Raw genomic sequence first — 52,391 nt, forward strand, 5'->3', positions numbered from 1 at the left:
GCACGCTGCGGACCGAGCGCAGCCAGGCGGCCCGGGGGAACTGCGACACGTCGGTGCGCCCGTACCCGAAGTCGACCCTGGAGCCGGGGCCGGCCGCGGCCGGCCGCGCGCCGGAAACCGCGGGGTCGCCGGCGGCCGGCGGGATCGACGCTGCGACCTGGGTGTAACCGCCTGACCGGCTGGTCAGGTAGCCCTCGGCCACGAGCTGCTGGTACGCCTCCACGATCACCCCGCGGGAGACCCCGAGCCCGGCGGCGAGGGTGCGGCTGGGCGGCAGCGAAGCGCCGGCGCGCAACCGGCCGGCCCGGACGCTCGCCCGGATGGACGCCTCGATCTGCCGGTGCAGCGGCACTCCTGCGTCGCGGTCGAGTTCGATGAGCAGGTCCTCGGCCGGTCCGGAACTGGTCCTCGATCGCCCCACGGATCGGACCCTATCGGCGGGTACCAATTCCTGCCACCCGAGCGACCTACGGCGTTTCGCCCGGCTCGTCGGCCAGCAACCGGCGCAGAAGCTCCTCGTCGCCCGGATGCAGCTCGTTCACGAACCGCCGCAGCACGGTCGCGCGGTCGTCCTCGGCGTCGAGCAGGGCGCTCATCCGCTGCGCGACCAGCCCGGCGGCGTCGGTGAGCGCGCCGTAGCGGTAGGCGCGCCCCTCCCTGCGGCGGGTGACCGCCTTCCTTCTGTGCAGGCGGACCAGCGTGGTGACGACGGCGCTGTAGGACAGCCCGCCCTCGGGAGCGAGGAGATCGCGGACCTGACCAGGGGTGAGCGAGCGCCCCGCGTCGCGCAGGGTGGCGAGGATCGCCGCCTCCAGCTCGCCGGGCCGGCGGCGCCGGCCGTGATCGGGAGAACCGCCGGCCGGATCTTCCTTCATCGCGCCCACCCTACCGGGCCGCCTGGCTAGTTAGGTGAGCCTATGTTAACTTCTACAAGCGTGTAGCAGGGCGGCGTGTCGGTCCCGCTCGCTCGAGCATTGGAGCAATGGTGTTCGCCAGCTTTCTCATCGGCCTGCGCGAAGGACTGGAGGCGGCCCTGGTCGTCTCGGTGCTGGTCGCCTTCCTGGTCAAGAGCGACCGCTCGGACCGGCTGCCGCACGTCTGGACCGGCGTGCTGGCCGCCGTGGCGCTCTCTGTCGGTTTCGGGGCGTTCCTGACCTTCACCGCCGCCAGTCTCGGCCACACCGGGCAGGAGCTCTTCGACGCGATCACCTCGCTGCTGGCCGTCGTCTTCGTCACCTGGATGATCTTCTGGATGCGGCGGGCCGCCCGCGCGCTCTCCGGCGAACTGCGCGGCAAGCTCGCCGGCGCACTGGAGCTCGGGCCGGCGGCCGTCGTCGTCATGGCCTTCCTGGCCGTGGCGCGCGAAGGGCTGGAGACCGCCCTGCTGTTCTTCGCCTCCGTACGCGGCGCGACCACCTCGGCCCAGCCGCTCATCGGCATCAGCCTCGGCCTGCTCGCCGCGGTCGCGCTCGGCTACGGCATCTACAAGTCCGCCGTCCGCATCAACCTCACCAAATTCTTCACCTGGACCGGCCTGCTGCTCATCCTGGTCGCGGCGGGCATCTTCAAGTACGGCGTGCACGACCTGCAGGAGGCGAACATCCTGCCCGGCCTGAGCACCTACGCCTTCGACGTCAGCGCCGTCCTGCCCGCCGACTCCTGGTACGGCGCCCTGCTGGCCGGAATGCTCAACATCACCCCGCAGCCCAGCGTCGCCGAGACCATCGCGTGGGCCGCCTACCTGCTCCCCACGCTCTTCCTCTTCCTGCGTCCCTCGCGCACCCAGCCTTCCCCCGCGCCCGCGGTCTGAACAGGAGCACCATGTCCGTCACCATCCGTCTCACCACCGGCGCGCTCGCCCTCGCCGCGCTGACCGCGCTGACCGCCTGCGCGGCGGAGACCCCCGCCCCCGGCGCGGCGCCGAAGCCGGGCAAGGTCGCCGTGGCCGCGAGCGACACCGAGTGCAAGGTCGCCGTCTCGGAGGTCCCCGCGGGCACCAGCACGTTCGCGATCACGAACGGCGGCAGCAAGGTGACCGAGTTCTACGTCTACGCCGCGGGCGACCGCGTGCTGGCCGAGGTGGAGAACATCGTCCCCGGGCTGACCCGCGAGCTGATCGCCGAGCTGCCGGCCGGGACGTACGAGACGGCGTGCAAGCCCGGCATGATCGGCAAGGGCATCCGCAACCCGCTGAAGGTGACCGGCGAGCACAAACCGCTCACCGCCGACGCCAAGCTCGCCGAGGCCACCAGGAGCTACCAGCGCTACGTCAAGTCGCAGAGTGACACGCTGCTGGTCAAGACGCAGGAGTTCGTGGACGCGGTCAAGGCGGGCGACATCGGCAAGGCCAAGGAGCTCTTCCCTGTCTCGCGTACGTACTGGGAGCGCATCGAGCCGGTGGCGGAGATCTTCGGCGACCTCGACCCGGCCATCGACGCCCGCGAGGCGGACCTGGCCGACGGCGAGGAGTGGACCGGCTTCCACAAGATCGAGAAGGATCTGTGGATCACCAAGGACGTCAGCGAGGACGGACCCGTCGCCGACAAGCTCATCGCCGACGTCAAGACCATCGTGACCAAGGCCAACGCCGCCGAGCTGACCCCGCTCAACCTGGCCAACGGCGCCAAGGAACTGCTCGACGAGGTGGCCACCGGGAAGATCACCGGCGAGGAGGACACCTGGTCGCACACCGACCTGTGGGACTTCGACGCCAACCTCCAGGGCTCCAAGGCCGCGGTGCAGGCGCTGCGCCCGGTGCTGGAGGAGCGGGCGCCCGACCTGGTCAAGACCCTGGACGAGAAGTTCGCCGCCGCCGAGGCCGAGCTGGGCGAGCACCGCAAGGGCGACGGCTGGCGACTGCACGACGAGCTGTCGAAGTCCGAGCTGAAGAGCCTGTCCGACGTGATCAACGCGCTGGCCGAGCCGATCAGCAAGATCGCACCGATCGTGGCGCGATGAACGGACGGCTGAGTCGCAGGAAGGTCTTCGGCCTCGGCGCGGCCGGAGTCGCGGCAGCGGGCGCAGGCGTGATCGCCTCCCGCTCACTCGTCCAGGAACCGACGGCCGCGCACGCCGGCACCGCCGACCCCTTCCCCTTCTACGGCGAGCATCAGGCGGGCATCGTCACCCCCGCCCAGGACCGGCTGCACTTCGTCGCCTTCGACGTCGTCACCGACAAGCGGGCCGAGCTGGTGGACCTGCTGCAGGAGTGGACGGCCGCGGCCGCCCGGCTCACCCAGGGCAGGGAGGCCGGCGCCCTCGGCGCGGTCGGCGGCTCGCCCGAGGCGGCGCCCGACGACACCGGTGAGGCGCTCGGACTGCCCGCCTCGGGGCTGACGCTGACGATAGGGTTCGGCCCGTCCCTGTTCGACCGCCGCTTCGGGCTGGCGGCCAAGCGCCCCGCGGCCCTGGCCGACCTGCCGAAGTTCCCCGGTGAGCAGCTGGTGCCGGAGATCTCGGGGGGCGACCTGTGCGTGCAGGCGTGCGCGCACGATCCGCAGGTCGCCGTGCACGCCATCCGCAACCTGACCAGGATCGGCTTCGGCAAGGTGTCGGTGCGCTGGTCGCAGCTCGGCTTCGGCCGTACGTCCTCCACCTCGCGCGCCCAGGTGACCCCGCGCAACCTGATGGGCTTCAAGGACGGCACCAACAACATGAAGCTGGAGGACGCGGACCTGCTCCGCGACCAGCTCTGGGCCAGGGCGGAGGACGGCGCCGGCTGGATGGCGGGCGGCAGCTACCTGGTGACCAGGAAGATCCGCATGATCGTCGAGACGTGGGACCGCACCTCGCTGCGCGAGCAGGAGGAGATCTTCGGCCGCAGCAAGGGCGAGGGCGCGCCGGTGGGCAAGAAGAACGAGTTCGACCCGGTCGACCTGGCGGCCATGCAGCCGGACGCCCACGTACGGCTGGCGCACCCCAGCAGCCACGGCGGCGCGCACCTGCTGCGGCGCGGCTACAACTACGTCGACGGCTCCGACGGGCTCGGCCGGCTGGACGCGGGGCTCTTCTTCATCGCCTACCAGCGTGATCCGCGGACGCAGTTCGTACCGGTCCAGATGGGGCTGGCCAGAGCCGATCGCCTCAACGAGTACATCAAGCACGTGTCGAGCGGTGTGTTCGCCTGCCCGCCCGGCGTCAGGGACGCCGGGGATTATTGGGGGCGCGCCCTGTTCGAGTGAGGGCGGTCTGAGCTTGTTCTTTATCCTCCCGATCGTTGCGGCGCATCGACGGTTCGCCGTGCCCACCTGCGGAAAGTCTCCGCGACATCGCTTCACTCCTGCGGCGCTTCACCCGCGGGTTCACGACGAACAGCCCGCAGCGCTCGGGATCAGTGTTGCGGGCCCCGGCAAAGCCCCGTGACCGGGGGCCTCCGTCCGCCTCGGCGAGGCTACCGCTCGCGCGTCTTCACCCGGATGCGCTCTGGTCTCTGGCCTCGTGGTAGCGCGCCCAGCCTTCGTCGAGAAGCCGGAATCCTGCGTCGATGGTCGATTCCGGACTTGCCTCGTGGGCGGCGCTGAGCTGGATCTGCAGGGCGAAACGGACGTAGAAGCGGATCTCGTCGGTCGGCTCCGTGTGCCCGAGCTCCTCGGCGATCGCGGCAACGAGGGCGCCCTCATGGCGGAACCACATCTTCTCCGCGTAATCGATCAGGGCCGGTGTCTCTTCCATGAGAGTGAGGATCCGGCGTTGGGGCCCGGACCTCATCGCGGCGATCTCGGAGAGGTAGTGCGCCTTCAGCGCGTCGGAGATCGTCGTCCCCGGCGCCCGGCCGCTGACCGCGGCCACGAGGCGCTCATGCCGTTCGTCCTCGTCGCTGAAGACGAGCGCCTCCTTCTGCGGGAAATGCGTGAAGACCGTCTTGGGTGAGACGTCCGCCTTGTCGGCGATCTCGCGAACGCTGACCCCGTCGAAGCCGCGCTCGAGAAAGAGCGTCGTCGCCGCGTCCAAGATCGCCGCCCGCGTTGCTGCCTTCTTGCGCTCCCGCCGTCCCACGGCCGTTCCGTCAACCATGACCAGATCCTACTAGTGCCGAACTCCAACTACATTGACGGTAAAAGTAGTCTCGGTATAGTAAGTGTGCAAGTGAAGTTATCGGGTGGCTGGGATCCCCCTGCTGCGGCGACTCGGCACGAACTCGCACCGACCCCGGCGAACCAGCGCCGACACCGGAAAGGACCATGACCATGGCCGGCAACATCAACCCGTTCTCGAGCCTCGAACGAAACGAACCCGCGAACGACGCAAAGCCTGAAGCGCTTGTCCCCGACGCGCGCCGGCCTTGGCAGCACCGAACCGCGGGAGCCTTGCTCATCGCGGGGCCGATGATCGTCCTACTCGCCGAGTTCATCGCCGCCGCGGCATGGACGGACCCGCCCTACAGCTACACGTACCACTTCATCAGCAATCTCGGAGTCCACGGGCCCTCGACACTGTTCGGGCAGCACATGTACTCACCGCTGGCATGGGTGATGAACACCGGTTTCTTCCTGTTCGGGATCACGATTCTGGCCGGTGTGGCCGCGCTGCGCGGTCTACCCGGCCGGCACCGCTGGGCAGCGCTTGCACCCGCGACGCTGCTGGCCGCCGGCGGCGTCCTGCTGGGATTGTTTCCCGGATCCGGCGAGGCGATGAACGCGACGGCGAAATAAGCAGATCGTCCTTCGGACGCCGCCTCAGCGCAGGACGGCGTCGCCTCAGTGCAGGGCGGCGTGGGCTCAATGCAGGGCGCCGTGGGCGAGGACGAGCAGTTCGACCAGATCGTAGAGCGCCTCTCCGGTCCAGACGAGCGAACTCACCGCCAGCACTACCGGAATGGCCGTCAGAACGCCGGCGGTCGGCCACGCCCGGCCGCCGGCGTTCGGGTGGCCGAGCAGCGCGGCGACCCTGCGCGGTATCGCGCCAGGGCGCCTCGGCCTGGCGAACGACGCGAACCGGATGTCCTTCAGCGGCGGCCGGCCGTGGGCGGCGAGCGCCGCCGTCCCGATCGCCCCGGCCACGACCGTACGATCGCCGACCACCGCAGCCGCGTGCTCGTCGGCGGCACGTTCGCTCAGGTAGCCGACCCGGCCGGAGACCCACCACAGCGCGGGGTGGAGCGCGCCGGCCAGGTCGCTCAGCAACACCAGCAGGGGATGGCCCTGAGCGAGATGCGCCCGCTCATGGGCGAGCAGCGCCTCGTACTGCCGATCGGTGAGGATCTTCCTCATCCCGGTCGTGACCACGACCTGGCCGGGCCTGCCCGGCACGGCGAACGCCTCCACCGCCGGGCTCCGTACCATGACCACCCCGTCGTGGGCTTCGGCCGCGGCCAGTCCCGCCGCCCAGGCGCGCCCGCCACGATGCCGCCGCACCACCCGGGCGGCGGCCACCGCCGCCCACGCCAGCAGGACCACGCACAACCACGGAACCCAGCGCACATGCCCTGTGTCGGCGATCACCGTCTGGTAGGACCATCCGAAATATCCGGCGATGACGGGAATCTCCGCCGCGGCTACAACGGTGAACGCCGCCACGTTGAGCACGCTCGCCAGCGCGGTCCCGGCCGCCGACCAGGCCAGCACCTTGGCCGCGCGCGCCGGGGGCAGCCGGTCGGCGAGCAGCGCGATGACCACGACCAACGCCACCGGAACCGCCACGACGGACCAGACGAAATGATCAAACAAGGCCGTACTCCAGAAGAAAGGTAACCCTAACCTAATGTCGAAGCAGACCGGAAGGAAGGGCAGGCGGCGTCAGCCAGGGCCAGGTGCGGCCCGAGCCTTATGCATCAAACTGTTTTGATGTATTGTCGCCTGCATGGCGAGTTCGCCCCCGTCCTTCGTGAAGCTGGCCGCCCATCCGATCCGATGGCGGCTGCTGACCGAGCTGGCCACCGGCGACCACCGGGTCCGCGAGCTGGTCGACCTGATCGCGCAGCCGCAGAACCTGGTCTCCTACCACCTGCGGCAGCTGCGCGGCGCCGGGCTGGTCACCGCCCGCCGCAGCAGCTTCGACGCCCGCGACAGCTACTACCACCTCGACCTGGAACGTTGCGCCCAGGCGCTGGCCGGCACCGGCGCCCTCCTGCACCCCGCGCTCCGCCTCGCCCCGGCCCCGCCCTCCCCCGCGCCGGTATCCGTTCGCCCGCCCGTCGTGCTGTTCACCTGCACCGGCAACAGCGCCCGCTCCCCGATCGCCGAGGCCCTGCTGCGCCATCACACCGCCGGCCGCGTCGAGACGGCCAGCGCGGGCAGCCATCCCCGCGCGCGGTTGCATCCGGAGGCCGTACGCGTCCTGCGCGATCGCCACGGCATCGACGTGAGCGACCGGCGGCCCCGGCACCTGGACACCCTGACCGGCCGCCGCTTCGACTACGTGATCAGCCTGTGCGACAAGGTCCGCGAGGTCTGCCCCGGCTTCGGGCCCCGTTCCAGGAAGGTGCACTGGAGCATCCCCGACCCCGCCGGCGGTGATCACCTCGCGTTCGACCGCGTCGCGGCGGAGATCGACAGCCGCGTCCGCCACCTGCTGCCCGTCCTCATGTCCCAGGAGGTCCTGCCATGACCGCACCCGCCCCCGAACAACTCGCCGGCGTCCGCTACCTCGTGGACGACGTGGCCGCCGCAGTCGGCTTCTACACCGAGCACCTGGGCTTCACCGTGCGCCTCGACGCCGCGCCGGCCTTCGCCGACGTCGTACGCGGGCCCCTGCGGCTGCTGCTGTCAGGACCGGCCAGCTCCGGCGCCCGCGCCACCCCCACCGGCCTCGGCGCCGGCGGCAACCGCATCCACCTCATCGTCGCCGACCTGGACGCTGAGATCACCCGCCTGCGTGCCGCCGGCGTGTCGTCGTTCGTCAGCGAGGTGGTCGCCGGCCCCGGCGGACGCCAGATCCTGCTCACCGACCCCGCGGGCAACCTCGTCGAACTCTTCCAGCCCGCCCAGGCCTGATCCCGGCCGGATCATCGGAGGATCCCGCTGATGGTCAGCGCTGTCTCCACTGCTGCTGGGCGCCGCCGTGGCAGGTCCACTGCAGGACCTGGCCGCCCTCGGCGCGGCCCTTGCCGATCCGCTGGTCGGGCTCGGCACACCTGCCGCTGCGCCTGTTCTTGAGGAAGCCGGCCTTCAGCTCGCCTTGTGCCACTGCTGCTGGGCGCCCCTGTGGCAGTTCCACTGCAGGAGTTTGGCGTTGTCGCCCTTGCCCTTGGTCGAGCCGGCCTGGTTGACCTCCAGGCACTTGCCGCTACGCTCGTTCTGGAGCTGGACGTAGCTGATCACGGTCAGTCCCGGCCCCTCGACCGTGCCTGTCTCCTCCGGATCGTCGGCTGACGCTGTGGCAGCCGAGACGCCGGACAGGGCGAGCGCGGCAGCGGCGACCAGGACCAGGATGCGTCGTACGGCGATGTCGGCCATGAGGACCTCTTTCGTGAATCGATCGAGCAGGGCGTGGATGGCGCCTGCGATCACAGGCTCGCGCTCCCGGCGTCCTCGATTCCAGGGACGTCAAGCCCTTGTGGCAGGGAAGCCGACGCGGGCGGTCTGGGACCTGAGCCCCAGGGTCGTCAGGCCGCGCTCTCCGGCACGCCGGCCCCGGCCGGTTGGCGCTCTTGCGGCAGCCGGCGTTCGAGACGCAGCATGAGGACCGCGCCCAGCGTCGCGAGCAGGCCGACGACGAGCCAGGGAAGCTGGTGGTGCCGGCTGAAGAGCAGGCCGAACAGGCCGGGCGCGACGATGTTCGCGACCGCGAAGGAGTACTGGAAGGCCGCCAGGTACGTGCCCCGCGACCCGGCCGGCGCCGCGTCGGCCGCCAGCGCGTTCGTCGCGGGCCCGGAGATCATCTCCGCGGCGGTGTAGACCAGCACCACCGCCACCAGGTACGGCACCAGCGCCTGCGCCGGCAGCAGGACGGCGGCCGCCGACAAGGCGCACCACAGCGCCCACAACGCGCCGGCCCAGGTCAGGGCGCGGGCGCGGGCGCCGTGGCGGCGGGCGAACCGGGTGAGGGACGCCGTGCAGGTGGCGAGCAGCAGCGTGTTCATGGCCAGGAGGGGGCCGGGCACCCAGTCGGGGCCGGACAGGCCCTGGACGACGTAGACGGGCAGCGACAGGGCGAGGAACGTGCTGCACAGGGCGAAGATCGTGCACGTACCGATCAGCGCGAGGTAGGGCCGGTCCCGCAGCAGCGCCCGGTGCCCGGAGGGGCCGTTCGTCGGCGGCCGGGCGTGCGGGAGCGCCGGCACGGCCAGCACCACCATGAGCGCGGCGGCCAGGAACGCCAGCGCGCTGCCCAGGATCAGCCCGTCGTAGACGCCCGTGGAGTCGAAGGCGAGCATCGCACTGGCCAGCAGTGCCCCGCCGCCGGCGCCCGCTTCCCTGATCATCCCCGTACGCGCGTACCAGTGATCCTTCGTCTCCCCCGACCCGGTGTGGTCGGCGTGGTCGGCGATGAGCGTGAAGATCGAGGACCAGTAGACCCGCGACCCCACCATTGTCACCAGGACGGCGGCCACCAGAGAGCCCGCCCCGGAGACCGTCAGGTAGAGCAGGAAGCCGACCCCTTGCAGCGCCTGGCCGCCCGCGACCACCAGCCGCGGCCCGAACCGATCGGCCAGCCGCCCGACGACGATCGGCACCGGCAGCGTCAGCGCCGTGGTCACGCTGACCAGCAGGCCGATGGTGGCCAGGTCCAGGTCGGTGACCTTGAGGAAGTACAGCAGGGACAGCGGGAGATACAGGCCCGTGCCCACGGAGTCGACCGCCACCGCCGTCAGCAGCGGCCACCGCCTCCGGCGTCTCCGCTCGACATCCTCGTCTTCCGCCGCCCGCGCCACGCGATGCACCGCCCTGGTCCCGTCCGATGATGAGCCCTATTTCCTAGCACGAGCGGTCCGGAATTCTCACCTGGGTTTTCGCGCCTGATCCCCCATGAGAGGGAGCCGCCCTCCCCGCCGCGGGGAGGCGACGCCCGGCCCGCGCTTCCTACGCTCGGGCCCATGAGCGATCCGAATCGTCCGCGGCGCTGGCCGGCGTACCTGATGGCGGCACTGTTCCTCGGCTACGCCGCCGGGAAGGCCGCCTTCGCCGCGCAGGCCCGGCTCGGGTTCCCGGGCGGGCCGCCCGTGTCGGCTGCCGAGACCGCCGGCTACTTCCTCGACCCGGCCACCGCACAGTGGCTCGCGGCCGCGACCGGCGTACTGGGCGCGTGCGTCGCCCTGGCCACGGTCACGCCCGCCGGCCGCAGAGCACCGAGGGCGTTGATGCTGCTCGTCCTGGCCGGCATGGGGCTGGCCGTCGCGGGCGGGGGCGGCATCATGATCGTGGACGGCTTCGTCGGCATCGGCGTGGGCTGGCGGTGGTACCACGGGGTTCTCGGTGCCGTCGCGATCGTCCTGTCCCTGGAGATGATCAGGTCGTACGCAAAGGCGACGAGACGTGTCCCGGCGTGAGGCCGCCGGCTCCCGTCCTACGAGAACATGCCCAGCCGCTTGGACACGAAGGCGAAGTACTCGCGTTCACTCATCGCAGCCGGCTCCGGATGCTCCAGGCGGCTGGAGATCTGCGCGACTGAACACCGGGCAGCCGAGCAGTTCGCTGAGAACCGTACGCTGCCTGCCGGTCAGCGGATTGAAGAACACCACCGCCGTGGCATCCGCCTCCGCGCGCTCCTGAGCGATCTCGCGGACTTTCCCCGTGCTCATGAGCGTCCTGGAGGAGTACGGCCGGCTCATGTTGCCCCCCCGGGAGCCCCGCCCTTCTTCCCACCCGAGATCCCCCGTCGCTGAACGAAGCACCCAACGACCCGGCCGCCCAGCGCAGCCACCTCTCCTGCCAGAGCGTCCGTCAACCAATGGTTGACGATTGGCATGCGTCAACCTATAGTTGACGGCATGCAGAGCAACGTACGTCTCGACGACCTCATCACCACGATCAAGGACCGCCACCCGGACGGCGACCCGCTCGGCGAGCTGTCCGACGCCGTCACCCTGGCCGAGCACATCGGCGAGGTCGCCGACCACCTCATCGGCCACTTCGTCGATCAGGCCAGGCGCTCCGGCGCCTCGTGGACCGACATCGGCCGCAGCATGGGGGTCAGCAAGCAAGCCGTGCAGAAGCGCTTCGTGCCCAAGAGCAGCGGCAACGCCAGTTCCCTTCAGGAGGACCTGCGCACCTTCTCCCGCTTCACCGACAAGGCACGCAGCGTCCTCGTCAAGGCACAGGAAGAGGCCCATACCGGCGGCCACGCCCACATCGAGGTCGGGCACCTGGTGCTGGGCCTGCTGCGCGAGCCCGAAGGGCTGGCCGCCACGACCATGGTGGCGCTGGGCGCCTCTTTGGACGCGGTCAGGGACGCCGTCACGGCCGACCTGGGCCCCGGCGACGGGCGGCCCGACCAGCCGACACCGTTCACCGCGCAGGGCAGAAAAGCCCTCGAACTGGCCGCCCGCGAGGCCCTGCGCCTCGAACACGACTTCGTCGGCACCGAGCACCTCCTGCTCGGCATCCTGTCGCTGGACGACGCGCCGGTGGTGCGCACGCTGGCCGGGCTCGGCGTGGCCAAGCAGCCCGCGGAGGCGGAGATCGTACCCGCGGTCGAACGGATCCTGCGCTCGAAGAACGCGTGACCCCGCCGGGCCGCCGCGGAACGAGATCGCTCTCTCATCTGGCGGCTGCTCGACGATTGAAATGATCCCTCCCCGGGATGGACACTCGTGGCAGGCTTCCCCCGAAGGAGATTCGATGCTCACAGAGGCTCTGTCCGCTCTCGCCGCCACCGCAGCCACCACCCTGGTGGGCGCGATGGCCACAGACGGATGGGAGAGCGCCAAGTCGGGCTTCTCCCGCCTGTTTTCCAGGCGCGGCCAGGCCGAACTGGACAGGATCGACGCCCAGCTCGACACCAACGCGGGCCGGGTGGCGCGGAAGGACGAAGACCGGGTCCGCCAGGCGCTGATCGGCGCGTGGCAGCTGGAGGTCGAGGATCTGCTCGAAGAGCATCCAGAGCTGGCCGGCGAGCTGCGCGACCTGGTGACCGAGCTGCAGGCCGGGCTCCCGGAGAAGTCGATGACGTGGGTGCAGAACAACATCGCCCGCGACCACGGCAGGATCTTCGCCGCGCAAGGGGGCAACGTCATCATCCACGGCGACATCGACGACCCGGCTCGGTGAAGAAGCCGCTCTTCCGACAGACGGTCCAGGCCGAGGCCGGCTTCGCGTACGGCGTCATTGGGGCGGACCTGAACGTCTTCCAGGACGCGGGTCCCGTCTACACGCTGATCGAGCGGGCACGACCACCGGCCGTGGACGCCGCCTGGCTGCTCGAACAGCCCACCAGGCTGCTCGACGCCCGCCACGAGGTCGTCGCCTTCGACGGGCGCGAGGCCGAACTCGCCGACCTGACCTCGTGGCTGGAGGGGCCGCAACTGGCGGCGCGCTGGTTGCACGGCCCGGGCGGCCAGGGCAAGACCCGCCTGGTGTCCGCGTTCGCCGACCTGGTGGCTGAGCGCGGCTGGAAGGTCGTGACCGCCGCCCACCGTGCCGTCCCCTCTCCCGGGAGCCAGAACCTGCTCCCCGGGGCGGCGCCCGGCCTGCTGCTGATCGTCGACTACGCGGATCGGTGGCCCCTCTCCCACCTGAGCTGGCTGTTCGCCAACGCGCTGCTGCACGCTCATCGACGCACGCGGGTGCTGCTGGTGGCCAGGTCGACGCGGTCCTGGCCGGCGCTGCGTGCCGTACTGACCGAACGTGGCGCGCGAACCGGCGACCTACCGCTCGGACCGTTACCCCGGACGGCGATCGACCGTGAACGGGTGTTCACCGCCGCTCACGACTGCTTCTGCGAACGGTACGGCCTGGCCGTACCGGATGCGGTTGCGCCGCCTCGCCTCGACGACCCCGGATTCGAGCTCGTGCTGACCCTGCACATGGCCGCCCTGGTAGCCGTCGACGCACGCGCCAGAGGCGTCAGCCCGCCCGGCGATCCGTCGGAGTTCTCCGCCTACCTGCTCGACCGCGAACGCCGCCACTGGACGGAGCTGCACGACAACCAGGCCCTGTCGACACCTCCGCAGATGATGGCCAGGACGGTGTTCACCGCTGTCCTGACCGGCGCCCAGAACTACGAGGCGGCGGCAGGGGTGCTGGGCGGGCTGGGCCTGCCGAGGCACCCGCACGAGCTGATCGACGATCATGCCGTCTGTTACCCGCCGGCCGAGCCGGATCGGGTCCTGGAACCGCTCTACCCCGACAGGCTGGCGGAGGACCTGCTGGCGCTGGCTCTGCCCGGCCATGCGGCCGGCGGCGCCGACCCGTGGACGCCGGGCGCGATCGCCGGGCTGCTGGCCCATGACGGCGACCCACCCGCCTACGCGGGACGGGCCATCACCTTTCTCGCCTCGTCGGCCACGAGGTGGCCGCACGTGGGCAAGAGCCTGGCCGACGTCCTTTCCGCGGATCCGGCCCTGGCGCTGGCTGGAGGTGGAGCGGCGCTCACCGCGCTCGCCGAGGTACCGCACCTCGATCCGGCGGTGCTCGACGCGGTCGAGAGGCTCTTCCCCGAGCGCAGGAACATCGACCTCGACGCTGGAATCGCTGCCGTCGCCGAGCGCGTCGTCGCCTACCGCCTGGCCACCGGCGTCGACCCGGCCACGCGAGCTGAGCTCCACGCCACTCTCGCGCGCCGCCTGCTGGTCGTCGACCGCACGCAGGACGCGGTCACCCACGAGGAGCGGGCGATCGAGGGCTACCGCGCCCTCGTGGGAGAGGACCCGGCGCGGTTCACGGGCCTCTTCGCCATCAACCTGAACAACCTCGCCAACCTGCTCATGGGCACCGATCGCGACGAGGAGGCCATGTCGGCCGTGGAGGAAGCGGTGGACCTGCTCCGCGGCCTCGACGACCCGTTCAACCTGGCGATGGCACTGGGCAACCGCGCAATGCTCGCCTACCAGCTGGACAGGAACAGCGAGGCGATCGAGTCGGCGCGGGAGGCCGTGCGGAACCACCGGCTGGCAGTGGCCGCCGACCCCGACGACCTCGACTTCCAAGGCGGCCTGGCCATGGCCCTGGGCAATCTCGCGTACCTGCGGATGACGCTGAAGCGGGGCGAGGAGCAGGCGATCGAAGCCTCACAGGAGGCGATGACGCTGAGCAGGCGGCTGGCCGAGGCGGACCCTGACGCGTTCGGGCACCGGGTGCCGACGATGCTCGGCACGCACGCCGCCCAGCTGTTCACCGTGGGACGCCACGATGACGGGGTGCGGGCCGCGATCGAGGCCGTGGCGCTGGCGCGTGAGACCGTCGCCAGACACCCGATCCGCTCCTTCCAGTCAGCGCTGGCCAGGAACGTGGTGAGCTTGATGGGCATGTTCCAGCGGCTGGAACGGTGGGAAGAGGCCCTCGCCATCGGCCAGGAGCACCTGGTCGCCGTCCGAGACTTCGGCGGTCCCCTGCTCACCAACATGCTCGCCGGGATGGCGACCGTATTCACCGCGCTGGACAGGCAGGAGGAGGCCCTGCCCTACGCGCGGGAAACAGCGGAGCGGCTGCGCGAGGCCGTCACGGAGGCGGATCCGGCCGATCCGGACGCACAGGCAGCGGCCAGGCTGGAGCTGGCGCGAATGCTCGACCAGTTCGTCACCCTGCTGGTCGCGCTGGGCAGGAAGAAGGAGGCCGTGGCCGCCGCCGGCGAGAGGGTCGCACTCTACGAACGGCTCGTCCAGGATGTCGGCGTGCTCAGAGCGGTGATCGACCTGCATCTGGCCCGCGAGCAACTGGCCAGAGTCCAGGGCAAGCGCAGGCGTGCGGCGGCCGAGGCACGGGAAGCGGCGCGGCTGCAGGACCAGATCGACAACATGTTCCCCAACCTGTTCGCGAACCTCTTCGGCCTTGGCCAGGACGAACGGCCAAGGCGTGCCATGAACCTGCGTACCAAGGTCGGCCTGGTGACTGCGCCCGCGCTGGGGGCGGTCGCCTTCGTCCTCAGCTTGACGGCTGGGAGGGGGCCACTGGAGGCGACGCTCAGCGGGGTTGCGGTGGCGGTCCTGTTCTGGCTGGTCCGGCCACGTCCTCGAGGATGAGGCCGGCGCGGCTTCACGACCTTCGCAGTGCGGCCCGCATGCTGGAACGGATGTTCCGACAACGTCTTGCGCTGCCGGTCTTGCGCTGCCGGTCTTGCGCCGTCGGCGAAGACGTTCCGCCGTGGGCGATGACGGGTCCCGTACGGCTGATGCGGGGGCGATCGTTGAGGAGGCGAGGTACCGGGCGAAGGAAGGGAGGCATCGGCGCGATGGCGGTGACGGAGGTGTCAGGACCGGCCGGATGGATGGCGGCGGAGGTCCGTGACGGCGGCGACTGGCAGGTCCACCTCGACGAGCGAGCCCAGCGGGAGATCCTCGACGCCGCAAGGACTGGGCCGGGTGCCGGGCGATTCCGGCTGCCGACGCTTGGACCCGTCCTGAGGGAGGTACGTGAGCGGCTCGTGCACGGCCGCGGGTTCGTGCTGCTGCGCGGCGTGCCGGTGGGTGAGCTGAGCGAGCGGCAGTGCGAGGCCGTCGCGCTGGGTCTGACCGGCCACGTCGGGCAGATCATCCCGCAGGGCCCGGACGGGACGCCGCTGAGACACGTACGCGACACCGGGGCCGACCCGGCCGGCGCCGTCACCCGCAGCTACCAGCACAGAGGGCGGCTCGGCTACCACAGCGACCCGTATGACGCCGTCGCCCTGCTGTGTCTGCGTCCGGCGCGGTCCGGCGGGCTCAGCTCCATCGTCAGCTCCGTCGCGGTGCACAACGAGGTCGTACGCACCCGCCCCGACCTGGCCCAGGTGCTCTACCAGCCGTGGTGGCACGACCGCCGCACCGGAGACGGCCCCGACAGCTTCTACACCAAGCCGCTGTGCACGCCGCGCCCGGACGGCGGGGTGTCCTTCGCCTACGGTCCCGACTACCTGCGCTCGGCGCTGCGCGGCGCCGGCGTGCCGCCGCTCACCCCCGCGCAGGCAGAGGTGATGGAGCTGCTCGACCGGCTGACCGCCGACCCCCGCTTCGCGCTGACCATGGACCTGCGGCCCGGTGACCTGCAGTTGCTCAACAATCACGTCGTCCTGCACAGCCGCACCGCCTACACCGATCACCCCCAACTTGAACGCCGCCGTCACTTACTGCGCCTCTGGCTGGCGACGTGACGGTGGCCGGTGGGGGCGCGGCGGGCGTCGGCGCCCGCGAGCGTCAGGCTTGGGCGGTGGGTCTGACGACGATCTCGCTGATGTCGACGCCCGCCGGCTGCTCGATGGCGAAGCCGATCGCCGACGCGATGGCCGACGGCGGGATGGCGATCTCGTCGCGTTGCCGGATCATCGCCGCTGCCGTCTCAGGGGCTGCCCCCTTGCCGACCCCCTCCGTGTTGGTGAAGCCGGGTGAGACGAGGGTGACGCGCAGGTCGGGCCCCGACTCCTGGCGCAGCGCCTCGGTCAGCACCTTGACCGCCGCCTTGGTGGCCGCGTAGACGCCCTGGGGCGATTTCACGACGTAGGCCGCGGTCGAGGCGACGTTGACGAACTGGCCCGAGCGCTGCCGCCGGAAGACGGGCAGGGCCGCGCCGATGCCGTTCAGCAGGCCGGTGACGTGGGTCGCGACCATCGCGTCCCAGTCGTCCTGGCGCAGGTCGTCGAAGGGTGAGACCGCCATCGTGCCGGCGTTGGAGACCAGGACGTCGAGCCGGCCGTACCGGTCGATCGCCGTGTCCGTGAGCAGCCGCAGATCCTCGCGGCGCGTCACGTCGACGACTTCCCCGACGGCCACGCCGCCCTGGGCGACGATCTGGTCCACCACCTCGCGCAGCCGGTCCTTCCTGCGCGCGCCGAGCACCAGCCGGGCGCCTCTCTCCGCGAGGTACGTCGCCGTGGCCGCGCCGATGCCGCTGCTGGCGCCCGTGATCGCCACCACCTTTCCTGCGATGCCTGTCATGATCAGCAGTCCTTTCCCGAGGTACGTGTGCAGGCCAGCCGATGACCTACAGTGGAAGTGGAGGCGCCACCACTTATTGGCAGCGTAAGTGGGCACGCCTCCGTTTAGCAAACGGAGAGGGGACGACGGGCCGCAGATGAGCCAGAACGCACCGCGCCCGTTGCGGGCCGACGCGCGCCGCAACCGGGACAAGATCATCACGGCCGCGGCAGGCGTCTTCGCCGAGCAGGGACTGGACGCCCACCTGGAACGCATCGCCAAGGAGGCGGGCGTGGGCACCGCCACCCTGTATCGCAACTTCCCCACCCGGGAGGCGCTGATCGAGGCGGTCTACCGCAACGAGGTGGCTCAGTTGTGCGACGCCGTACCGGATCTGCTCGCGGCGCATCCGCCCTACGAGGCCCTGCGCGCCTGGACGCGGCTCTTCCTCGACTACGTGACCGCCAAGCTCGGCATGGCCGACGCCCTGCGCGCCATCGCGGCCACGGGCGAGAACCCCTACAGGCACAGCCGGGAGATGATCGAGGACGCCATCACCGCCCTGATGGACGCCTGCCTGGCCGCCGACCTGATCCGCACCGACATCAGCCCGGCGGACCTGGGCGCCGCCCTGGCCGGCATCGCCCTCAGCTCGGCCGCGCCCGAGCAGCGGGAGCAGGCCGAACGCCTGCTCGATCTCACCCTGGACGGCCTCAGGGTTCGCTCGTGACACCATTTCCGTCGCGGGGCACGCGAAGCGCCGCCGTGTCCGGGCGTCCCCGCGCCGCCGGGCGGGTGCCGGTCCCGGACGAGGGGCGTCACTAAGATCGCGGGCATGCGAGTCTTCATCTCGATCGACATGGAAGGAGTCGCGGGCGTCGCGACCCTTGATCAGGCCGTACGCGGCGGCACCGGCTACGTGCACGCCCAACGGCTGATGACCGCCGAGGCCGACGCCGCCATTAGGGGCGCGTTCGACGCCGGCGCCGATGAGGTCGTGGTCAACGACAGCCACGGCAGCATGGACAACCTGCTCCACGCCGAGCTGGACCCGCGCGCCCAAGTCGTGACCGGCTCGCCCAAACCGCTGGCCATGATGCAGGGCATCACGGAAGGCGACGCGGTCGCCCTGCTCGTCGGCTACCACGCGGCGGCGGGCGAGCAGGGCGTGCTGGCGCACAGCTTCTCCGGCACCTTCCGCGAGATCCGGGTGAACGGCGCGCCGGTCGGCGAGCTTGAGGTCAACGCCCTTCACGCGGCGGCGCTGGGCGTGCCCGTAGGGCTGGTCACCGGTGACGACCTGGTCTGCGCCGCAGCGGCCAAGGCGCTGCCCGGGGTGCTGACCGTGCCGGTGAAACGGGCGGCGGGCTTCCACGCGGCGACCTCCACGCACCCGTCGGTGGCCGCCGAGCGCATCAGGTCCGCCGCCCGCGACGCCGTGGCCGGTCACGCCGGGCTGGAGTGCCCGCCGGTGCCGGACGATATGCGTGTCGAGATCGAGTTCACCACCCCGCTGGCCTGCGACTACGCCATGTACGTGCCCGAAGCGCGGCGCCTCGGCGGCCTGGGGCTCGTCCGCGAGGTCGGCAGCACCGAGGACCTGATCCGGCTGATCTCCGCCTGCCTGCACCTGTCGGCGAACGCGACCAGGGACACCGCCGCCGTGGTGGCCCGGCGGTGACCCCCCAGGCGTGGGCCCCGCCACGCGTAAGATCTGCTCAATGGGATGGGAGACACTCAAGCGGTGGGGCGCGGACGCCGCCCGCGTCGAGCCGCTCACCGGTGGGGTCGCCAACGACGTGTGGAGTGTGCGCGTCGGTGGGCGGTTCGCGGTCGGACGGCTCGGCGGCAGGAGCGACGCCGACCTCGCGTGGGAGACCGAGCTGCTCCGCTACCTCGACCGTGAGGGCTTGACCGTGCCGGTGCCGATCCCCACGGCGGACGGCCGGCTGTTCGCGGACGGCCTGGTGGTGATGACGTACGTGGAGGGCGTCCCACCGGAGACCGAGGATGACTGGCGGCGCGCGGCCGAGACGCTGCGCCGGCTGCACGAGCTGACGCGGGGCTGGCCGCAACGCCCGGGCTGGCGGTCGTCGGCCGACCTCCTGCACGCCGAGACCGGGACGAAGGTCGACCTCCGCGCGATGCCCGCAGAAGGCGTCGCCCGGTGCCGGGCGGCGTGGGCGCGGCTTGCCGGGCGTGAGACGTGCGTCGTCCACGGCGACTCCAACAACCTGGGCAACGTCCGGGTGACCGCCGATCGGGTCGCGCTGATCGACTGGGACGAGGCGCACGTCGACGTTCCCGAGCTCGACCTGGTGCTGCCCGGCAACGCCGCCGGCCTGGACGACGGCGCGTACGACGTCGCCGCGCAGGCGTCGGCCGCGTGGGAGGCCGCCGTCTGCTGGGACGACGAGTACGCGGTCAAGCGGCTCGCCGAAGTCCGGGCCATCTGAGAGTCACCCGGCGGCCTTGCGGCTGAGGTCTTCCCAGGCCCGGTACGCCGCCACCCGCTCCTCCAGACCGGCCAGCACCATGTCGTATGACGCGCTGCCCACGACGAGCCGGCGCGGCGGATCCGCCAGCCCCGCCAGCTCCATGATCACCGGCGCAGCCGTGCTCGGCGCGGGCCCGGCCTCGTCGCCCCACATTTCGATCAGCTGGTCGCGCAGCCCCTGGTAGTGCGGCAAGGGGTCGGTCGTCGTCGTGCCGGTCGTGAACAGGGCGGTGTCGTAGCCGCCCATCTGGACGATGGTGAGCTTGACGCCGAACTGCTCCGCCTCCATGGCCACTGCCTCGGAGATCGAGTCGAGCGCCGACTTGCCGGCCGCGTACAGGCCGGTCATGGGGAAGCCGCCTCCCGTGCCCATCGTCGTGACCTGGAGAATGCGGCCACCGCCCTGGGCGCGCAGATGCGGCAGCACAGCTTGGGTGACCCAGAGCGCGCCGAACACGTTGACCGCGAAATGAGCCCTGATCTGCTCCTCCGTCACCTCCTCCACCATGCCGAGCAGCATGGCGCCGGCATTGTTGACCACGACGTCGAGCCGGCCGAAGGCCGCGACCGCCTCGTCCACGCCCTCGAACACGGCCGCCCGGTCGGACACGTCGAGCGGGAGCCGTACCAGACGGTCCGGATGCTCGGCGGCCAGGTCGGCGAGCGGCTCGATGTTCCGCGCCGCCGCGATGACCCGATCCCCCGCCTCCAGAGCGGCTTCCGTGAACGCCCGGCCCAGGCCGCGCGACGCACCGGTGATGAACCACACTCGCCTCATTGCAATCCCCTTTATGCAGATTCGTCGTCGAACGAGACAAGACGTTACGTCTCGTCTCGCCACATTGTCAAGACGGTACGTCTCGTCTCGCTGACGTGATAGGATCCCGGCCATGGTGAAGCAGCCCGACCCCGCCCGCCGCAGTGAGCGCTCCCGGCAGGCCATCCTCGCCGCCGCCCGCGAGCTGATCTCCGAGGTGGGCTACGCCAAGCTGACCATCGAGGCCATCGCGGCCCGCGCCGGCGTGGGCAAGCAGACCATCTACCGCTGGTGGCCCTCCAAGGGCGCGGTCGTCCTCGACGCCTTCCTCGCCCTCAGCGAGGCCGGTCCCGAGGGCAGCATGGCGCTGCCCGACACCGGCGACGTGGCGGCCGACCTCAGGGCGGTGATGCGGGCGACGGTGGCCGAGTTTGCCGACCCGGCGTTCGAGGGGCCGATCCGCGCGCTCAACGCCGAGATCATCAACGATCCCGCGCTGGCCGCCCAGTATCGCGAGAAGCTGGCCGGCCCGGTGGACGAGGCCAAGAAGGACCGGCTGCGCAGCGCGCAGCGGGCCGGGCAACTCGCCGCCGACGCCGATCTCGACCTGGCCCTTGAGCTGCTGTACGCCCCCCTCTACCAGCGCTGGCTGCTGCGCACGGGACCGCTCACCCCTGACTACGCCGACGCCCTGGTCGAAGCCTTCCTCAGGGCCATGCGCCCGGTCGGCTGACTCAGGCCGGGCGGACGCAGAAGGGGTGTCCTGCCGGGCTCGCGTACACCCCGGCCGGGCTCAGCCGCGTGCCGCCGGCGGCACGCACCCGCTCGTCCGCGCCCGCCACGTCGTCCGTGGCGAGATCGACGTGCAACTGCTGGGAAGTGCCGTCCGGCCAGCGCGGCGGAACGTGCCCGGGGGCGTGCTGGATCACGATCACGGGGAAGCCGTCGATCTGCAGGAAGTGGTGCGTCGCCGTCCGCGTGACCGTGCCGCCGAGCAGCCGGTGCCAGAACGAGCTCTCGCCCTCCGGATCCGCGGCGTCCACGACGAGTGACAGAAGGCTGAAGGTCATGATGCTCTCCTCGATGCGATGCGGATAGGGCGGTTCAGACGACGGGGATGATGCCGCCGTCCACCCGGTACTGGGCTCCGGTGAGCCAGCGGCCACGGTCCGAGGCGAGGAACGCGATCAGCTCCGCGACGTCCTCGGGCCGGCCGGGCCGCCCCATCGGGACCTTCAGGTGCTCCACGAGCCGCCGCTGCATCTCCTCGACGCTCACTCCCTGGCTGTCGGCCATGTGCCGCAGATGGTCGGCCGCGCCCTCGGTCACGACGAACCCCGGCAGGACGCACACCACGCGCACGCCGTGCGGGCCCACCGCCGTCACCAGCTCGCGGCTGTAGGCGTTGAGCGCCGCCTTCGACGCCGCGTACGACGCCTCGTCGGGCTGGGGGATGTGGCTGGCGATGGAGGAGACGTGCACCACGACGCCGGAGCCGCGCTCGACCATCCCGGGCACCAGGACCCGGTCCAGCCGGACCGCGCTGAGCAGGTTGATCTCCAGGTCGGCCAGCCACGACGCGTCGGACCGCTCCAGGGTCGGCGCCGGCCCGGCCGTCGCTCCGGCGTTGTCGACCAGGACGTCGACGCCTCCGGCGCGCTCCACCACGCGCCGGCCGAGCTCCGCCACCCCTTCCTCGGAGCGCAGGTCTGCGGGGATGAAGGTGGCGGGCAGGTCGTCAGGAGGCGCGGTACGCGAGGCCGTCAGGACGGTGGCGCCGGCCGCGGCGAAGCGGCGAGCCGTGGCCAGCCCGAGCCCCCGGCTCGCGCCGGTCACCAGCACGCGCAGGCCGGCCGGCTCTTCGTGATCGATCGTCATGGGTATGACCCCCTCAATAAGGTGAATCGGACTCCGGAAACTCTACACATATACTGAACCGGACTCACCTTAGGGAGGACCATTGCCGTCACCACGCCCGCTGCGCGCCGACGCCCGCCGCAACCGCGAAGCGCTCCTGGCCGCGGCACGGGAGGCGTTCCTCGCCGACGACGACGCCCACGTGGAGGAGATCGCCCGCCGCGCCGGCGTGGCCGTCGGCACGCTGTACCGCCACTTCGACACGCGCGAGGCGCTGGTCGCCGAGGTCTACCGCCAGGAGGTCGCCGACCTCTGCGCCACCCCCGCCCGGTTGCTCGCCGAGCACGCCCCCGACGAGGCCCTGCGCGCCTTCCTCCTGCTGCTCGTGGAGCACGCGGCGGTGAGCAGGGGGATGGGCGAGGCGCTGGAGAGCATCATGGCGACCGACTCGCCGGTCTTCGACGACGCGCGCGAGGAGATGGCCCGCGCCCTCGACGACCTCCTCGCCGCCGGAGTCGCGGCCGGCCTGCTCCGCGACGGCGTCACCGGGCGCGTCCTGCTGCGCGGCCTCGGCGGCATCTGCTCGATGCGCGCCAACGGCTGGCAGGAGGACGCGATCCGCATCGCCACGATCCTGCACGACGGCCTGCGCCACGGCGCGGCGTCCGCCGGGTCGCACCCGTGACACAACGATGACACGGCGCTGACGAGGCGGGGACACCGGCGGCCGACAGTGGTGGAGGCCCGGTCCCGGGTGACGGGACCGGCGCTCCCCCGTGCCACTGAGGAAGGCTGATCGATCGTGACTGAACGCGTGCGCGTGGCTGTGCTGGCGGGCGGGCCGTCCGCTGAGCACGAGGTTTCGCTGCAGTCGGCGCAGGCGGTGCTGGACGCTCTGCCGAGAGACCTGTACGAGCCCGTCGCCGTCATCATCGACCGGCAGGGCAGATGGCCCGCGCACTTCGGCCGCGACCAGGCGGACGTGGTCTTCCCCGTGCTGCACGGGCCGTTCGGCGAGGACGGCGTCGTCCAGGGCCACCTGGAGACGCTCGGCCTCCCGTACGTGGGCTGCGGCGTCCTGGCCTCGGCCGTGGCCATGAACAAGGTCGCGATGCGGCGCGCGTTCCTCGCCGAGGGCATCCGGGTGCCCCCTTACGTGTGGTTCACCGAGCACGAATGGCGGGCCACCACCGACCCGTGGGGCCTGGTGAAGCCGCTCGACTGGCCGATGTACGTCAAACCGGCCGGCCTGGGCTCCTCCATCGGCATCTCCCGGGTCACCACCATGGACGAGCTGCGCGCGGGCGTGGAACTGGCGCTCACCCACGACCGGACGGTCGTCGTCGAGCAGGAGGTACGCGCCCGCGAGCTCATCTGCGGCGTGCTCGGCGACCACGACACCCCGGACGCCTCGGTGCCCGGCGAGCTCATCGTGCCCGGCGCCTGGCTGGACTACGAGGCCAAATACCTCAGCCAGGCCGAGATCGCCACCATCCCCGCCGAGCTGCCGGAGCGGGTGGCCGAGGACGTACGCGAGCTGTCCCTGCGCGCCTTCCGGGCCATCGACGGCTACGGCCTGGCCAGGGCCGACTTCCTCTACGAGGAGGACACCGGCCACATCCATCTGCTGGAGATCAACACCATGCCCGGCTTCACGGCCCGTTCCGTCTACGCCAGGGCGTGGGCCGCGAGCGGCGTCCCGTACCCGGAGCTGCTGCGCCGCCTCATCGACCTCGCGTTCGCCAGGAGCGGCTCGTGATCCCCATGACGCTGGAGGAGATCGCGCAGGTCGTCGGCGCGGCCCCGTACGACGTGGACAATCCGGGGGCGCTGGTGACGGCGCCGGCGGCGGTCGACTCGCGCGAGGTGGTCCCCGGCGGCCTCTTCGCCGCGACGGCCGGCGCTCGGGTGGACGGGCACGACTACGCGGGCGTCGCCGTCGCGGCCGGCGCGGTCGCCGTGCTCGCCTCCAGGCCCGTCGGCGTGCCCGCGCTGGTGGTCGAGGACGTCCAGGTCGCGCTCGGCCTGCTGGCCAGGCACGTGCTCGGCCGCATCGGCCCGGTCGTGATCGGCCTGACCGGCTCGGTGGGCAAGACCACCACCAAGGACCTGCTGGCCCAGGTGCTCGAACGGCACGCGGCGACGGTCGCCACCGACCGCTCGTTCAACAACGAGCTCGGGCTGCCGCTCACCGTGCTGCGGGCCGACGCCGGCACCCGCTACCTGGTGCTGGAGATGGGCGCGGGCCGCAAGGGCGACCTGACGTACCTGACCGGCATCGCGCCGCCCCTGGTCGGGCTGGTGCTCAACGTCGGCAGCGCGCACGTCGAGCGCATGGGAGCGGGGCCCGCCGACATCGCCGAGGCCAAGGGCGAGCTGGTCGCGGCCCTGCCGGCGGACGGGTTCGCGCTGCTCAACGCCGACGACCCGTACGTCATGGGCATGGCGGGCCGCACGAAGGCCCAGATCGTGCGCTTCGGCCGGTCGCCGCAGGCGCCGGTGCGGGCCGAGGACGTGCGGCCGGCCGGGCGCGGGCGGACCGCGTTCGAGCTGGTGACGCCCTCCGGCCGGGCCCCCGTCGAGCTCGACCTCATCGGCGAGCACCAGGTGGGCAACGCCGTGGCGGCCGCCGCCGTCGCGACCGTGCTCGGGCTGGACGCGCGCGAGATCGCCGCCGGGCTGAACGCGGCCCGGCGGCGCTCGTCCGGCCGGCTGGAGATCGTCGAACGGGCCGACGGCGTCACCGTCGTCGACGACGCCTACAACGCCAGCCCCGAATCCATGCGGGCCGGGCTGCACGCGGCCAGGGCCCTGGCCGGGAACCGGCGCAGCGTCGCCGTGCTCGGCGCGATGGGGCAGCAGGCGGACGTCTCCCGCGCCCGGCACGCCGATATCGGCCGGCTCGTCGCCGAACTCGGCTACGACCTGCTGATCGCGGTCGGATCGGGAGATCCGGTCGCGCTGGCCGGCGAGGCGGCCGCCGCGAGCCGGAACGTGTCCGTCCACGCCGTCGAGGACGTGGCCGGGGCGATCACGCTGGCCACGGCCCTGATCCAGCCGGGAGACGTGGTGTTCGTCAAGGCGTCCAGCGAGGTCGGCCTCGGGGCCTGCGCCCGCGCGCTGGCCGGCGCCTGACCGCCCGCACCGAGCCCCATCATGCACACGAGAGCGAAACGGAGTTCCATGCGCGCCATCGGCCTCATCGGCGGGTTGAGCTGGGAATCGACGGTGATCTACTACCAGATCATCAACCAGCGGGTACGCGAGCGGCTCGGCGGCAGTCACTCCGCCGACAGCCTCATCTGGTCGGTCGACTACACCACCGTCGAGAACCTCATCTTCGCCGACCGCTGGGACGAGGTGAGCGCGCTGCTGACCGAGGCGGGCGGGAAACTGGAGCGGCTCGGCGCCGAGGTCCTGCTCATCTGCAGCAACACCTTCAGCCGGGTGAGCGACGACGTGGCGCGGGCCGCGACCGTGCCCGTGCTGCACATCGCCGACGCCGTGGGCGCCGAGGTGCGTGCCAGGGGGATGCGCAAGGTCGGCCTGCTGGGCACGCGCTTCACCATGGAGCAGCCCTTCTACCGCGATCGGCTGGCCGCGCACGGCTTCGAGGTGGTCGTACCGGGACGGGAGCAGCGCGAGCTCGTCCATCGCGTGATCTTCGAGGAGCTGGTGCGCGGGGTGCTGCGGGAGCCGTCCAGGGAGGCGTACGCCCGGATCGTCGCCGACCTGGCGGACGACGGTGCCGAGGCCGTCATTCTCGGCTGCACGGAGATCGAGCTGCTGATCGGCGAGAAGGACACCCCCGTCCCTGTGCTGCCGAGCGCCCGCCTGCACGCGGAGGCCGCGGCCGCCTTCGCCCTCGCCGGATCCGCGCTTGATGAGCCCGGCTCCGGCCCACTAGCCTGATCGCCGTTCTGCCGGAACGGCGGGCGGACGATCGCGCCACTCCGCCATGAGAGCTCGGGGGCCGACCGACGATGAGCGCGGAAGAGGACTTCAAGCAGGTCGGCGCGGAGCTGGCCGACCTGGGGGTACGGATCTCCCGGATGATGGGCCGGCCCGCGCTCAAGGATCAGGCGGGGAAGGTGTTCGCGAGCCTGCAGCGCGACGGGGCGATGGTGTTCCGGCTGGTCAGGGAGACGCCCGAACACGCGGCCGCGCTGCGGCTGGCCGGGGCGTGCCTGTTCGACCCCTCGGGGCAGGGCAGGGAGATGAAGGACTGGGTGGTCGTGCCGCACACCTCGGCCGGGCGGTGGACGGACCTGGCCGAGGCCGCCCTCAGCCGCCCCCGCTGATCAGCAGGCGGGCCGGCACCCGAGCGCTGGAGTACCCCGCCGGACCCGGAACAAATGTCAGCCGGCTCAGCTACGGTGATCCGCCATGGATGATCATTTCCCGCCGGCCGAGGACGTCCTGATCCTCCCCGAGCACCTGCGCCGAGACCTGCACCTGCGACGGGGCGGTGCGCTGCCCGCCGCCGGGCTGCTCCGCACGCACCTCAAGGCCCATCCCGAGCTGTCCGGTCCGGCCCCGGCGCCGCGGGTTCCTGACGCGCCCGCCTCGGACGTCCCGGCGGTGCTGACCGCGCCGGGCCGGGCGCCCCGGCTGCCCGCTTACGCCGAGCCCGACGTCCTGCCGCAGGTGCTGCTCAAGGGCGGCGGCCTGGCCCTGCCCGCCGCCGCGACCAGGCGGCTCGTCGCGCTGGCCAAGAAGCAGGACGAGTCGCTGGACGCGGTGCGCGACGCCTGCGACCGGCGTTCGCTGGCCGATCTGGGCTGGGCGCTGTTCTTGCACGGCGACGCCTGGGCGCTGTCCGCGCTGGGCCTGTTCGGCGACGACCGGTCGGCAGGTCCCAGTACCGCGTTCCTGGCCCGGCGACGATCGGCCGGGACGGTGGCGGGCCGGACAGCAGGCCCGCGAGAGGTACGGCGGCGGCCGTCAGCACCAGCCCGGCGACCGCGATCGGCAGCAGGCGCCGTACCCGTGAGCCCGCCACCCGCCGCAGCGCCGACCGGCACAACCACCAGGTGAGGCCCGCCAGCACCAACGCGGCCACGGCGAGCGCCACGTACCGGTTGCCACTCGCCGCGGCCGCCGCCCACAGCGCGCCAAGCCCCGCCCCGAGCCCGACCGGAACCGTCAGGACGATGAGCAGCCCGGACGCTACCTTCGCTCCCGCTCCCGCGCGCCCGCTGCCCGCTGAACGGCCCGGCTCACCGCTCGAATCGCTCATGTCAGATCAACGTCTGATCGTGTCGTTTTTCTCCGCTGCGCTGCGGAGCGGTCGGACATCGGTCGGGCACCGTCAGCGGCCGGCGGCGGCCTCCGCGCGTTCGGCCAGCGTCCGTTCGGACAGGGCGCGGGCCAGGTCCACCACGATGGCGCGGCGGCGCGCGATGGCCCGCTCCTGGTCCGCCTCATCCAGGATGAGGCGGCGCAGTTGCGGCACGGAGAAGTTCCACGCCACCAGGCCCAGGATGGTGAACAGCCAGTCCTGGGCCGTCTCCCGGTCCTCCAGGCCCGCCTCCAGCAGGTGGTCCACGTTCCCGCGGTAGAACTGCAGGCGTTCCTCTCCGCCCTCGATCCGGTCGCCGTCGGTCTCCAGGGACTCCCACAGCAGCAGGCGGATCAGCTCCGGATGCTCGGCGTACCAGTCGAACAGCAGCCCCACCGACTCGGGCAGCGTGCGGGGGTCGAGGTTCACCGCGTGGCAGATCTCGTCCATCTTGGCCCGTACGACCAGGCCGAACAGCTTCTCCTTGCCGCCGAAGTAGAGGTAGATCGCCTGCTTGTTGGCCTGCGCGGCGGCGGCGATGCGGTCGATCCGCGCGCCGGCCAGCCCGTGCTCGGCGAACTCGGCGGTGGCGGCCTGAAAGATCCGCTGCCGGGTCGCCTCCGCGTCGTATCTCATACCGGCAATTAAACCATCCAGTTGACTTTTTCGCCTCCTCGCGGGACAGTCTAAACCAACCAGATGGTTTATTTCTGAAAGGGACCACCATGACCACGACCACGCTCGCCCCCATGCCGACCGGCTCTCCCCTGCCCACGGCGCTGGAAGGCCGTACTGTGATGATCATCGGAGGCAGCTCCGGCATCGGCCTGGCCGCCGGCGCGCTGCTGACCTCGGTCGGAGCCCGGGTCGCGCTGGTCGCGCGCGACCCGGGCCGCCTGGAGGCCGCACTCGACCACCTACGCGCGACGCCCGGCGCCTCCGCGCTCGGGATCTCCGCCGACGGCAACGACGAGAGCGAGGTGGAACGGGCGCTCGACCAGGTGGGCGAGGTGGACCACGTCCTGGTGACGGCAGGTTCCATCGCCGGCGGAGCACTGCTGGACACGCCGCGCGAGCAGGTCGGCGAGGCCGTGGACGGACGCATCTGGGGCTCGTACGGCGTCGCCCGCGCCGCCGCCCCCCGCCTGCCCGCCGGCGGTTCGATCACCTTCACCTCGGGCCTCTACCTGGTACGCCCCGTCCCCGGAGCGTCCGCGAGCATCGCCGGCATCGGCGCGGTGGAGGCGCTGACCAAGGCGCTGGCGGTGGAGCTGGCGCCGCGGCGGCTGCGGGTCAACGCCGTCCGCTACGGGGCGATTGACACGCCGCTGTCGCGTGCGGTGATGGGGCTGGCCGACGACGCGGCGGTGGCGGCCGCCGGGCAGGGACTGCTGATCGGCCGGCTCGGCACGGCGCAGGAGGCGGCCTCGGCGGCGCTGTTCATCATGGCGAACAACCTCATCACGGGCACGGTGCTCTCCGTCGACGGCGGTCAGGCCCTGGTGTGAGCCCTGCGACCGCCGACGGATCCCCCGACGAACCCGCCGACGGATCCCCCGACGAACCCGCCGGCGTATCCGCTGACGGGTCCGCCGTCGGCGAATCAGCCGCGCACCCGCGCGCCCTCACGGCAGATTGAGCTGCCAGGAGACGCCGAAGCGGTCGTTGACCCAGCCGAAGCGGGTGCTGAAACCATAGGAGCCGAGCGGCATCAGCGCCTGCCCGCCCTCGACGAGCGCGCCGTACAGCCGTTCCAGCTCCTCCTCGCTGCCGCACGTGACGTAGAGCGACATCGACGGCGTGAACTCGAAGTCGTGCTTGACGTTGCTGTCGATACACATGTGCTCCTGGCCCGCCAGGGTGAAGCGGGCGAGCTTGATCGAGCCCTCCTTGCCCTGCTCGCCAGGGCCGTAGTGCTCGGCATGGACGACCTTGGCGTCGTCGAAGAGCGAGACGTAGAAGTTCATCGCCTCCTCCGCGTCGCCCTTCTGGAACATGAGGAAGGGGGTCACCTTCTGCTGTGGCGGCGCGGGCGGCTCCTCCTCGGGGGCGTAGAAGGCGGTCGTCATGGCGACGGCGGCGGCGACCTCGCCGGCCGGCGCGCCCGCCGCCCGGTGGGCCTCACCCCAGGCCTGGCAGCTGCCGGTGATGTAGGCGCGGCCCTCCTCGGTCTTGTGGAAGGTGGCCTCGTCGACCCGCTCGCCGCCGCGCAGGTGGAGGGCCAGGCCGAGCAGCGCCAGGTCCCAGCCGACGCCGACCGCGCCGGGGCCGAACTGTCCCCAGAACTCCGGCGGAACCTCGGCCGTGTGCCGCAGTTCGAGCTCGGTGCCGCCGTCCTTGCCGGTCAGGCGCACCTCGACCTCGGAGAAGCCGGGGTCGGGGCCGAAGAGCCAGCTGACCCTCAGCAGGCTGGGCGGCTCACATTGCAGGATCTCGCCGCCGGCGTTGCCCTCCAGCTGGTACGTGCCGCCCAGCCGCAGATCGCCGCTGACGGGCAGGAACCAGCGGGAGAGCCGCTCGCCGTCGGTGCACGCCTGCCAGACGTCCTCGATCTCGGCGTCGTAGTGGCGCCGCAGCACCACGACCTTGCGTTCGCCGTCGAGCAGCTCCCTGTGCGCCTGGGTGAGCTCGTCGATGATCTTTTTCACTTGTCCTCCGTATCGTCTTTCCTGTGGCGTTCTCGCCTGCCGCGGGCCAGCTCCGTCGCCAGGGCGTCCAGGCGCTGGTCCCAGAACCCGCGGAAGCGTTCCAGCCAGAGATCGACCTCCTGCAGCGGGCCCGGCTCGACGGCGTAGAGCCGCCGGGTGCCCTCGGCCCGCACACTGGCGAACCCGTTGTCGCGCAGCACCCGCAGGTGCTGGGAGACGGCCGGCTGGGAGATCCCGAACTCGCGCTGGATGACAGCGGTCACCTCGCCGGAGCTCTGCTCGCCGCCGGCGAGCAGCTCCAGGATCCGGCGACGCACCGGATCCCCGAGAACGTCGAAAGCGTGCACGACCAGAGTATTTCAGTACGGCCTTATATAAGTCAATCCTTAGTCATCGAGGCCGCGGGCGCTCAGCGCCTCCCCCAGCGCGTCGGCGTGCCGCAGCGAACCCACCACCAGCGGCACCGCGAACGCCCGCACGCTGCGCTCGACGCCCCTGGCCCGCTGCGCCTCCCTGACGCGAGTGGCCAGCTCCGCCACCACCGGCACGCTGCGTATGGTCAGCGACAGCAGCAACGACAGCCGGAACGGGTCCAGCCCGACGAACCTGGCCGGCGACAGGCAGCGCTCCAGCGCCGCCATCATGGCCGAGGCGCGGGTGGTGAGCGTCACCAGCCCGGCCAGCGCCACCGCCAGCACCACCCGCAGCACCGTGGACAGTGCCCCCTGCAGATCGACGAACACCCACTGCATCCCGAACAGCGCCACCGCGAACCAGCGCACCGGCTTGACCTGCGCCCACGCCGCCGCCGGGCCCACCCGCGACAGCACATACAGGCCCGCCACCACGACCGCCGCCACCCCCAGCGCCGGCGGCGAGCCCAGCAGCACCAGCACCGTGCACGCCACGGCCAGCCCGGCCAGCTTGACGCCGGCCGGGAGGCGATGCAGCGGCGAGGAGCCGGGGACGTACGCGCCGAGCAGGCCGTTCACGCCATCAGCTTCCGGTAGAAGGAGATGGCCTCGTCGGGGGCGCCGTCGGCGACGACGCGGCCCTCATCGATCACCAGCACCCGGTCGAAGCCCGCCAGCAGCGGCAGGTCATGCGTCACCACCAGCACCTGCTGCGGCATCTCGCGCAGCAGGGCGGCGACCTGGCGGGAGTGGCGCAGGTCCAGCAGCGTGGTCGGCTCGTCCATGACCAGGATCCGCGGCTCCAGCACCATGACCGAGCACAGCGCCAGCAACTGCTTCTGGCCTCCCGACAGGTGGTGCGCGGGATGGTCGGCGTGGCCGGCCAGGCCGTAACGGCCGAGGACCTCGTGCACACGCTGCTCGACCTCCGCGCGCGGCAGCTTGCTGCGGCGCAGGGAGAAGGCCACGTCCTCGGCCACGGTGGGCATCACGATCTGCGCGTCGGGGTCGGTGAAGACGAACCCGACGCCGCGCCGGATCCGCGGGCCGTGGCGGCGGGTGTCCAGGCCGAGCACGGTGACGCTGCCGGACGTCGGCACGGCCAGGCCGTTGATCAGGCGGGCCAGCGTGCTCTTGCCCGAGCCGTTGGCCCCGACCACGCCGACACGGCTCTCGGGCAGGGAGGCGGTCACGCCGCGCAGCACGTCGCGCTCACCCAGGCGAACGTGCACGTCGGCGAAGTCGATACTCATCTCAGACCACCTCTGACGGGGCGGCCATCAACGCGATGCCCGCCGTCGGAACCGGCAGGCGCCCGTGCGACGCTCACCTCACCACCTCGGACGGACCCCGCAGGCGCCGGTGCGGTGCCCACCTCACACCACCTCGAACAGCGCGGCCACGCCCAGCCCGCCGCCGACCGCGGCCGCCGCCAGGCCGAGCGTTCCCGAGGGGGCGCCGGCGCGTACGAGCCTGGAGAACAGCCTGGTCACCACGACCGCGCCGGTCGCGCCCCACGGATGGCCCAGCGCCAGCGCCCCGCCGTCAGGGCACACCCGCTCGTCGTCGGCGCCCAGCGGATCCAGCCCGAGCGCGTCGGTGACCGCGAGCACCTGCGCCGCGAACGCCTCCACGATCTCCACCGCCGCGACCCGTTCCACATCCACCCCCGTACGCCCCAGCACCCGCCTGATCGCGGGCACCGCCCCCCAGCCGGGCAGCGCGGGATCGCACCCGACGACGGCTCCGGCCAGCAGCCGCATCCCCGGCAGGCCTCCGCGCGACCGTTCCGGCACTAGGGCCACGGCGGCGGCGCCGTCGCTGACCGGGGAGGAATTGCCGGCCGTCACTGTACCGTCAGAAACGAAAGCCGCAGGCAGCCGGGCCAGCGACGCCGCCCGCAGCGGGCGCGGGCGCTGGTCATCCGACCGGCCACCGATCGGGACGATCTCCCCGTCGAACCGCCCGGCCGCGCGGGCGGCCAGGGCGCGGGCGTGGCTGCGGCAGGCGTAGGCGTCCTGCCGTTCGCGGCTGATGCCGCGAGCCGCCGCCAGCGCCTCCGCCGCCGGGCCCATGTCCGGGTCCGGACGGCCGTCGGGGACGAAGGGCGCCCGCTCGTACGGCTCCGCCGCGCCCCTGAACGTGCGCAGCGGCGCGGTCGAGGCGCTTTCGGCCCCGCCGGCGATCACCAGGTCCATCTCCCCCGCGCGTACGGCCTGCCCGGCCAGCAGGATCGCGGCCAGGCCGCTGCCGCACTGCCGGTCCACGGTGAGCCCCGGCACCTCGTGCCCCAGGCCGGCGGCCAGCGCCGAGATCCTGGCCACGTTGCCGCCGGGCCCCATGCAGTTGCCGAGCACGACGTCATCCACCCGCCGCCCGGCCAGGTTTTCAGCTAGGTCCCCGGTCACGTCCGGGGCCGGGTCTCCAGTCACGTCCGCGACCACTGCCGCGATCACCGGTGCGGCCAGCCGGTCGACGCTCAGCTCCCGGTACGCGTGCCCGGCCGTGCCGATCGGCGTGCGCCGGGCCGCCACCACCACAGGTGTGTCGTCGCCCATGTCAGACCAGCCGCCGCAACCCGTCGCCCGGCTGACCCGCCAGCTCGGCGGCGAGCAGCGCCTCCACCTGGGCCCGGGCCGGCTTGCCCGTGCCGGTGCGGGGCAGATTCGGCACCGCGTACCAGCGTCGGGGCCGCTGGGCGACGTCCAGCCGTCCCCGGGCGGTGGCCTCAAGGAGCGCACGTGGAGGCGGCGGCGCGGCCTCGATGATCGCCGTCACCACGGCGCCCAGGGACGGGTGCGGCGAGCCGACCACCACGATGTCGCCCACGCCCGGCACCTTGCGCAGCACCTCTTCGACGTCCTCGGGCACAACGGTCGCGCCGCCGGTCTGGATCGCGCCGCCGCCACGCCCGCGCACCCGCAGCACCTCTCCTTCCCGGTACGGCTCCGCGACGTCGCCCACGCTCACCCAGCCGGCCCCGTCCCGCCGCAACGGCCCGGCCACGCCGCCCAAGTACCCTTCGGCCAGCCACGGCGACCGCACCCAAACCTCACCCAGCCGGCCCTCCGCGAGACCTTCAATCCGCCGGACGTCGATCTCCACGCCGGGAAAAGGACGCAACCCGCCACCATCGGCGTCCACCGCCACGAACGACAACTCGGTAGCCCCGTAGTACGCCACCACCCGCACCCCGGCCCGCATTGCCGCCGCCCGGACGTCAGGGTCGAGTGCCGCGCCGCCGACCACGGTCGTACGCAGGGAGCCGGGCCGGTCAAGCACGTCCGGCAGCCGGTGCGGCACCAGGTGCACGACGGTGGCCTCGTCCAGGAGGGCGTCCAGCGACCCGCCGGGCCAGCGGCCGGGCACCACCGCCGTCGCGCCGGCGGCCAGGGCGTGCAGGGCGGCGAAGGAGTAAAGAGAAGAGAGCAGCGGCCCCGGCACCAGCACCACGTCGTCAGGCCCGATGCCGGTCAGGTCGTTCAGGTGCGGGTAGGAGGCGGTCCACGACGCCCGGCTGCGTACAACCGCCCGGGGCCGGCCGGTGCTGCCGGAGCTGAAACACGCCCACGCCCGATCCCCAGGCCGGGGCTCATGCACCACAGGAGCGCCGGCCACGTACGGCAGAGGCTCGTTCACCAGGAACGGAGCCTCCGAGCCTGCGGCGCCCGCCCAGCGCCCGGCGTGCCACGTGGGGTCGCCCACCAGGGGCGTGGCCCCCGCCAGGTCGGCCGCCAGCGCGGCGACGAGCAGCTCGACCGGATCGGCCAGGCCGATCCCGATGAGCGCGCCGGGACCCGCGCCCCGGTCCAGCAGGTGGCGGGCGGCGCCGTTGATCTTGTCGGCGAGCTCCTGGTACGTCAGCTCGCTCAGGGGGCCGCGCACCGCGAGCCGGGAAGGGCGCTCGGCGGCGTGCGACATCACATATTGCGCTACGGGCATGGAAGGGTCAACGCCCCCCGGCGCGGAGTCGTTCCTGGTGCACGGCCGGCACCGCGTCCGGATAGGCCCGCTGCACCCCTCTGGCCACGACGGCGGCCAGCACCACCTTGATCAGGTCACCCGGCAGGAAGACCAGCGTGAGCTGCGCCGCACTCACCAGCGAGACCCCGGTGACCAGCGCCTGAACGGGAATGCCGAACAGGTAGACCACGCCCATGCCGCCCACCAGGCACGCCGTGAGCAGCGGGACGAGGCCGGGGCGTCGGCCCGCCCGCTCGACCAGCCAGCCGGTCACCGCCGCGCCCGGAATCCACCCGATCAGGAACCCCGCCGACGGCGCGGTGAAGACGGCCAGCCCGCCCCGCCCACCGGCCAGCAGCGGCAGCCCCGCCGCGACCAGCACCAGCAGCACCACCACGGCCAGCGCCGCCCGCCACGAGCCGAGGATCGTGCCCGCCAGCATCACGCCGAGCGTCTGCAGCGTGATCGGGACCACGTTGCCGAAGACGTTCAGCGTGCCGGGCAGGCCGAGGACCGCGATCAGCGCCGCGAACACCGCCACCCTCGCCAGGTCCCCCGTGGGGAACCGGCGCTGCTTTCCTGCATTCGTCATGGGGTCGATCCCACACCACAACGGTCACGCGGGGGCATGGAGGTATCCCACAACAATCCAGCCGATCATCTGCGAGGATCGATACCGCCTCCGCCCCCGGGTGTGTCAGCCGCCTGGAGCAGCGCCCACGGAGGGCTCGGTGAGCAGCGCGGCCGCCCAGAGGAACACCTTCGGATCGCCGAGCCCCGAGCGGGTCAGCCATTGAGCGGCCCGGCGCGCGTCCCTGCTCGTCCTGGATCAGCCCGTTGGGGCCCGGCCGCACCCCGATGGCCTGGCGAACCACGGTGACGAGCCCTCCCATGCAGGTCCAGGTGTGCCAGTTTCCGATGTCGAAGCCGACCAGTTCGAAACCCAGTCGCCTCTCGCCGGGGCCGGGGAAGTTCTCACGCCGGTCAACCCGTTCGTGGAGGCTGCCGTCCCAGCCTCTGCCGGCGATGTCGGCCACCAGCCCCGGGGCATCGGCGGCAGCGAAGCCGACCCCGAGCACGTGAAACTCCGACCGGCCCGCCCGATCTCGGGCGATCCCCGCCTCCTGGGGGCTGGAGAACCAGTGATCCCAGCCATCGGGATCCACCGGCACCAGGTCCGCGATGCAGTCGCTCATCGACAGCAGCCGAGGACCGGGAAGACCGTTCTCCTGCCAAGAGGGGAAATCACACACTGTGGCGACTCGATAGCCGGCCAGGACGTAACCCGACTCCATCGCGCCATCCTCGCTCAGCGGCCGGCACGCCCGTCAACGCATTTTGCTCCCGAGCTGAGTGCCACGATGAGATCGTCCTGGTTGTCGGCGGCCCACTGCGGGGAGGAGGCCGGGTCAGGCGGCCAGGCGTAGGGCGCGGGCCACGTCGGTGGTGGCCGCCGAGGTCTCTTTGGCGGTGTAGCCGTCGCGCATGGAGGTGTCGAGGTCCTTCAGCCCGTTGCCGCTGAGCGTGATCACGATGCGCAGGCCCGGCTCCAGCTCACCTTTCGCGTGCCGGTCGAGCAGCCCCGCCACCCCCGCCGCCGAGGCCGGCTCGGCGAAGACGCCGTCGCGGCGGGCGAGCAGCCGGTACGCGGCCAGGATCTGCTCGTCGTTCACCGCACCGATCAGCCCGCCGGACTGGTCGCGGGCGGCGATCGCGCCGTCCCAGGTGGCGGGGTGGCCGATGCTGATGGCGCCGGCCACCGTACGCGGTTCGGCGACGGGCGCGCCGTGGACGAGCGGGGCGGCTCCGGCCGCCTGGAAACCCCACATGCGCGGCAGCCCGTCCGACAGACCGGCCTCCCGGTACGTACGGTAGCCACCCCAGGTGGCGGTGATGTTGCCGCCGTTGCCCACCGGCAGGCAGTGCACGTCGGGCGCGCCGCCCAGAGCGTCCACGATCTCGTACGCCACCGTGCGCTGACCCGCCAGGCGCGGCTCGTTGCCGACCGAGTTGACCAGCGCGATCGGGTGGTGGGCTGCCAGGTCGCGGGCCACCCGCAGGCAGTCGTCGAAGGTGCCGTCGATCTCGACGATCTCGGCGCCGTACCGTACGGCCTGGCTCAGTTTGCCCAGCGCCACGCCGCCCTTGGGCACCAGCACGGCGGCCGTCACCCCGGCGCGGGCGGCGTAGGCGGCGGCCGAGGCGCTGGTGTTGCCGGTGGAGGCGCAGATGACGGCCTCGGCGCCGGCTTCGGCCGCCCGGCTGATCGCCACCGTCATGCCGCGGTCCTTGAACGAGCCGGTCGGGTTAGCGCCCTCGACCTTCAGCCAGACCTCGCAGCCGGTGCGGTCGGACAGGTGCTCCGAGCGCAGCAGCGGGGTGTTGCCCTCGTTGAGCGAGATCGACGGGGTGTCGGCGGTGACCGGCAGCCAGCGCCGGTAGCCGCTGGCCAGCAAACCATGCCAGGTAGTCATGCCCCACACCGTAACAACTGTTTCGTACATGTCGTCAAGGCAGAACTGATGTAACATTCGTCATCATGGAGAACGATCCGATCGCGAGCCGCCTCGGGACCGTCTATCCGGAGCTGCCGCCCGGGGAGCGGGCGGTCGTGCGGGTGCTGCTCGACGACTATCCGTTCGCCGCACTGGGCTCACTGCGCGCCCTGGCCGAGCACGCTGGGGTGAGCCCGCCGACGGCGTCGCGGCTGTTCGATCGGCTCGGTTACGGCGGGTTCGCCGACTTCCAGGCGGCGGTACGGGACGGGGCGCGGGATCGGTCCCGGCTGCTGGAGTTCATCACCCACCGGCCGCAGGCGAACGAATCCGGCGGTCCGCATACAGGCCGCTCGGGCGGCGATGCCCCGGTCGGAGCCGCAGGTCCAGGTGTATGGAGCGGAGCCGCAGACCCGGACGCGCCGGCCGGCGAGGAAGGCGCGGTCACCCTGTCCGGCGAGGCGGGACCGGTTGCCCCGGACGGCGGGGCGAGCGCGCGTGCGTCGGGCGCCACGGCGGGCGCACGTGTGTCGGCCGGCGAGGTGGGCGCGAGTGCGTCGGACGGCGGAGCGGGCCTCTCCTCGTTGTGGCAGGCCGCCGAGGACCTGCGTGCCGGGCTCGACGGCACCCTGACCGCCGTACCCGAGCCGCTCTACCACCGCGCCGCCGCACTGCTCGCCGAGGCGGGCTCCGTCTGGGCGCTGGGCGGCCCGCTGAGCGAACTGGCCGCCGACTACCTGATCCGCCAGTTGGCCGGCCTGCGCCCCCGGGCCGAGCGGGTGCCCGGCTCCGCCCCCGGCCGCGCCCGTACCGTGCTCGACCTCACCGCCTCCGACGTGGTCGTGGCGTACGACTTCCGGCGCTACTCCCCCAGAACGGCCCGTTTCGTGCACGCCGCACGAGCCAGGGGCGCCCGGCTGGTGCTCGTCACCGACGCCTGGGGATCGCCGCTGGCGGCCGAGGCGGAGGTGCTCATCAGGTTGCCGCGCGAGGCCGCCGGGCCGATCGCGCCGCTGGCCCACGAGATCGCCGTCACCGAACTCCTGCTCGTCGCCACGGCCGCCCGCCTGGCCCCGTCCGCCGCCGGCCGCCTGGCCGCCCTCGACGAGCTCACCCAGACGTTGTGACCGGGATCGGCGAGGCCCCGTCCCCGCCGATCCGGGACAAGCCGTCTCAGCCGGGAAGGGCCGGCCTGGTGTCGCTCCAGCCCATGTCCAGGACCGCCCGGTAGTTCAGCACCCGGCCGGCGACCTGCCATTTCTCGCTGTCAGCCCCGGGCACGAGCTGGACGTCGCGGCTGCCCAGAACCTTGCCGGCCCGCCGGTCGAAGAGCACCTCCCGCTGGATCTCCCCCCGCCCGTCGGCGCTCCCGAACGTGGCCGCGAGGCTGATCGCCGGCCGGCCGAGCGGATCCGTGACGGCCCCGAGCTGCCGTACGCCCGGATAGTCGGTGATCAGACGCATGAGTCCGGCTCGCACCTGGGGCGGCACGGGCGTGTCCACGAGGACGAAGATGGCCCTGCTGAGCACCTGTGCGGGGTCGTCGCAGCGCCTCGGCGCCCCGGACCCGCCCGTCGGGAACTTGACCGAGCCCTCGCACAGCAGCTTGCGCAGTTCCTCCGGATCGGCGGTCAGCTCCTGCAGTTGCCGGTAGGTGAAGTGGCCGACGCCGCTGATGAGGAAAGTGCCGCCGCTCCGGTAGCCGGGAGAGTCCTCGCGCCAGGCGCCGGACTTCGCCCTGACCGTCCTGCTCGCCCCTGACGAGCCCACCGTCCAGCTCGAAGGGGAACCCGCCGCGGGCGCGCCCCGTCCACGCGAAGTACTCGCTGCGCTCCTCCACGACGTAGCCACCGGTTCTGCCGCGCGAGCCGCGAAGGAATGGCCCTGGGCCGGGTACGCCTCCGGGTGCAGCCGGTCCACCGCACGAAGCAGGCGCACCTCGTCGCGGCGGTGCCGGTTGATGAGGTTGGTGGCGATGCCGTACAGCCAGGGACGGGCGCTGCGGCGGCTCACGTCGTAGCGGCGGCGCTGCCGGAAGGCGAGGGCGAAGGTCTCGGCCGAGACGTCGTCACCGGCCTGCGGGCCGAGCCGGCGGGAGACGTACCGGTGGATCTCCGCATAATGCGCGTCGAAGACGGCGCCGAAACGCTCGGGCTCGGCCCAGGACCGTTCGATCACCACGGCGTCGTCCTGCGGCGGTGCGGCGACGTCCCGGTGATCGGTCATGGACGGCTCATTCATGCGTACGACTCATTCATTCAAGGGCCTTGAGGTCGGCGGGACAACGTCACCCCGTTGTTGTCCGCAGCCCGCCTTCGCCTTCCCCTGAACCTCCCCGCCCCGGCCCGAGAGCCTCAGACCGCTGCCTCGGGGCCGAACCAGTGGGAGAGGGCTTCGCGCAGCGTGGGCGTGGCGGTGGCAAGGAAGCAAGGACCCGCCGGCCGCCGGGATGTCGATCCCGGCGAAGCGCACCGGCTCGGCGGCTGAGGCGTTGTGCCGGCGCGTCCAGCGCAGCGGCTCCTCGACTCCCACGGGGATCGACGTGGCGAGCAGGCCCGCCAGCTCGTCGTCCGGGCCTTCTCCTTGGGCCCAGGCGCCCAGGGGGAAGCCCTCGCTGAAGCCGTACTCGAAGGCCAGGACGGTGAAGCCGCAGCGTTCGGCCAGGAACCGCAGGATGCGCAGGCGCAGGAGCGCGAACTCGGTGAGGAAACGGGCATGCTGATAGCTCGATTCTGATCGTGGAAAGTGAAGGGGGCGGGGCTCGGCGGTGTGCCCTGCCGGCTGAGGGCCGCCGCTTCCTCCAGCTCCGCGACACTGCCGGACATGATCGTGCGTACGTGCTCGGTGATCTGCTCAAGCGGCCAGTCCCACCACGCCACGGCCAGCAGGCGGTCGATGTCGGCGTCGCTGTGACGGCGGCGGATGAGCCTGGCCGGGTTGCCGCCGACGATCCCGTAGTCGGGCACGTCGTCCACGACCACGGCGCCGGAGGCGATGATCGCTCCGTGGCCGATGCGCACACCGGGCATCACCATGGACCGGTAGCCGAACCAGACGTCGTTGCCCACCACGGTGTCACCCCGTCCCGGCAGCCCGGTGACGAGGTCGAAGTGCTCGGCCCAGGAGCCGCCCGTGATCGGGAAGGGGAAGGTCGAGGGGCCGAGTTTCTCCGGGCCGTAGTGGTAGAGCACGTTGTGGGTCTCGAAGGCGGTCGGATCGTCCGGGTCGTCGTAGTAGGAGAACTCGCCGACCTCGATCAGCGGGGAGGTGACCAGCGGCTTGAGCAGCACGACACGGGGGTGCTCGGGCATGGGGCGCAGCACGGTCGGGTCGGCGGAAACGGCCATCACTCAGTCGTCTTCTTTCCCATGAGGGTGTGGGGCGGTACGGGACATTCTTAACGGTACGGAACGTCCCGTACCGATAAGGTGTCGTCATGACCGACACGCCGCACCGTCGCGGTGCCGACAGGACCGAGGCCATCATGCGGGCCACGCTGGAGCTCGGCCAGGAGATCGGCTACGCCAAACTGAGCATGGAGGCGGTCGCCGCCCGGGCGGGCGCCAGCAAGCAGACCATCTACCGCCGATGGCCGTCCAAGGCGGCGCTGCTGTTCGACTCGCTGCTGTCAGTGAACGAACCCGCCCTGGACTATCCCGACACCGGCGACATCGTGGCCGACCTGCGCACCCAGATCCACTCGGCCGTCGACCTGCTGACCGGGCTGCCCGTCGGCCCCCTGTTCAGGGCCCTGATCAGCGAGGCCCAGCACGACCCCCAGATCGCCGCCGCGCTCAACGAGCGCTTCATCGGCCCGCAGGCGGACAAAACCGTCGCCCGCCTGCGCAAGGCCCGCGACGAGGGTCAGCTGTCGCCCGCATTCGACCTCACCCTGGCGATGGCGATCCTGTCCGGCCCGCTGTACTTCCAGCTCCTGATCACCCAGGAGCCTTTGACGCATGCGTACGTCGACCGCATCCTCGACGCCCTCTTCACCGGCCTCGGCCCCTCCCCCGCATAGAGAGGCCGGCATCCGCCCGGGAGCGCGATCACCGAGGCCGTCTCACACCGCCCGCAGCGACATGAAATGAGCATCATGACGACCTCCTCCGCGCCACGTTCTTCGGCAGAGATCCGCGCCTACCTCAAAGACCAGCTCAACCAGGCGCTTCGCCGTCCCGGCATGTACGGCGACGAGATCGCCCTGCGTCTGCTGTTCGACCACCTGGCCTACGCGGAACACCAGGACGAGGAGTTCGCGCAGGCGTTGCGGACCTTGACCTCGCGGGGCGCTTTCAACGGCGGCGGCGTGACCGGAGCGATCAGCACCGTCGTGCCCGATTCCAGCGGCCATGGCGTCGCCTCGATCTACGCCGAACTCGCCCACGATCGCGAGTGGTTACAGGCCGACAGAACCCTGACCCCCGACGAGTACGCCGATATGCGCCGGACGCTCGTCGGCTGGGCCGCCCACGACCGCACCTTCACCGACGTGCGAGAGCTGTTCGGCCCGCCCTCGCTTCTCATCGGTGGCACCAACCCGTATTTCGGCAAGACGCTCGCCTACCTGACCTCGCACGCGGCGGCGCCGATCGTCTTCTTCCATTTCTGGAACGGAAGCGACTCGCAGGCCGAAAAGACCCGGCCCCCCATCTACGACGAACCTGTCCTGCTGGCCGTCCGCGCCGGAAGAGGCGCGTTCAAGGACACCTTCACGTTCACGCCGGAAGGCGACAGACGCCGTCCCGCCCGGCATCCAGCGACCGGCGCCTAGACCCGCTTCCGGTTGCGGATCTTGATGTCGCGCAGGTCCGTGACCCCGATCCGGAGGATCTCGTGCGGGTGGCCGTGCGCCTCCAGGGCCATCATCGCCCCGAGGGTCGCCTCGTCCTCCCCGTCGTCGGGCCCGGCCGGCACCTGGCAGCGGAACGTGAACACCGACACACCCTCGTCGTGGGTGAACGTCCCCGCCTCGGTGAAGGCGGCGCCCCCCGCGGCCAGCACGGCGGCCCGGCCCGCGTCGTCGAGGTCCTGGAACTTGCCCCTGATCGTCACTCTGAACACGACCTCAGTCCTTCCGTACCGCGTAGTCGAGCAGTTTGTCGCCGAGCATGCTCTCGGCGGCGTCCAGCAGATCCAGCACGGCGGCGGCGATCGCGTCGGGATCCTGGCCCGCCGCCGCGCGCCGGCCGATCTCGGTCAGGACCATCGCGTGCAGGGCGGCGAGCTGGCAGGCCGCCACGCGCGGCACCGGATCGCCCGGCGCCGCGCCGGTCTCCTCGGCCAGTACGGCGGCCAGCGCGTCGGTCATCTGGTGAGCGAGGTCTTCGAGCCGGGCGCTCAGTGTCGGGGCCGCCCGCATCATCTCCAGGAAACGCCCGAAGCCCGCGCTCAGACCGACCTGCCGCTCGCGCCCGCGCACCTCCCGGCGCAGCCGGGCCAGCACCGCCCCGACCGCCGACTCGCCGGCGGCGCGCTCGCGCACGATGCCGGCCAGTCGCTGCGGCGAGGCCTCCTCCGGCGGCAGCACCAGGTCCTCTTTGGCCTGGAAGTAGTTGTAGACGGTGTTGACCGACACCTCGGCGGCCTCGGCCACCTCGGCGATCGTCACGTTGTCGAAGCCGCGCTCGACGAACAGCCCGATGGCCACCTCCGAGATGTGCCGCCGGGTCTGCCGCTTCTTGCGCTCCCGCAGTCCTTCCGCCATGACGCCAAGCCTACTGCAAACTTTAAGTACATTGCATTTTTGGAGTGCAGTGCAGATTTAGCCCAGGGCAGGCGAGGCCGTACGAAGGTGGTCGCTTTCCCAAAGAGCCGAATGCCCGCTTCAACGAATGCCCGCTTCAAGGGGACGAGGCGCGCGCAGGCGGCAGCCGTCGTCGAGCGGATCATGAGTGATGTGGCGCCGGGCCCGGACGCCCCATCAGCATACGTCTCGCCTGTCCCCGTTGTCACAGAGGCACCCCGAAAAGGTCAGGTCAGCAGTGGTACGAGCTGCTTCTCCTCATAGTCGAGGTGGGCCTCCAGCTCCCCGGTCAGCCGGCCCACCTCGGCCAGCAGCTCGCCGGGGGCGACGTCCGTACGGTCGAGCAGTGTCTTGAGCTCGCCGAGCAGCCGGGCGATCACCTCGTGCTCGGCGCGCAGCCGCTCCATCGCCGGCGCCAGCTCCGGATACTGGTGCTCCAGCGCGGGGAACATGAACGAGTCCTCGCGGGAGTGGTGCACGTCCAGGCCCTGGCACAGCGTCAGGCAGTTGACCCGCAGCTGCGCGCCCACGCGCGGGCCCGACCTGGCGGTCTCGGCGCGGATGAGGGCCAGTTCGCGGCGGAACGCGTCGTGCACGGTGATCAGGGCGTCGGCCAGGGAGCCGCTGGGCGGGCCCGCGTCGATCGGCAGCAGCGCCACGACCGGCAGCACGCGGCCGGAGCGTTCCTGGTAGGCGCCCCAGCCGGGGTCGGCCTCGACCGCGCGGGCGAAGAGGCGCTCGCGTTCCTCGCCCTCCAGCACGACGGCCTCCGCCTGGTAGGTGAAGGCGCCGTCCTCCACGGTGACCTGCGGGTTCGCCAGCAGGTTGTGGTACCAGGCCGGGTGCCGGGGCGCGCCGCCCGCCGAGGCGATGACGAGGCTGCGGTCGCCGTCGGGCAGGCAGCCGAGCGGGGTGGTGTGCGGGGCGCCCGTCCTGGCGCCGACCGTGGTCAGCAGGAGCAGCCTGGCTCCCTCGAAGGGGCCGCTGACCAGGCCCTTGTTGGCACGGAATTCGTCGATGATCTGCTGGTTGAAGCTCATGGGCATACTGAGTACCGGCTCCTCGCGGGCGGGTGTCGATGACATGGGAGACCCGCGCGGGCATGCCCGCCGTACGGGTGCTACGACACCGCAGAAGGCATGGGGAGACGCGCGGGCGCGGTGTGCTCAGGCACGACCGGTGGTGTGAGTGGCCATCACGTCAATCCCCTTTGGTACGGCGCCTCCATGCCTCCGTCCGTCCTCCCGGCGGTGACACGCGACGCGACCGCCATTACGCCCATATTCGCGGGCGACTGTCAACCGGGCGCCGTCACGTGAGGGCTGAGTACAGTAACGATAGCCATCGGTGGAGAGGAGGCATGATGACCGTCACGGCCGACGAGCCGACCTGCTCGATCGAGCGGAGCCTGCAGATCCTCGGAGAGCGGTGGACGCTGCTGATCCTGCGCGAGCTCTTCCTGGGCAGGCACCGCTTCGCCGACATCAGGGACTCCCTGGGCATCGCGCCCAACCTGCTGAGCACGCGGCTGAAGACCCTGGTCGGCGCCGGGGTGGTGCGCACGCTCACCTACCAGGAGCCGGGCAGCAGGCAGCGCCGCAGCTACCACCTCACCAAGGCGGGCGCCGACCTGAGCGTGGTGCTCGGCGCGTTGCAGCAGTGGGGTGACACGCATCGCGCCCGTCCGGCCGGGCCCTCGGCCCTGCGCAGGAGCCGCTCCACCGGCGAGCCGGTGCGCGTCGCGTTCGTCGACGAAGCCGGCCGCGAGGTGGCCCGCGATGACGTCCTGCTGGACGTCCGCCCGTGACGTCCGCCCGTGATCTCCACCCGTGATCGAGGACAGGGCTTTGCCGCAGGTTGAGATAGGGCGCGGGCCCACCGGGCAGAGCCACCCCGCACGCCCACAGCTTCGGCGGACCGGCAGCGAAAGGAAACCGTGATGACCACCGTACGAGCCGACGCATCCGGCCAATTCATGATCGAGGATGTCCTTCCCGTCACCAGGCTCGGCTACGGCACCATGCAGCTGACCGGGCCCGGCGTGTGGGGGCCTCCCGCCGACGAGGACGAAGCCGTACGGGTACTGCGCCGCGCGGCGGAGCTCGGCGTGACGCTCTTCGACACCGCCGACTCCTACGGCCCGCTGGTCGCCGAGCCGCTGCTCAAGCGTGCCCTCGCCCCGTACGACGAGAGCATCGCCATCGCCACCAAGGCCGGCCTCACCCGGCAGGGCCCCGACCAGTGGACGCCCGTCGGCAGGCCCGCCTACCTGCGCCAGCAGTGCGAGATGAGCCTGCGCGTCCTCGGCCTCGATCGGATCCCGCTGTTCCAGCTCCACCGCGTCGACCCGGAGGTGCCCATCGAGGACCAGGTCGGCGAGCTGAAGGCGCTCAAGGACGAGGGTAAGATCGCGCACATCGGCCTGTCGGAGGTCACCGTCGAGCAGATCGAGCAGGCCCGCGCCGTCGCCCCGATCGCCTCCGTACAGAACCTCTACAACCTGGCCAACCGGGCCGCGGAGAAGGTACTCGACCACTGCGAGCGCCACGGGATCGCGTTCATCCCGTGGTTCCCGCTGGCCACCGGCGGGCTGGTCAAGCCCGGCGGGCCGCTCGACGCGATCGCCTCACGGTTGTCGGCCACGCCGTCGCAGCTCGCGCTCGCGTGGCTGCTGCACCGCTCACCGGTGATGCTGCCGATCCCCGGCACCTCGTCGATCGAGCATCTGGAGCAGAACGTGGCCGCGGCCGGCCTCGACCTGACCGACGAGGACGTCGCCGAGCTGACCGCGGCGGTCAGCTCGTCGAAGTGACGCTGTCCCGCCCGAGCTCCTGCTCCCGGGCCTGACCGGCGACCCGGGAGATCTCCCGTGACACGAGCGCGGGATCCGCGAGATGCAGGTAGTGATCCGTGGTGGGCGCGACGACGTGCCGCCCCAGGGTCGAGAGCTTCGCGATCTGAGCGAGGTGCTCGGCGCTCTCGCGGTTGCCGCCGGCGCTGACGACCGTCAGGGGCAGGGAGCCCCATGATCCCGGTTCGCGCGGAAGGTCCTGGACGGTACGGGTGCTGATGTCGAATCCGCGCATCTCGGCCGCGGCGGCGGCCCAGGTGCCCGGGCCGAAGACGACAGGCACGTTGTCGCGGGTGAGACGCGGTTCCCGGGGGTCGATCATCCACGCTCCCGTACGCAGCAGCCCCGCGCCGGCGAGGAAGGACCACACGTTCGCCTGGACCGTCGCGGGGGTCGCGGGATTCGTGCCGCTCCGCTCGTCGGCGACGTCGAGCAGCACCAGCCCGGCCACGCCCCCGGGCCACCGGGCGCGGAGCAGCCGCAGGATGTGCCCGCCCCAGGAATGCCCCACGAACACGTACGGCCCGCGCTCCCCCGCGTTCCGCAGCACCGCCACGAGGTCGGCCGCCTCGGCGGAGACGTCCCGCACGCCCGGTCCGGGCCGGCTCCAGGCATAGCCCGCCCGGTCGTAGGCGCAGGAACGCTGCCCGGAGTCGGCCGTTCGCCGCTGGAGATCGTCCCAGGTCGTGGACGAGTCACCCCATCCCGCTTCGAAGACGACCGTCGGCCGCCCGCTGCCCAGGCAGCGCAGGTGCAGCTGGTGCGTGCCGACGCCGACGAGGCGGCCCGGCGCGGGGAAGCGCCGGGCGTCCGTCGGCGCGAGTGAGTTCTCGACGGACGCTCCGGCCAGCGCGGCCACGGCGGCGAGCGCGAGGACCGCGGTGAGGATCCGCCGCCGAGGCTTCCGCGAACCGCTGTCGTCCAGCAGCCGGAACGCGCCCGTCATGACGAGGGCGGCGATGGTGGCGAGCATGACCAGCCAGCCGGGCCAGCCGCTGAGCCCGATGGTCCAGGGGTTGCTCAACGCCCGCTGGTCGTCGGCGGCGAACACGACGTTCACGAAGCCCGTGATCAGCGTGTTGTTGGTCGCGTGCGCGATCACGCCAGGCCAGATCAGCCCGGAGGCCAGGCGCAGCCAGCCGAGCAGGACGCCGTAGAACATCACGGTCACCAGGAACGGGATCAGCCCGGCGTTCGCGTTCGTGCCGACGTATCCCGGCAGGTGCCACAACCCCCAGATCAGGCCGCTGAGCAGTAGCGCCGGCCACAGGCCGAGCGGGCGGAGCCGGGGCAGCAGAAAGCCGCGCCAGGCCCATTCCTCGCAGAACGCCAGCGGCAGCAGCAGGAGGAACAGCCCGAAACCGGTCCCGAGCGCGGACAGGATCACCCCGACGGGCGCACCGGTCTCGCCGGCGGTGTCCGGCGCGTACATGCCGCGCAGCCCGGAGAAGTTCTCCAGGTCGAGCGGGTACACGCCGGCCAGAGCGCCGATCGCGGCCGCGAGGAACGCGAGGACGAGCGGGACCACCAGGCCGATCACGCAGTAGCGGACGAGCCGCCGCGCCGGACGCAGCGGAGTCAGCGCGGTGTCGCGCGGGATGTCGCCCGGCCGCCCAGCCCATCGCCCAGCCCACCGCCCGGCCCACCGCCCGGCCCAGCGAACGGCCACGAACGTGGCCAGGCCGGCCGCGAGCATGCCGCCCGCCGCGACCACGTCGATGCCGGTGAGCAGGCGCAGCAGCCAGAGCAGCCACGGGACGCCGAAGGCGAGGAGCAGGAAGACCGTCAGCTCGCGCCGGCGAAGGCTGGCGCGGCCGTCTCTCGCGCTGACGACGGGAGGATCGGAGACTTTCGAACGCATGGAGCTGGTCCTTTCCTGGCGGGGATGCCGAACGTGGCGCGTGCCCGCGCACGCCGGGACCTCGACGCACGTCCGCGGGATCAGGGACGCGGAAAGCGCCATCTTCTCTATCTGTTATAGTCCATCTATATCAGATAGACTGCAAGTGTGCTTCTGACGATCGACCTCGACAGCGAGGTGCCGATTTACCAGCAGATCCGCGATCGGGTGGTCGAGGCCATCGCCGACGGTGATCTGGTGGAGGGATCGGCGCTGCCCTCCACCCGGCAGCTGGCCGCCGACCTGGCGATCAACTTCCACACCGTGAACAAGGCGTATGACCTGCTGCGCCAGCAGGGGGTCATACGGATCAACCGCAAGAGCGGAGCGGTGGTGCGCCGCGACCCCGCCTCGGGCCCCGCGGAGGCCGGCTTCGCCGAGGAGTGGCAGGCGCGGCTGCGCACGCTGCTCGCCGAGGCCACGGTGCACGGCCTCGGCGAGCAGGAGACGTTGCGTCAGTGCGGCGAGGTGCTCGACTCGTTCGGAACCAGGAAAGGAAGAACCCCGACATGATCATGATCGCTCTGGCGTGCCTGTCCCTGGTCGCGCTGCTCACGGCCGCCGCGCTGCTGCGTGCCAGGCCCGAGCTGGACGCCGCCAGCCCGGCCGGCTCGGCCCGCCGTTACCGCGTCTACCTGAGCGGCCTGACCAGGCTGCTCCTGATCGGAGTGGTCTGCGCTGACCTGACCCTGCTGCTGCTCGCCCTGCAGCTGCGGGAGATCGTGCCGTCCAGCGTGCGGGTGACCACCCTCACCTGGCTGCCCCTGACCGTCGCGGGGGGCGCGTTCCTGTACTTCGGGATCCGGGTCGGCGAGGCCGGCCACCGGCTGCCGCCGGAGCCGGGCGAGGAGCAGGAGTCCGGCTTCGTGTAACGCGACGACGACCGCTACTGGCGCCTCGCCGGGACGATCTACGCCAATCGGATGGATCCGGCGATCCTCGTCCATGCGCGCCTGGGCGGCCGCTGGACCCTCAACCTCGGCAACCCCGCCACGTGGGCGGTCCTGGCCGGGGTGGCCGTGCCGGTGCTGCTGGCCCTGCTCCACGTGATCGATGTTCCCGCCACCTGAGGAATGTCGCTTTCCGTGACTGATGTACCCTTCGACGGCCGGTAACAGCAACGTGACCTGGTCACTTACGCGTGACAACGGAGACGGGGGACCCATGTCGCACCAGAGCGAAGCGGACAGGGTGCTGCGCTCGCGGGGCCGGATGTGCCTCGACCACGACCCCGACGTCCTCCGGTCGGTCCTCGACCGGGTCGCCGACCGGTGGAGCCTGATCCTCATCGGGCTGCTCGACGACAAGCCGATGCGCTTCACCGAACTGCTGCGCACCGCGCCCGGCATCTCCCGCCGCATGTTGTCGCTGACGCTGCGCAGCCTCGAACGCGACGGGCTGGTCAGGCGCGTGGCCTATCCGGAGATCCCGCCCCGGGTCGAGTACGAGGTCACCCCGTTCGGACGCAGCCTGTCCGACCCCGTGCTGGCGCTCGCCCAATGGACGGCCGAGAACCAGAGCACCATCCGCGCCAACCGCCACGCCTTCGACCGGGCCACCGGCGCCGAGGACGACGAGGGCACGGACTGAACCCCTCCCGCTGAGGCGGTTCACTCCATGTGACCGCGGTTCAGTTGAAGTTACCGATCAGCGGCCTGTAGTCAGTACTGCGAGGCCATCGGCACCCGGCGCCCGTTCGAAACGGCGCCCCGTGCCCGCGTGCCTCGTCCCGTGACGCTTTTCCGCTTGCCCCCTGTCCCGGGGCTTCTTCGGCGTGCCCGCACACGGGCCGCCGCATATCGGAATCTTCGAAAGGACCCGCGATGACCCGCATCGGCATCATCCTCGGCAGCACCCGTCCAGGACGCAACGGGGAGCAGGTGGCGCACTGGGTGCTGGAGCACGCCTCCCGGCGCTCGGACGCCGTCTTCGAGCTCGTCGACCTGCTGGACTACCCGCTGCCGCACCTGGACGAGCCCATGCCCCCGGCCTACGGCCAGTACCGCAACGAACACACCAAGGCGTGGTCGGCCAAGATCGGCTCCTTCGACGGCTTCGTCATGGTGACGCCCGAGTACAACCACTCCACCTCCGGCGTGCTGAAGAACGCGATCGACTACCTGAACGCCGAATGGAACAACAAGGCGTTCGGCATCGTCTCGTACGGCAGCGTCGGCGGCGCCCGGGCGGCGGAGCACCTGCGGCTGATCGGCGGCGAGCTCAAGCTCGCGGACGTGCGCACCAACGTGACGCTGTCGCTGTTCACCGACTTCGAGGGCTTCAGCAAGCTCGCGGCCGGCGAGCACCAGATCGCGGCCCTGACGACGATGCTGGACGAGGTGCTGGCCTGGAGCCGCGCCCTGGCCCCGCTGCGCCAGGCCGCCTGATCCCCGTGCCCGGCCGGGGCCGTCGCGCGCCCCGGCCGGCGCCGATCGTCTCGCCACACCACAGGAGGAACCGTGCGCGAATCCGTACCTTTCGAGCTGGGGCTCAACTCGTTCGGCGAGATCGCCACCGACGGCGGGCGCGAGCTCGGCGACGCCGAGACCCTGCGCCTGCTCGTCGAGGAGGCCCGGCTGGCCGACCAGGCGGGGCTGGACGTCTTCAGCGTCGGTGAGCACTACCGGGAGGGTCACAACGACTCCGCCGCGCCGGTGCTGCTGGCCGCGATGGCCACCGCCACGCGCCGCATCAGGCTCGGCACGTCGGTGACCGTGCTCAGCACGAACGATCCCGTCCGGCTCTACCACGAGTTCTCCACCCTCGACGCGGTGTCCGGCGGCCGTGCCCAGATCGTGCTCGGCCGCGCCTCGGCGACGGAGTCGTTCGCGCTGTTCGGCCACGACCTGGCCGACTACGAGCGGTTGTTCGAGGAGAAGCTCGACCTGTTCCTGCGGCTCGAACGCGAGGAGCGGGTCACCTGGTCGGGCACCGTCAGGCCGCCGCTCACCGGGCACCGGCCGCACCCGCGCATGCGGCCCGGCGGCATCCCGACCTGGATCGGCGTGGGCGGCACGCCGGACTCCGTGGTGCGCGCCGCCCGGCACGGCCTGCCGCTCATGATGGCCATCATCGGCGGGCAGCCCCGGCGTTTCGCCCGCAACGTCGACCTCTACCTCCAGGCGCTCGACCGCTTCGGCCATCCCGAGCTGCCGATCGGCCAGCACTCGCTGGGCCTGGTGGCCGACACCGACGAGGAGGCGATCGAGACCTGGTGGACGTACTGGCAGCCGGTCGCCGCGGCGCTGGCGGCCGAGCGCGGCTTCTACGCGCCCGATCGGCGGCGCTACGAGGCCGAGCTGGAGCACGGCGCGCTCTTCGTCGGCTCGCCGGAGACGGTCGCCCGCAAGATCGTCCGGGTGGCTCGCGAGCTGCGGCTGAGCCGTTTCGATCTCAAGTACGACATCATGCGGCTGCCGCGTGACGCCCGCGCGCGCACGATCGAGCTGCTCGGCCGCGAGGTCGCGCCGCGGGTACGGGAACTTCTCGCCGCCCCGGAGCAGGTGGCCCGATGAGAGACGAGCTTCGAAGCGGCGACCCGGGCGGCTCGCTGAGCGACCCCGTCTCCGCGCCGCACATGGAACCCGGCGGCACGCGCACCATACGCACCACCATGAGCACCACCGTCGGCACTGTCGGCATCCTCGGTGCCGGCAAGGTCGGGACCGTGCTGGCCCGCCTCGCGGTCGCGGCCGGCTACCGCGTCCTGATCGCCGGCTCCGGCGAGGCGGCGCGGATCTCGCTCATCGTCGAGGTCGTCACCCCCGGCGCGGAGGCGGTGACGGCGGCGCGGGCCGCCGCCGAGGCGGACGTCGTGCTGCTCGCTCTGCCTCTCGGCCGGCATCGCGAGGTGCCCGCCGAGGCACTGCGGGGCAAGCTGGTGATCGACGCGATGAACTACTGGTGGGAGATCGACGGGGTGCGCGAGGACCTCACCGACCCGCGTACGTCCTCCAGCGAGATCGTCCAGGCGTTCCTGTCGGGAGCCCGGGTGGTGAAGGCGTTCAACCACATGGGTTACCACGACCTCGAAGCGGGCGCCCGGCCCGCCGGCGCCCCCGGGCGTGCCGCGATCGCCGTCGCCGGCGACGATCCGGCGGACGTCGCGGTCGTCGCCGCCCTCGTGGACGCGCTCGGTTTCGACCCGGTGCCCGCCGGGCCGCTCGCCGAGGGCATCCGCCTGGAGCCGGGCACGGAGCCGTTCGGCGCGAACGTCACCGCCCCTGAGCTGCGCGCCATGCTCGACCGCTTCCCGGCGTCGCCGCGCGGACGTGAGGTACTTCACGCCAGGCGAGGGGAAGGTCCCCGAGGTGGGGAGACGTTCACCTCGGGGACGGCTGAGTTGTGATTCTCAACTCAGCCGAATGACGAGGGAGCACGGAGAACAACCATGGACATCAACGGATCGGTCGCCCTCGTGACGGGCGCGAATCGCGGGATCGGCCGCGCGCTGGCCCGTGCGCTCGTCGAGCACGGCGCGGCGAAGGTCTACGCCGGCGTCCGCGACCCGGCGAACGTGGCGGACGCCGACCTCGTTCCGCTGCGCCTGGACGTCACCGACGAGGAGAGCGTCGCGGCGGCCGCGGCCGCCGCGGGCGACGTCACCATCGTGATCAACAACGCGGGCGTCGGCGGCGTGGGCACCGGGCTGCTGGAGGGCTCCTTCGACGGCGCCCGTCAGGCGATGGAGGTCAACTACTTCGGCACCTGGGCCGTCTCGCGGGCGTTCGCGCCCATCCTGGCCCGCAACGGCGGCGGAGCCCTGGTCAACGTGCTGTCGGTGGCCTCCTGGGGCGGTCGGCCGGACTTCCCCGGGTACGCGGCGTCGAAGGCCGCGCAGTGGTCGCTGACCGACTCGCTGCGCCAGGCGCTGCACGCGCAGGGAACGCTCGTGCTCGGGGTGCACGTGGGGTTCGTCGACACCGACCTCAGCGCCTGGGTCGACGCCCCGAAGATCGGCGCCGACGCCCTGGCCGAGCAGGTCATGGACGCCCTCCTCGCCGATCAGTACGAACTGCTGGCCGATGAGAAGACCCGCAAGGCCAAGGCCGCGCTGTCGCAG

Annotated in this window: 62 protein-coding genes and 1 pseudogene (2 of these 63 only partly in view); 35 read left to right on the plus strand and 28 right to left on the minus strand. The window is 71.8% G+C overall.

Translation table 11 applies throughout. The features are described from left to right. Positions 1-421 carry the start of a PLP-dependent aminotransferase family protein gene (locus AB0C27_RS49325; RefSeq protein WP_357860884.1) on the minus strand. Its footprint begins 1,013 nt before the window's first position, so the window shows 421 of its 1,434 coding nt (coding positions 1-421); it begins with the start codon at positions 419-421; its stop codon lies off the left edge, out of view. A 46-nt stretch (positions 422-467) separates the two neighbouring features. Continuing rightward, positions 468-875 carry a BlaI/MecI/CopY family transcriptional regulator gene (locus AB0C27_RS49330; protein ID WP_357860887.1) on the minus strand — a complete coding sequence of 136 codons (408 nt, stop codon included), beginning with the start codon at positions 873-875 and terminating at the stop codon, positions 468-470. Between the two features lie 107 nt (positions 876-982). Here AB0C27_RS49330 and efeU point away from each other — a divergent pair, with 107 nt between their 5' ends. Genes efeU through efeB form a run of 3 tightly spaced genes read left to right on the plus strand, consistent with a single transcriptional unit; the run spans position 983 to position 4,181 of the window. Next, entirely contained in the window at positions 983-1,810 is an 828-nt protein-coding gene (efeU, locus tag AB0C27_RS49335; RefSeq protein ID WP_357860890.1) for an iron uptake transporter permease EfeU, read from the plus strand. Positions 1,811-1,821: 11 nt separating this feature from the next. Beyond that, entirely contained in the window at positions 1,822-2,958 is a 1,137-nt protein-coding gene (gene efeO / locus AB0C27_RS49340; RefSeq protein WP_357860893.1) for an iron uptake system protein EfeO, read from the plus strand. Next, complete coding sequence (efeB, locus tag AB0C27_RS49345; protein ID WP_357860896.1) at positions 2,955-4,181, plus strand: iron uptake transporter deferrochelatase/peroxidase subunit; 1,227 nt, start codon at positions 2,955-2,957, stop codon at positions 4,179-4,181. Before efeO ends, efeB begins: the two co-directional genes overlap by 4 nt. A 226-nt stretch (positions 4,182-4,407) precedes the next feature. Here efeB and AB0C27_RS49350 read toward each other — a convergent pair whose 3' ends face one another. Next, the gene (locus tag AB0C27_RS49350) at positions 4,408-5,013 is read right to left on the minus strand and encodes a helix-turn-helix domain-containing protein (protein ID WP_357860899.1); all 606 of its coding nucleotides are present in this window, start codon (positions 5,011-5,013) and stop codon (positions 4,408-4,410) included. 173 nt (positions 5,014-5,186) lie between these two features. Here AB0C27_RS49350 and AB0C27_RS49355 point away from each other — a divergent pair, with 173 nt between their 5' ends. Next, on the plus strand, positions 5,187-5,651 hold the full coding sequence (locus AB0C27_RS49355; RefSeq protein ID WP_357860902.1) for a DUF998 domain-containing protein: 465 nt from the start codon (positions 5,187-5,189) through the stop codon (positions 5,649-5,651). Positions 5,652-5,717: 66 nt separating this feature from the next. Here the strand turns inward: AB0C27_RS49355 and AB0C27_RS49360 are convergent, their stop codons facing one another. Then, complete coding sequence (locus AB0C27_RS49360; RefSeq protein WP_357860905.1) at positions 5,718-6,665, minus strand: M56 family metallopeptidase; 948 nt, start codon at positions 6,663-6,665, stop codon at positions 5,718-5,720. Between the two features lie 133 nt (positions 6,666-6,798). On the opposite strand from AB0C27_RS49360, the gene AB0C27_RS49365 reads away from it, so the two are divergent. Both AB0C27_RS49365 and AB0C27_RS49370 read left to right on the plus strand, forming a co-directional pair. After that, positions 6,799-7,545, plus strand: coding sequence for an ArsR family transcriptional regulator (locus AB0C27_RS49365; RefSeq protein WP_357860908.1), 747 nt, complete (start codon positions 6,799-6,801; stop codon positions 7,543-7,545). Beyond that, positions 7,542-7,931, plus strand: a complete 390-nt coding sequence (locus AB0C27_RS49370; protein WP_357860911.1) for a VOC family protein — start codon at positions 7,542-7,544, stop codon at positions 7,929-7,931. Before AB0C27_RS49365 ends, AB0C27_RS49370 begins: the two co-directional genes overlap by 4 nt. A gap of 34 nt (positions 7,932-7,965) precedes the next feature. Here the strand turns inward: AB0C27_RS49370 and AB0C27_RS49375 are convergent, their stop codons facing one another. The 3 genes from AB0C27_RS49375 to AB0C27_RS49385 all read right to left on the minus strand — a co-directional run bounded on the left by AB0C27_RS49375 (position 7,966) and on the right by AB0C27_RS49385 (position 9,820). Then, the gene (locus AB0C27_RS49375; protein WP_357860914.1) at positions 7,966-8,124 is read right to left on the minus strand and encodes an RICIN domain-containing protein; all 159 of its coding nucleotides are present in this window, start codon (positions 8,122-8,124) and stop codon (positions 7,966-7,968) included. Next, positions 8,106-8,447, minus strand: coding sequence for an RICIN domain-containing protein (locus AB0C27_RS49380; RefSeq protein ID WP_357860917.1), 342 nt, complete (start codon positions 8,445-8,447; stop codon positions 8,106-8,108). The genes AB0C27_RS49375 and AB0C27_RS49380 overlap by 19 nt, the downstream gene beginning before the upstream one ends. Positions 8,448-8,542: 95 nt before the next feature. Beyond that, a complete protein-coding gene (locus tag AB0C27_RS49385; protein WP_357860920.1) occupies positions 8,543-9,820 on the minus strand; it encodes an MFS transporter in 1,278 nt (425 codons plus the stop codon). A 153-nt stretch (positions 9,821-9,973) separates the two neighbouring features. Between AB0C27_RS49385 and AB0C27_RS49390 the strand changes: the two genes are divergently transcribed. Further along, positions 9,974-10,426, plus strand: coding sequence for a hypothetical protein (locus AB0C27_RS49390; protein WP_357860923.1), 453 nt, complete (start codon positions 9,974-9,976; stop codon positions 10,424-10,426). 66 nt (positions 10,427-10,492) lie between these two features. On the opposite strand, the gene AB0C27_RS49395 is transcribed toward AB0C27_RS49390, so the two are convergent. Next, positions 10,493-10,708 (minus strand): hypothetical protein, encoded by a 216-nt coding sequence (locus tag AB0C27_RS49395; RefSeq protein ID WP_357860925.1) that lies wholly within the window; start codon positions 10,706-10,708, stop codon positions 10,493-10,495. A gap of 159 nt (positions 10,709-10,867) precedes the next feature. On the opposite strand from AB0C27_RS49395, the gene AB0C27_RS49400 reads away from it, so the two are divergent. From AB0C27_RS49400 to AB0C27_RS49415, 4 genes are all read left to right on the plus strand, one after another. Further along, on the plus strand, positions 10,868-11,602 hold the full coding sequence (locus AB0C27_RS49400) for a Clp protease N-terminal domain-containing protein (protein ID WP_357860928.1): 735 nt from the start codon (positions 10,868-10,870) through the stop codon (positions 11,600-11,602). Between the two features lie 115 nt (positions 11,603-11,717). Further along, on the plus strand, positions 11,718-12,146 hold the full coding sequence (locus tag AB0C27_RS49405; protein WP_357860931.1) for a hypothetical protein: 429 nt from the start codon (positions 11,718-11,720) through the stop codon (positions 12,144-12,146). Then, on the plus strand, positions 12,143-15,055 hold the full coding sequence (locus AB0C27_RS49410; protein WP_357860934.1) for a tetratricopeptide repeat protein: 2,913 nt from the start codon (positions 12,143-12,145) through the stop codon (positions 15,053-15,055). Before AB0C27_RS49405 ends, AB0C27_RS49410 begins: the two co-directional genes overlap by 4 nt. 209 nt (positions 15,056-15,264) lie before the next feature. Further along, positions 15,265-16,161: a TauD/TfdA family dioxygenase gene (locus tag AB0C27_RS49415; protein WP_357860937.1), complete on the plus strand. Its 897-nt coding sequence runs from the start codon at positions 15,265-15,267 to the stop codon at positions 16,159-16,161. A 43-nt stretch (positions 16,162-16,204) separates the two neighbouring features. Here AB0C27_RS49415 and AB0C27_RS49420 read toward each other — a convergent pair whose 3' ends face one another. Further along, positions 16,205-16,942: an SDR family oxidoreductase gene (locus tag AB0C27_RS49420; protein WP_357860940.1), complete on the minus strand. Its 738-nt coding sequence runs from the start codon at positions 16,940-16,942 to the stop codon at positions 16,205-16,207. Positions 16,943-17,078: 136 nt separating this feature from the next. Here AB0C27_RS49420 and AB0C27_RS49425 point away from each other — a divergent pair, with 136 nt between their 5' ends. The 3 genes from AB0C27_RS49425 (at position 17,079) to AB0C27_RS49435 (ending at position 19,377) form a co-directional block, all read left to right on the plus strand. Then, entirely contained in the window at positions 17,079-17,651 is a 573-nt protein-coding gene (locus AB0C27_RS49425; RefSeq protein WP_357860943.1) for a helix-turn-helix domain-containing protein, read from the plus strand. 105 nt (positions 17,652-17,756) lie between these two features. Next, positions 17,757-18,602 (plus strand): M55 family metallopeptidase, encoded by an 846-nt coding sequence (locus tag AB0C27_RS49430; protein WP_357860946.1) that lies wholly within the window; start codon positions 17,757-17,759, stop codon positions 18,600-18,602. 40 nt (positions 18,603-18,642) lie between these two features. Beyond that, positions 18,643-19,377: a phosphotransferase gene (locus AB0C27_RS49435; protein WP_357860949.1), complete on the plus strand. Its 735-nt coding sequence runs from the start codon at positions 18,643-18,645 to the stop codon at positions 19,375-19,377. A gap of 3 nt (positions 19,378-19,380) precedes the next feature. Here the strand turns inward: AB0C27_RS49435 and AB0C27_RS49440 are convergent, their stop codons facing one another. Beyond that, positions 19,381-20,196 carry an SDR family NAD(P)-dependent oxidoreductase gene (locus tag AB0C27_RS49440; protein WP_357860952.1) on the minus strand — a complete coding sequence of 272 codons (816 nt, stop codon included), beginning with the start codon at positions 20,194-20,196 and terminating at the stop codon, positions 19,381-19,383. 112 nt (positions 20,197-20,308) lie between these two features. On the opposite strand from AB0C27_RS49440, the gene AB0C27_RS49445 reads away from it, so the two are divergent. After that, positions 20,309-20,908 (plus strand): TetR/AcrR family transcriptional regulator, encoded by a 600-nt coding sequence (locus tag AB0C27_RS49445; RefSeq protein WP_357860955.1) that lies wholly within the window; start codon positions 20,309-20,311, stop codon positions 20,906-20,908. A 1-nt stretch (position 20,909) separates the two neighbouring features. On the opposite strand, the gene AB0C27_RS49450 is transcribed toward AB0C27_RS49445, so the two are convergent. Together AB0C27_RS49450 and AB0C27_RS49455 are read right to left on the minus strand one after the other, a co-directional pair. Beyond that, a complete protein-coding gene (locus AB0C27_RS49450) occupies positions 20,910-21,245 on the minus strand; it encodes a VOC family protein (RefSeq protein WP_357860958.1) in 336 nt (111 codons plus the stop codon). Between the two features lie 34 nt (positions 21,246-21,279). Continuing rightward, positions 21,280-22,053: an oxidoreductase gene (locus AB0C27_RS49455; RefSeq protein WP_357860961.1), complete on the minus strand. Its 774-nt coding sequence runs from the start codon at positions 22,051-22,053 to the stop codon at positions 21,280-21,282. An 82-nt stretch (positions 22,054-22,135) separates the two neighbouring features. Between AB0C27_RS49455 and AB0C27_RS49460 the strand changes: the two genes are divergently transcribed. The 6 genes from AB0C27_RS49460 (at position 22,136) to AB0C27_RS49485 (ending at position 27,069) form a co-directional block, all read left to right on the plus strand. After that, the gene (locus AB0C27_RS49460; protein WP_357860964.1) at positions 22,136-22,717 is read left to right on the plus strand and encodes a TetR/AcrR family transcriptional regulator; all 582 of its coding nucleotides are present in this window, start codon (positions 22,136-22,138) and stop codon (positions 22,715-22,717) included. Positions 22,718-22,834: 117 nt separating this feature from the next. Further along, on the plus strand, positions 22,835-23,791 hold the full coding sequence (locus tag AB0C27_RS49465) for a D-alanine--D-alanine ligase family protein (protein ID WP_357860967.1): 957 nt from the start codon (positions 22,835-22,837) through the stop codon (positions 23,789-23,791). A gap of 5 nt (positions 23,792-23,796) precedes the next feature. Then, the gene (gene murF, locus AB0C27_RS49470) at positions 23,797-25,167 is read left to right on the plus strand and encodes a UDP-N-acetylmuramoyl-tripeptide--D-alanyl-D-alanine ligase (RefSeq protein ID WP_357861136.1); all 1,371 of its coding nucleotides are present in this window, start codon (positions 23,797-23,799) and stop codon (positions 25,165-25,167) included. A 48-nt stretch (positions 25,168-25,215) separates the two neighbouring features. Continuing rightward, the gene (locus AB0C27_RS49475; protein ID WP_357860970.1) at positions 25,216-25,944 is read left to right on the plus strand and encodes an aspartate/glutamate racemase family protein; all 729 of its coding nucleotides are present in this window, start codon (positions 25,216-25,218) and stop codon (positions 25,942-25,944) included. A gap of 71 nt (positions 25,945-26,015) precedes the next feature. After that, entirely contained in the window at positions 26,016-26,333 is a 318-nt protein-coding gene (locus AB0C27_RS49480; protein WP_357860973.1) for a hypothetical protein, read from the plus strand. A gap of 85 nt (positions 26,334-26,418) precedes the next feature. Beyond that, the gene (locus AB0C27_RS49485) at positions 26,419-27,069 is read left to right on the plus strand and encodes a hypothetical protein (RefSeq protein WP_357860976.1); all 651 of its coding nucleotides are present in this window, start codon (positions 26,419-26,421) and stop codon (positions 27,067-27,069) included. Between the two features lie 274 nt (positions 27,070-27,343). Here AB0C27_RS49485 and AB0C27_RS49490 read toward each other — a convergent pair whose 3' ends face one another. Next, complete coding sequence (locus AB0C27_RS49490; RefSeq protein ID WP_357860979.1) at positions 27,344-27,949, minus strand: TetR family transcriptional regulator; 606 nt, start codon at positions 27,947-27,949, stop codon at positions 27,344-27,346. 89 nt (positions 27,950-28,038) lie between these two features. On the opposite strand from AB0C27_RS49490, the gene AB0C27_RS49495 reads away from it, so the two are divergent. Continuing rightward, positions 28,039-28,821, plus strand: coding sequence for an SDR family oxidoreductase (locus AB0C27_RS49495; protein ID WP_357860982.1), 783 nt, complete (start codon positions 28,039-28,041; stop codon positions 28,819-28,821). A gap of 117 nt (positions 28,822-28,938) precedes the next feature. On the opposite strand, the gene AB0C27_RS49500 is transcribed toward AB0C27_RS49495, so the two are convergent. The 8 genes from AB0C27_RS49500 to thrC all read right to left on the minus strand — a co-directional run bounded on the left by AB0C27_RS49500 (position 28,939) and on the right by thrC (position 36,811). Then, positions 28,939-29,961 (minus strand): VOC family protein, encoded by a 1,023-nt coding sequence (locus tag AB0C27_RS49500; RefSeq protein WP_357860985.1) that lies wholly within the window; start codon positions 29,959-29,961, stop codon positions 28,939-28,941. Next, positions 29,958-30,308 (minus strand): metalloregulator ArsR/SmtB family transcription factor, encoded by a 351-nt coding sequence (locus AB0C27_RS49505; RefSeq protein WP_357860988.1) that lies wholly within the window; start codon positions 30,306-30,308, stop codon positions 29,958-29,960. The genes AB0C27_RS49500 and AB0C27_RS49505 overlap by 4 nt, the downstream gene beginning before the upstream one ends. Before the next feature lie 39 nt (positions 30,309-30,347). Further along, positions 30,348-30,953 carry an energy-coupling factor transporter transmembrane protein EcfT gene (locus AB0C27_RS49510; protein WP_357860992.1) on the minus strand — a complete coding sequence of 202 codons (606 nt, stop codon included), beginning with the start codon at positions 30,951-30,953 and terminating at the stop codon, positions 30,348-30,350. Further along, positions 30,950-31,627, minus strand: a complete 678-nt coding sequence (locus AB0C27_RS49515) for an ABC transporter ATP-binding protein (protein WP_346109691.1) — start codon at positions 31,625-31,627, stop codon at positions 30,950-30,952. Before AB0C27_RS49515 ends, AB0C27_RS49510 begins: the two co-directional genes overlap by 4 nt. A 123-nt stretch (positions 31,628-31,750) precedes the next feature. Next, positions 31,751-32,932, minus strand: a complete 1,182-nt coding sequence (locus AB0C27_RS49520; RefSeq protein ID WP_357860995.1) for a thiolase family protein — start codon at positions 32,930-32,932, stop codon at positions 31,751-31,753. A gap of 1 nt (position 32,933) precedes the next feature. Next, entirely contained in the window at positions 32,934-34,316 is a 1,383-nt protein-coding gene (locus AB0C27_RS49525; RefSeq protein WP_357860998.1) for a class I adenylate-forming enzyme family protein, read from the minus strand. Positions 34,317-34,323: 7 nt separating this feature from the next. Beyond that, positions 34,324-34,929 carry a biotin transporter BioY gene (locus AB0C27_RS49530; protein ID WP_357861001.1) on the minus strand — a complete coding sequence of 202 codons (606 nt, stop codon included), beginning with the start codon at positions 34,927-34,929 and terminating at the stop codon, positions 34,324-34,326. 817 nt (positions 34,930-35,746) lie between these two features. Beyond that, complete coding sequence (gene thrC / locus AB0C27_RS49535; protein WP_357861004.1) at positions 35,747-36,811, minus strand: threonine synthase; 1,065 nt, start codon at positions 36,809-36,811, stop codon at positions 35,747-35,749. Between the two features lie 65 nt (positions 36,812-36,876). Between thrC and AB0C27_RS49540 the strand changes: the two genes are divergently transcribed. Next, a complete protein-coding gene (locus tag AB0C27_RS49540) occupies positions 36,877-37,959 on the plus strand; it encodes an SIS domain-containing protein (protein WP_357861007.1) in 1,083 nt (360 codons plus the stop codon). A 46-nt stretch (positions 37,960-38,005) separates the two neighbouring features. Here the strand turns inward: AB0C27_RS49540 and AB0C27_RS49545 are convergent, their stop codons facing one another. From AB0C27_RS49545 to AB0C27_RS49555, 3 genes and pseudogenes are all read right to left on the minus strand, one after another. Then, positions 38,006-39,058 (minus strand): sigma factor, encoded by a 1,053-nt coding sequence (locus tag AB0C27_RS49545; RefSeq protein ID WP_357861012.1) that lies wholly within the window; start codon positions 39,056-39,058, stop codon positions 38,006-38,008. A gap of 24 nt (positions 39,059-39,082) precedes the next feature. Then, positions 39,083-39,520, minus strand: coding sequence for an erythromycin esterase family protein (locus AB0C27_RS49550; protein WP_357861139.1), 438 nt, complete (start codon positions 39,518-39,520; stop codon positions 39,083-39,085). Positions 39,521-39,819: 299 nt separating this feature from the next. Next, positions 39,820-40,179, minus strand: a pseudogene (locus tag AB0C27_RS49555) (antibiotic acetyltransferase); the annotation flags it as partial. An 89-nt stretch (positions 40,180-40,268) separates the two neighbouring features. Here AB0C27_RS49555 and AB0C27_RS49560 point away from each other — a divergent pair. Continuing rightward, positions 40,269-40,853, plus strand: coding sequence for a TetR/AcrR family transcriptional regulator (locus AB0C27_RS49560; protein WP_357861015.1), 585 nt, complete (start codon positions 40,269-40,271; stop codon positions 40,851-40,853). Positions 40,854-40,928: 75 nt separating this feature from the next. Beyond that, the gene (locus AB0C27_RS49565; RefSeq protein WP_357861018.1) at positions 40,929-41,606 is read left to right on the plus strand and encodes a hypothetical protein; all 678 of its coding nucleotides are present in this window, start codon (positions 40,929-40,931) and stop codon (positions 41,604-41,606) included. On the opposite strand, the gene AB0C27_RS49570 is transcribed toward AB0C27_RS49565, so the two are convergent. The 3 genes from AB0C27_RS49570 to AB0C27_RS49580 form a co-directional block, all read right to left on the minus strand. After that, complete coding sequence (locus AB0C27_RS49570) at positions 41,603-41,896, minus strand: DUF6204 family protein (RefSeq protein WP_357861021.1); 294 nt, start codon at positions 41,894-41,896, stop codon at positions 41,603-41,605. The genes AB0C27_RS49565 and AB0C27_RS49570 overlap by 4 nt on opposite strands. Before the next feature lie 4 nt (positions 41,897-41,900). Further along, positions 41,901-42,539: a helix-turn-helix domain-containing protein gene (locus AB0C27_RS49575; RefSeq protein ID WP_357861024.1), complete on the minus strand. Its 639-nt coding sequence runs from the start codon at positions 42,537-42,539 to the stop codon at positions 41,901-41,903. A 266-nt stretch (positions 42,540-42,805) separates the two neighbouring features. Next, positions 42,806-43,618 (minus strand): nitroreductase/quinone reductase family protein, encoded by an 813-nt coding sequence (locus tag AB0C27_RS49580; protein WP_357861027.1) that lies wholly within the window; start codon positions 43,616-43,618, stop codon positions 42,806-42,808. A gap of 320 nt (positions 43,619-43,938) precedes the next feature. Between AB0C27_RS49580 and AB0C27_RS49585 the strand changes: the two genes are divergently transcribed. Then, positions 43,939-44,385, plus strand: a complete 447-nt coding sequence (locus AB0C27_RS49585; protein WP_357861029.1) for a helix-turn-helix domain-containing protein — start codon at positions 43,939-43,941, stop codon at positions 44,383-44,385. A gap of 132 nt (positions 44,386-44,517) precedes the next feature. After that, positions 44,518-45,390 carry an aldo/keto reductase gene (locus AB0C27_RS49590; protein WP_357861032.1) on the plus strand — a complete coding sequence of 291 codons (873 nt, stop codon included), beginning with the start codon at positions 44,518-44,520 and terminating at the stop codon, positions 45,388-45,390. On the opposite strand, the gene AB0C27_RS49595 is transcribed toward AB0C27_RS49590, so the two are convergent. After that, complete coding sequence (locus AB0C27_RS49595; protein ID WP_357861036.1) at positions 45,374-47,290, minus strand: alpha/beta fold hydrolase; 1,917 nt, start codon at positions 47,288-47,290, stop codon at positions 45,374-45,376. The genes AB0C27_RS49590 and AB0C27_RS49595 overlap by 17 nt on opposite strands. Before the next feature lie 147 nt (positions 47,291-47,437). Here AB0C27_RS49595 and AB0C27_RS49600 point away from each other — a divergent pair, with 147 nt between their 5' ends. The 8 genes from AB0C27_RS49600 to AB0C27_RS49635 form a co-directional block, all read left to right on the plus strand. Continuing rightward, entirely contained in the window at positions 47,438-47,842 is a 405-nt protein-coding gene (locus tag AB0C27_RS49600) for a GntR family transcriptional regulator (RefSeq protein WP_357861039.1), read from the plus strand. Next, on the plus strand, positions 47,839-48,201 hold the full coding sequence (locus tag AB0C27_RS49605) for a hypothetical protein (RefSeq protein ID WP_357861041.1): 363 nt from the start codon (positions 47,839-47,841) through the stop codon (positions 48,199-48,201). The genes AB0C27_RS49600 and AB0C27_RS49605 overlap by 4 nt, the downstream gene beginning before the upstream one ends. Before the next feature lie 51 nt (positions 48,202-48,252). After that, positions 48,253-48,399, plus strand: coding sequence for a hypothetical protein (locus AB0C27_RS49610; protein ID WP_357861044.1), 147 nt, complete (start codon positions 48,253-48,255; stop codon positions 48,397-48,399). Between the two features lie 94 nt (positions 48,400-48,493). Beyond that, a complete protein-coding gene (locus AB0C27_RS49615; RefSeq protein WP_357861047.1) occupies positions 48,494-48,919 on the plus strand; it encodes a helix-turn-helix domain-containing protein in 426 nt (141 codons plus the stop codon). 233 nt (positions 48,920-49,152) lie between these two features. Then, complete coding sequence (locus AB0C27_RS49620) at positions 49,153-49,716, plus strand: NAD(P)H-dependent oxidoreductase (RefSeq protein ID WP_357861049.1); 564 nt, start codon at positions 49,153-49,155, stop codon at positions 49,714-49,716. A gap of 72 nt (positions 49,717-49,788) precedes the next feature. Then, positions 49,789-50,844 (plus strand): LLM class flavin-dependent oxidoreductase, encoded by a 1,056-nt coding sequence (locus tag AB0C27_RS49625; RefSeq protein ID WP_357861052.1) that lies wholly within the window; start codon positions 49,789-49,791, stop codon positions 50,842-50,844. Beyond that, positions 50,841-51,677: an NAD(P)-binding domain-containing protein gene (locus AB0C27_RS49630; RefSeq protein ID WP_357861055.1), complete on the plus strand. Its 837-nt coding sequence runs from the start codon at positions 50,841-50,843 to the stop codon at positions 51,675-51,677. Before AB0C27_RS49625 ends, AB0C27_RS49630 begins: the two co-directional genes overlap by 4 nt. Positions 51,678-51,719: 42 nt before the next feature. Then, positions 51,720-52,391, plus strand: partial view of an SDR family oxidoreductase gene (locus AB0C27_RS49635; protein WP_357861057.1) — the 5' portion only. It continues 24 nt past the right edge of the window; 672 of the gene's 696 nt are visible here — the first part of the coding sequence; its start codon is at positions 51,720-51,722; its stop codon lies beyond the right edge, outside the window.

Source organism: Nonomuraea sp. NPDC048882, assembly GCF_040649755.1.
GTDB classification, from domain to species: domain Bacteria; phylum Actinomycetota; class Actinomycetes; order Streptosporangiales; family Streptosporangiaceae; genus Nonomuraea; species Nonomuraea maheshkhaliensis.

Coding starts and splice junctions, on each gene's coding strand:
- AB0C27_RS49330 (WP_357860887.1), bottom strand. CDS start 875: ATGAAGGAAGATCCGGCCGGCGGTTCTCCCGATCACGGCCGGCGCCGC.
- efeU (WP_357860890.1), top strand. CDS start 983: ATGGTGTTCGCCAGCTTTCTCATCGGCCTGCGCGAAGGACTGGAGGCG.
- efeO (WP_357860893.1), top strand. CDS start 1,822: ATGTCCGTCACCATCCGTCTCACCACCGGCGCGCTCGCCCTCGCCGCG.
- efeB (WP_357860896.1), top strand. CDS start 2,955: ATGAACGGACGGCTGAGTCGCAGGAAGGTCTTCGGCCTCGGCGCGGCC.
- AB0C27_RS49350 (WP_357860899.1), bottom strand. CDS start 5,013: ATGGTTGACGGAACGGCCGTGGGACGGCGGGAGCGCAAGAAGGCAGCA.
- AB0C27_RS49355 (WP_357860902.1), top strand. CDS start 5,187: ATGGCCGGCAACATCAACCCGTTCTCGAGCCTCGAACGAAACGAACCC.
- AB0C27_RS49365 (WP_357860908.1), top strand. CDS start 6,799: ATGGCGAGTTCGCCCCCGTCCTTCGTGAAGCTGGCCGCCCATCCGATC.
- AB0C27_RS49370 (WP_357860911.1), top strand. CDS start 7,542: ATGACCGCACCCGCCCCCGAACAACTCGCCGGCGTCCGCTACCTCGTG.
- AB0C27_RS49390 (WP_357860923.1), top strand. CDS start 9,974: ATGAGCGATCCGAATCGTCCGCGGCGCTGGCCGGCGTACCTGATGGCG.
- AB0C27_RS49395 (WP_357860925.1), bottom strand. CDS start 10,708: ATGAGCCGGCCGTACTCCTCCAGGACGCTCATGAGCACGGGGAAAGTC.
- AB0C27_RS49400 (WP_357860928.1), top strand. CDS start 10,868: ATGCAGAGCAACGTACGTCTCGACGACCTCATCACCACGATCAAGGAC.
- AB0C27_RS49405 (WP_357860931.1), top strand. CDS start 11,718: ATGCTCACAGAGGCTCTGTCCGCTCTCGCCGCCACCGCAGCCACCACC.
- AB0C27_RS49415 (WP_357860937.1), top strand. CDS start 15,265: ATGGCGGTGACGGAGGTGTCAGGACCGGCCGGATGGATGGCGGCGGAG.
- AB0C27_RS49420 (WP_357860940.1), bottom strand. CDS start 16,942: ATGACAGGCATCGCAGGAAAGGTGGTGGCGATCACGGGCGCCAGCAGC.
- AB0C27_RS49425 (WP_357860943.1), top strand. CDS start 17,079: ATGAGCCAGAACGCACCGCGCCCGTTGCGGGCCGACGCGCGCCGCAAC.
- AB0C27_RS49430 (WP_357860946.1), top strand. CDS start 17,757: ATGCGAGTCTTCATCTCGATCGACATGGAAGGAGTCGCGGGCGTCGCG.
- AB0C27_RS49435 (WP_357860949.1), top strand. CDS start 18,643: ATGGGATGGGAGACACTCAAGCGGTGGGGCGCGGACGCCGCCCGCGTC.
- AB0C27_RS49440 (WP_357860952.1), bottom strand. CDS start 20,196: ATGAGGCGAGTGTGGTTCATCACCGGTGCGTCGCGCGGCCTGGGCCGG.
- AB0C27_RS49445 (WP_357860955.1), top strand. CDS start 20,309: ATGGTGAAGCAGCCCGACCCCGCCCGCCGCAGTGAGCGCTCCCGGCAG.
- AB0C27_RS49450 (WP_357860958.1), bottom strand. CDS start 21,245: ATGACCTTCAGCCTTCTGTCACTCGTCGTGGACGCCGCGGATCCGGAG.
- AB0C27_RS49455 (WP_357860961.1), bottom strand. CDS start 22,053: ATGACGATCGATCACGAAGAGCCGGCCGGCCTGCGCGTGCTGGTGACC.
- murF (WP_357861136.1), top strand. CDS start 23,797: ATGACGCTGGAGGAGATCGCGCAGGTCGTCGGCGCGGCCCCGTACGAC.
- AB0C27_RS49475 (WP_357860970.1), top strand. CDS start 25,216: ATGCGCGCCATCGGCCTCATCGGCGGGTTGAGCTGGGAATCGACGGTG.
- AB0C27_RS49480 (WP_357860973.1), top strand. CDS start 26,016: ATGAGCGCGGAAGAGGACTTCAAGCAGGTCGGCGCGGAGCTGGCCGAC.
- AB0C27_RS49485 (WP_357860976.1), top strand. CDS start 26,419: ATGGATGATCATTTCCCGCCGGCCGAGGACGTCCTGATCCTCCCCGAG.
- AB0C27_RS49490 (WP_357860979.1), bottom strand. CDS start 27,949: ATGAGATACGACGCGGAGGCGACCCGGCAGCGGATCTTTCAGGCCGCC.
- AB0C27_RS49495 (WP_357860982.1), top strand. CDS start 28,039: ATGACCACGACCACGCTCGCCCCCATGCCGACCGGCTCTCCCCTGCCC.
- AB0C27_RS49515 (WP_346109691.1), bottom strand. CDS start 31,627: ATGAGTATCGACTTCGCCGACGTGCACGTTCGCCTGGGTGAGCGCGAC.
- AB0C27_RS49520 (WP_357860995.1), bottom strand. CDS start 32,932: ATGGGCGACGACACACCTGTGGTGGTGGCGGCCCGGCGCACGCCGATC.
- AB0C27_RS49525 (WP_357860998.1), bottom strand. CDS start 34,316: ATGCCCGTAGCGCAATATGTGATGTCGCACGCCGCCGAGCGCCCTTCC.
- AB0C27_RS49530 (WP_357861001.1), bottom strand. CDS start 34,929: ATGACGAATGCAGGAAAGCAGCGCCGGTTCCCCACGGGGGACCTGGCG.
- thrC (WP_357861004.1), bottom strand. CDS start 36,811: ATGACTACCTGGCATGGTTTGCTGGCCAGCGGCTACCGGCGCTGGCTG.
- AB0C27_RS49540 (WP_357861007.1), top strand. CDS start 36,877: ATGGAGAACGATCCGATCGCGAGCCGCCTCGGGACCGTCTATCCGGAG.
- AB0C27_RS49545 (WP_357861012.1), bottom strand. CDS start 39,058: ATGACCGATCACCGGGACGTCGCCGCACCGCCGCAGGACGACGCCGTG.
- AB0C27_RS49560 (WP_357861015.1), top strand. CDS start 40,269: ATGACCGACACGCCGCACCGTCGCGGTGCCGACAGGACCGAGGCCATC.
- AB0C27_RS49565 (WP_357861018.1), top strand. CDS start 40,929: ATGACGACCTCCTCCGCGCCACGTTCTTCGGCAGAGATCCGCGCCTAC.
- AB0C27_RS49575 (WP_357861024.1), bottom strand. CDS start 42,539: ATGGCGGAAGGACTGCGGGAGCGCAAGAAGCGGCAGACCCGGCGGCAC.
- AB0C27_RS49580 (WP_357861027.1), bottom strand. CDS start 43,618: ATGAGCTTCAACCAGCAGATCATCGACGAATTCCGTGCCAACAAGGGC.
- AB0C27_RS49585 (WP_357861029.1), top strand. CDS start 43,939: ATGATGACCGTCACGGCCGACGAGCCGACCTGCTCGATCGAGCGGAGC.
- AB0C27_RS49590 (WP_357861032.1), top strand. CDS start 44,518: ATGACCACCGTACGAGCCGACGCATCCGGCCAATTCATGATCGAGGAT.
- AB0C27_RS49595 (WP_357861036.1), bottom strand. CDS start 47,290: ATGCGTTCGAAAGTCTCCGATCCTCCCGTCGTCAGCGCGAGAGACGGC.
- AB0C27_RS49605 (WP_357861041.1), top strand. CDS start 47,839: ATGATCATGATCGCTCTGGCGTGCCTGTCCCTGGTCGCGCTGCTCACG.
- AB0C27_RS49610 (WP_357861044.1), top strand. CDS start 48,253: ATGGATCCGGCGATCCTCGTCCATGCGCGCCTGGGCGGCCGCTGGACC.
- AB0C27_RS49615 (WP_357861047.1), top strand. CDS start 48,494: ATGTCGCACCAGAGCGAAGCGGACAGGGTGCTGCGCTCGCGGGGCCGG.
- AB0C27_RS49620 (WP_357861049.1), top strand. CDS start 49,153: ATGACCCGCATCGGCATCATCCTCGGCAGCACCCGTCCAGGACGCAAC.
- AB0C27_RS49630 (WP_357861055.1), top strand. CDS start 50,841: ATGAGAGACGAGCTTCGAAGCGGCGACCCGGGCGGCTCGCTGAGCGAC.